The sequence below is a fragment of the Burkholderia sp. Bp8986 genome, from assembly GCF_003854225.1.
GTDB lineage: Bacteria > Pseudomonadota > Gammaproteobacteria > Burkholderiales > Burkholderiaceae > Burkholderia.
Map to the genome: position 1 here is coordinate 1 of NZ_QTQM01000005.1, position 56,994 is coordinate 56,994.

Genomic DNA, 56,994 nt, shown 5'->3' on the forward strand with positions numbered 1-56,994 from the left:
GTCCCCTTCGTCTAGAGGCCTAGGACATCACCCTTTCACGGTGAGTACAGGGGTTCGAATCCCCTAGGGGACGCCAGATTCAGCGGCGTTTCGTAGAAGTGTCGCGAGGCTTGCAGGAACGTAACCGACGTCCTGCAGGTAACGGTGCAGAAAGTTGGAGCGGTAGTTCAGTCGGTTAGAATACCGGCCTGTCACGCCGGGGGTCGCGGGTTCGAGTCCCGTCCGCTCCGCCAGAAAATGAAAAAGCCCGCCTCGTGCGGGCTTTTTCATTTGCACCGTTGATCGTGCCCGCGTGCGGGCGCGTGACTGCGGAGTGGAGGAAGCCGCCTGCGCGGCTTCCGGCGGGACGCGAAGGGCTGCGCGTGCACGCGCAGCCGCGGCCTGCAGGATGTAGGCGAGTCCCGTCCGCTCCGCCAGAAAATGAAAAAGCCCGCCTCGTGCGGGCTTTTTCATTTGCATCGCCGATCCGGCGCCACTACGAGAAATTCGCGATTGCATCCGCCCGCGACTGCGCTATCGTGGCGGAATGCGTTTTTGACCCCTGCGCGATGCTCGATCCGACCGACCTGCGATTGCTGTATCAGCTCCGGCCCGCGGAGCCTGGCGATTTTCCGTTTGCCGAGGCGCTGACGCACGGCAACATGGGCGGCTATTACAAGCGCCATGGGCTCGTCTGGCGCAGCGACCTGTTCTATGCGAGCTGGCGCGAATCCGAAAACTTCATCCTGGAAGCCGACGGCGAACGTATCGGCGTGCTGCGCGTGACCGAGGAGGGCGATTCGCTGCACATCCGCGACGTGCAGATCGCGGCCGGCCATCGCGGACAGGGCGCCGGCACCTACATGCTCGACATGTCGCATCGCTGGGCGCGCGCCCGCGGGCTGCACGAACTGCAGTTGCGTGTGTTCGTCGACAATCCGGCCGCGCGCCTCTACCTGCGTATGGGCTACCGCGTCACCGGGCCGAGGCTGGCCCAGCTCGGCTCGATTCGCCACATGGTGCGTCCGGTTTGAGCGCGTAACGGTTACCCACGCGGGGGGCCACGCGGCGACGGTCAGCGGGCGGCGTCGATCGCGTCGTCGTCGGGGGCGTCGTCGATTGCGATGCCGTCTTCCGCGCCGCGATGCTCGTAGCCGCGCAGCATGAACGCGCGCGGGCTTTCGCCGAACGCGCGCCGGAACATCGCCGAAAACGCGCTCTGGCTCTGGTAGCCGAGTTCGCGGGCGATATGCGACAGCGGGCGCCCCTGGTTCAACAGCGGAATCGCGCGCGCGAGCAGCGCCTGCTGCCGCCACTGCGAAAAACTCACGCCCAGTTCCTGCCTGAACAGCCGCGAGATCGTGCGCGTGCTCGCACCCACCTCGCTCGCCCAGTGTTCGAGCGATTCCGCATGCGCCGGTTGCGCGAGCACCGCCTCGCACAGCATGCGCAGCCGCTTCTCGTCGGGCATCGGCACCGCGAGCGGCAGCGGTTCGGCGCGGCTCAGCTCGTCGAGCACGAGCCCGCACAGCAGCCGTTCGCGGGTGCCGCTCAGGTCGCGCGCGTCGAGCGCGACGATCAGTTCGCGCAGCAAGCCCGTCACCTCGACCACCCGGCATGCGTCGAGCCCGTCCGGCACGACCGACTCGTCGATGTACAGCGTGCGCAAGTACGCTTCCTCGACGATCACGACCTCGTGCGTGACGTGCGGCGGCACCCAGATCGCGCGGGAAGGCGGCACCATCCATGTCGTCCCGGTCGTCGCGACGCGCAGCACGCCGCGCGATGCATACGCGAGTTGCGCCCACGCGTGCGTGTGCAGCGGGATCCGGCGTCCGGCGTCGACCTGCCGTGCCCGGACACGCATCGGGTGGACGCGGGTCGGCGCGAACTCGGGCGGGATGTCGATGACGTCGTACGGGTTCGATGCGTCGGCTTGGGCTGGCGGGTTCATGGACGATTCGGTCGGCGCGGCGGCGATGCCGTCATTTTAGAAGGCGCCGCGCAGGCGCATGCGGCGGTTTTTCGGCCGATAATGCACGGTTCAAATGAACTTTGTATGGGGCAGCACGTGTGCCGGCCGGCGCAAGCCCTGGCCAGCGTGATGCGTCGCGCCGAAAAGAACCATCGTGCCGCCGGCGCGGTCTATCGATGCGGGCGCGTTTTCGCACAAGCAGCGCCCCAACGACGCCGGCGCCCGCGGCACGGCCGCGACGGCCCGGCACGGCAACACCTGAATCGAAGAGGAGGACCACGATGCGCCATGTATTCGTCTACGGCACGTTGAGAGCGGGAGAAGCCAACGACATCGGCCAGGCGGCCGCGCGGAACGGGATCGCCGCGCCGACGCTGCTCGGGGCGGCCGCACTGCCGGGCGAACTGTACGATTTCGGCACGTATCCGGGCATGGTGCCCGGGCCGGCCGGCCGGTCGCTCGTGTGGGGCGACGTCTACGAGATCGACGAGCGACTGGTGCCCGTGCTCGACGAGATCGAGCGCGTCTATCCGGGCGTCGACACGCTGTTCCGGCAGGAGCCGGTGACCGTCGAACTCGGCGGTCGTGCCTATGCGTGCGTCTACTATCCGGTCGCCGCGCATGCGGCAGCCGACCGTCCGCGCATCGTGTCGGGCGACTGGGTCCAGCACCGGCGCGAGCGGGAAGCCGCCGCCGCATCCGCATAGAGAACCCGCTGCCCAGCAAAGGAAAAGCGCCCCGCGGGGCGCTTTTTTCATGCCGCCGTGTTGCGCGACCGGCGGCGGGCAGGACCGGGCGACCCGGCCCGCGTCGTCAGATTTCCTCGTACAGCGGCAGCGTCAGGAATTCGGTGAAGCCTTCCGACGTCGACATCTGTTCGAAGATCGCCGCGGCACGCTCGTACGGTTGCGTGTTGCCGCCGACCGACCGCTTCACGTTGTCGAGCTCGGCCTTCGCGAATTCGCGCACGAGCTCGGCGGTGACCTTGCGGCCGTCGTCGAGCACGCCCTTCGGCGAGCGGATCCACTGCCACACCTGCGAGCGGGAGATCTCGGCGGTCGCCGCGTCTTCCATCAGGTTGTGGATCGGCACGCAGCCGTTGCCGTCGAGCCAGGCGCCGAGATAGTGGATGCCGACGTTGATGTTGTTGCGCAGGCCGGCTTCGGTGATCGGCGCTTCAGGCTGGAAGTCGAGCAGGTTCTTGCCTTCGATCTGCACGTCGTCGCGTTGCTTCGCGATCTGGTTCGGCTTGTCGCCGAGCACCTTGACGAATTCCTCCATCGCGATGGGCACGAGGCCCGGGTGCGCGACCCAGCCGCCGTCGTAGCCGTCGGTCGCGTCGCGCTGCTTGTCCGAGCGCACGCCGCCCATCGCCTTGTCGTTCGCTTCCGGATCGTTCTTGATCGGGATCAGCGCGCTCATTCCGCCGATCGCCGGCGCATTGCGCTTGTGACAGGTCTTCAGCAGCAGCAGCGCGTACGCGCGCATGAACGGCACCGTCATCGTGATCTTCGAGCGATCGGCCAGGCAGAAGTCGCGGTCGTTCTTGAACTTCTTGATCGCCGAGAAGATGTAGTCCCAGCGGCCGGCGTTCAGGCCCGAGCTGTGTTCGCGCAGTTCGTACAGGATCTCGTCCATCTCGAACGCGGCGAGGATCGTCTCGATCAGCACCGTCGCGCGGATCGTGCCGCGCGGCACGCCGACTGCCTCCTGTGCCGCGACGAAGATGTCGTTCCACAGGCGCGCTTCGAGATGGCTTTCCATCTTCGGGAGGTAGAAGTACGGGCCCGAGCCGCGCGCGATCAGTTCCTTCGCGTTGTGGAACAGGAACAGCGCGAAATCGAAGATGCCGCCGGACACGCGCTGGCCGTCGACCGTCACGTGCTTCTCGTCGAGATGCCAGCCGCGCGGACGCACGATCAGCGTCGCGACCTTGTCGTTCAGCCGGTACGACTTGCCGTTCTGCTCGAGCGAGATCGTGCGGCGCACCGCGTCCTTCAGGTTGATCTGGCCGTCGATCTGGTTCGTCCAGCTCGGCGCGTTCGAATCCTCGAAGTCCGTCATGTACGAATCGGCGCCCGAGTTCAGCGCGTTGATGATCATCTTGCGCTCGACGGGGCCGGTGATCTCGACGCGGCGGCATTGCAGGTCGGCCGGCAGCGGCGCGACCTTCCAGTCGCCCTCGCGGATTGCCTTCGTGTCGGCCAGGAAATCGGGGCGCTCGCCGGCGTCGAGGCGCTTGGTGCGTTCAACGCGGGCCTGCAGCAGCGCCTGGCGGCGCGGCTCGAACGCGCGGTGCAGCGCCGCGACGAGCGCGAGTGCTTCAGGCGTCAGGATCGCTTCGTAACCCGGCTTGATTTCGCCGGTGATCGCCATGCCTTGCGGCAGCGTGATCGGGGTGCTCATGAGTCTCATCTCCTTGGTCGGTCAGTTGCGGTTTCGGTGAAGGGGGAAGGCGGCAGCGCAGCGAACGTCATGCGCCCGGGCCGGGGCGCGCGCGGTTCGCGGGTCTGCCGGACGGGGCCGGGGTGGCGAGGAATGCGAGCAGGTCGGCCATGCCGCTGCCGGTGGCGTCGGGCGGCGCGCCGAGTTCCTCGGCGGGCGCACCCGTGCGGTTGAGCCAGAACGTCGTGTAGCCGAACCAGGCGGCCCCCGCGACGTCCCAGGCGTTCGACGACACGAACACGATGTCGCGCGGGTTCGCGCCGAACGCGGCGGTGCCGAGCGCGTACGCGGCCGGGCTCGGCTTGTACGCGCGTACCGCGTCGGCCGACAGCACGCGATCGAACAGGCCGGTCATGCCGGCGCTCTTGATCGCGATGTCGAGCATCTCCGGGTTGCCGTTCGACAGGATCGCGAGCGGCGGGCGCGGGTCGAGCGCGCGCAGCTTGCGCAGCGCGGGCACCGTGTCGGGATAGGTGGACAGGCACGCGTATTCGTCCATCAGCCGCTTCTCGGCCGCGCTGTTCAGCGCGAGCCCGAGCCTGCGCGCGGAGAACCGCAACGCGTCGAGCGTGATGTCGCGGAACGGGCGATAGCGGGCGCCGGACGGATCGGCGAGCGTGCGCAACTGCGAGTATTCGATTTGCTTGCGTCGCCACAGCCGCGACAACCGGTCCCCGTGACCGGGATACATCTGCTCTGCCGCGGCCACGACCGCATGCACGTCGAACAACGTGCCGAATGCATCGAAGAGGATTGCGTCGGGAGAGGAGAGTGTCGTTGTGGCCGACATAGCCTTGCGCTCCAGTTTCAGAGGTCGGAAACGATTTTATTCGTGCTCGTCAGTGCTAAAAAAGACGCTAAACATCACTTGATCTTTTACTTTCATATACCTAATCTTGACGGCTCAAGCTATTTGAAGGGCGGGAGCGCCGCCCTGCGAGTCATGGACCGGTTCAAACAGATCGAAACGTTCGCCGCGGTCGCGGCGAAGGGCAGCCTGTCGGCGGCCGCGCATGCGGAAGGCGTCGCGCCGGCGATCATCGGCCGCCGCCTCGACGCGCTCGAGGAGCGGCTCGGCGTGAAGCTGCTGGTGCGGACTACGCGCAAGCTCACGCTGACCTTCGAGGGGTCGGCCTTCCTCGAGGATTGCCAGCGGATCATCAACGACATGCAGAACGCGGAGGCGAGCGTGTCCGCCGGCGGCGTGAAGGCGAGCGGCCACCTGCGCATTTCCGCGCCGGCCGGCTTCGGGCGGCGCCACGTCGCGCCGCTCGTGCCCGAATTCAGCGGCGCGCATCCGGACGTGTCGGTCACGCTCGACCTGTCCGACCGGATGGTCGACCTCGTCAACGAAGGGTTCGATTGCGCGGTGCGGCTCGGCGAGCTGCCCGATTCGTCGCTGGTGTCGCTGAAGCTCGGCGAGAACCGGCGGGTGTGCGTCGCGTCCCCCGCGTATCTCGCGCGGCGCGGCACGCCGGCCACGCTTGCGGAACTCGCGCGCCACAACTGCCTCGCGCTTGCCGCGAATGCGAACCAGCAGCGCGGCTGGGCGTTCCAGGAGGGCGACAAGGTGGTGTCGATCCGCGTGAACGGCACGATGGAATGCTCGGACGGCGCGGTGCTGCACGAATGGTGCCTCGCCGGCTACGGCCTGGCATGGCGATCGTGGTGGGAGGTCGGCGACGACATCGCGGCCGGCCGCCTCGTCACCGTGCTCGACGCGTTCGCGGCACCACCGATCGGCATCCACGCGGTGTTTCCGCAGCGCCGTCACCTGCCGCTGCGCGTGCGGCTGTTTCTCGATTACCTGAAACATACGTACGAACGGCCGGGGTATTGGGGCGAGTAGGGCGGGGCGAGCAGGGCGCACCGGCCCGCGCGTTTCCGATATGAGGGCGAACCCGCTGCCGGCGCCGGTCGCCCGGTTTCGCGCACTACAATCGAAACTGGCATGCGCGACGCGCCGGAGCCGGCCCGCATGGGTTCGCGGTGCGCGCGGTGCGTCTGACGCAGGAGGGCGCGATGTTCCGGCACATCCTCGTTCCAACCGACGGTTCCGAACTGTCGCAGAAGGCGATCGACGGCGCGATCGACCTGGCGCGCGCGGTCGGCGCGCGGGTCACGGCCTATGCGTGCCTGCCGCAGTATCCGTACTCGCCGTTTTCCGAAGTGATCATCGAGCCGCCCGCCGATTTCCGGGCGCGCAGCGAGCGCGAGGCGCGCGCGCACCTGGACGACGTGCAGGCAGCCGCGAAGGCGGCCGGCGTCGATTGCGACAGCTGGACGAGCGTGCATCCGTCGCCGTACCTCGGCATCATCGAGGCGGCCGAACGTGGCGGCTGCGACGTGATCTTCATGGCGTCCCACGGACGCCGCGGGCTCGGCAGCCTGCTGATCGGCAGCGAAACGCAGCGCGTGCTGACCCATACGAAAATTCCGGTGATCGTCTATCGGTAGACGCGGCGCCCGTCGTTCGTAGCCGCCCGGGCGACAGCACGGCGGCGCCGCTGAAAAAAGGGCGCGCCGGACGAAGCCGGCGCGCGTCGTTGCTGGCGGCCACTGGCCGCGCGCGACCGGTCGCGCGACGTCGATCGCGCGCCAGCCGTCTCCTCCCTGATTGTTGTCCGGTGCCGCCGATGCCGCGCCGTCGCGTGACGGGCCGGCATCGGCGTGACGCTTGCGCGCGTTACGCGACCTTCTTGCCGTCGAAGAACTGTTCGTCTTCGGTCGAGCCGTGCAGCGCGGTCGTCGAGGCTTCCCGCTCGACCGTCTGCGTGACCGCGTCGAAGTAGCCGGTGCCGACTTCGCGCTGGTGCTTGACGGCCGTGAAGCCCTTGTCGGCCGCCGCGAACTCGGCCTGCTGCAGTTCGACGAACGCGCTCATCTGCGTGCGGGCATAGCCGTGCGCGAGGTTGAACATCGAGTAGTTCAGCGCATGGAAGCCGGCCAGCGTGATGAACTGGAACTTGTAGCCCATCGCGCCGAGTTCCTTCTGGAACTTCGCGATCGTCGCGTCGTCGAGGTTCTTCTTCCAGTTGAACGACGGCGAGCAGTTGTACGACAGCATCTTGCCGGGGAACTGCTTTTGGATCGCTTCCGCGAATTTCTTCGCGTACTCGAGATCCGGCTTGCCCGTCTCGCACCAGACGAGGTCGGCGTACGGCGCATACGCGAGGCCGCGCGAGATCGCCTGCCCGATGCCCGGCTTCGTGCGGAAGAAGCCTTCGACCGTGCGCTCGCCCGTCAGGAACGGCTTGTCGTTGTCGTCGATGTCGGACGTGATCAGGTCCGCCGCTTCCGCGTCGGTCCGCGCGACCAACACGGTCGGCGTGCCCATTACGTCGGCCGCGAGACGCGCCGCCGACAGCTTCGCGACCGCTTCGCGGGTCGGCACCAGCACCTTGCCGCCCATGTGGCCGCACTTCTTCACCGACGCGAGCTGATCCTCGAAGTGCACGCCCGAGGCGCCGGCCTCGATCATCGCTTTCATCAGTTCGAACGCGTTCAGCACGCCGCCGAAGCCGGCTTCCGCGTCCGCGACGATCGGCGCGAAGAAATCGACGTAGCCTTCGTCGCCCGGATTCTTGCCTTCCGACCACTGGATCTGGTCGGCGCGCGTCAGCGTGTTGTTGATGCGCTTGACGACGAGCGGCACCGAGTTCGCCGGGTACAGCGACTGGTCCGGGTACATTTCGCCCGCGACGTTCGCGTCGCCGGCCACTTGCCAGCCCGACAGGTAGATCGCCTTCAGGCCGGCCTTCACCTGCTGCATCGCCTGGTTGCCGGTCAGCGCACCGAGTGCGTTGACGAACGGCTCTTCGTTGATGAGGTGCCACAGCTTTTCCGCGCCGCGCTTGGCCAGCGTGTGCTCGACGGCGATCGAGCCGCGCAGGCGCACCACGTCCTCAGCCGTGTAGCTGCGCTTGATGCCCTTCCAGCGCGGATCGGTTTCCCATTGCTTTTGCAGTTCCTGTGCCTGTTGCTGTCGCGACATGATGAGCTCCTTGATGCGGTGTGTTGCCAGATCGGTCGAATCGGACGGTGCTGACGCTGTTCTCGAAGCGGGGCGCGGTGCGTGCCGCTTTGAGAAGTCTTGTATAAGAGTCTAGGCAAACCGATCCGAGTGAAACAGGGGCTATACCAGGAAGTTTGAAACTTTTTAATCGTTTTTAATCAACAACTTGTGTTTTGTGTTTCGCAATGAGAAACGATTTTTCCCATCTCGCAATTGTAAGGTTGTGCCGCGCAGCATGATTTTTTACGACGCAAAAAAATTTTCCGCATCGTGAAATTTGGCGCGGGACGAAAAAAAACCGGCGCGGGTGCGCCGGTTTGCCGGATGGGCGGGCGGCCACGGGGGCCGCCGGGGCGTGCTTACGACGCCGAATTGCTGCGACGCGGGCCGCCGCTGCGCTGGCCGTCGCGACGCGGGCCGCCGTCACGGCTGCCGCCCGGCTTGCCGCTCCAGCCGCCGCCATTGCCGCCGCCGTAGCTGCGGCCGTTGCCGCCATGACCGCCGCCCGGCTTGCCGCCGAAACGACGACCGCCGTTACCGCCGCCCGGACGGCCGCGGCCGCCGGTGCCGCGATCGTTGCGCGGGGGTGCCTTGCGGGGCTCGAAGCCTTCGATCACGTTGACCGGCAGCGGCGAGCGCACGAAGCGCTCGATGCGCTTGAGCGCGCCTTGCTCGGCGTGGTGCACGAGGCTCACCGCGGTGCCCGAACGGCCGGCACGGCCCGTACGGCCGATACGGTGCACGTAGTCTTCCGCGAACTTCGGCAGGTCGTAGTTGAACACGTGCGTGATGCCCGGGATGTCGATGCCGCGGGCTGCGACGTCGGTCGCGACCAGCACGCGCACGCGGCGCTCGCGCAGCGCACGGATCGTGCGGTTGCGCGCGCCCTGCGGCAGGTCACCGTGCAGCGCGGCCGATTCGAAGCCGGCGTCGGCGAGACGGCCGGCGAGCTGGTCGGCATCGATCTTGGTCGCCGTGAAGATGATCGCCTGGTCGAGCGCGTCGTCGCGCAGCAGGTGATCGAGCAGGCGGTCCTTGTGGTCGCGATCGTCGACGTAATGGACGGTCTGTGCGATGTTCGCGCGCGATTCGAGGCGCTGCTGGATCTCGATGCGTTCCGGATCCTTCAGCAGGCGGCTCGTCAGCGAACCGATCTTGCCGTCGAGCGTGGCCGAGAACAGCATCGTCTGGCGCGACTCGGGCGTCGCGGCGACGATCGTCTCGATGTCTTCGATGAAGCCCATGTCGAGCATGCGGTCGGCTTCGTCGAGCACGAGCATCTTCAGTTCGGACAGGTCGATGCGGCCGCGCTCGAGGTGATCGAGCAGACGGCCCGGCGTGGCGACCAGGATCTCGGGGTTCTTCGCGAGCAGCATCAGCTGCTGGCCGTAGGCGACGCCGCCGAGGATGCTGACCGTGCGCAGGCGCTTCAGGTGCTTGCCGTAGGTCGACGCGGCCGTGGTGACCTGCATCGCGAGCTCACGGGTCGGCGTCAGCACGAGCAGGCCCGGGCGGGCGACGGGCTGCGGGCGGCGCGCACGGCGGTCGCCCTGATTCGGTTCGCGCGGCGCACGCGGTTGCTGCGCCTGCGCCTTCTGGAGCTGCGCGAAACGTTCGATCGCGGGCAGCATGAATGCGGCCGTCTTGCCCGAACCGGTCGGGCTCGACACCAGCAGGTCCCGACCGGCGATGCCGGCCGGAATCGCGCGCTGCTGGACCGGCGTCGGCTTGGCGTAGCCGGCGGCCTGCAGCGCGGAGACGATCTCCGGCGACAACCCGAGCGACGCGAAAGTCGGCTCGTCCGACGCCGGTTCGACCGCGGCCGGTGCGGCGGCGTTCTCGAGACCGAGCGCCTGGTCGGCGATCGCGTTGAGCGGGCTGGAGTTGATGCTCGAAGTCATAACAATCCTTGAAACACAGTGGGTGAAACGTCGGCGCCAATCGCGCATACCCAAGTCGTCGGATTCAGCGAGCAAATCGGGAAACGGGTGCAATCCGCCGAACCGTCGGCGGATGAGGCATTAGAAGCTGTTTTGGGTGCGGCGCGCTTCTGGAGCGGGGGCCGCCAGCCTAGTTGACGACCGCGAGGGTCGAAGCAGGAGGGGACAGGTTCTAAACCGGATTGGAGCTTAACGCTACGAGGCGTCGGGCCGGAACGGCTTGCGAGCCGAGCGCGGGAGGTGACGCAGCCAGCATTATAGAGATATTTGCTGCGCTGCGCCACTGATTTGATTGCCTATTGATTGACTGTCGCGGCAGGCGGGACAGATCAGGACGCCGTGCCGTTCTTCAGCGATTCGACGAGTTCGATGTATTGCTGCTTCGCCGCATCCTGGGTCGTGCCTTTCAGCGCTTCCCACGCGTCGTACTTGTACTTGCCGACGATGTCGGTGAAGCCCGGCTTGTCGCCGTGCGCGTCGCCGTCGGTCGCCTGCTTGAAGAGCGCATACAGGCGCAGCAGCGTCAGGTTGCCCGGTCGCTCTGTCAGTTGCTTGACGTCGACCTGGGCCTGGTCGAATTGGGCGGTGAGTTCGCTCATCGTGTGTCTCCGTAAGGGTTTCAGGTCGGGCGATCTTAACAAGCGCCGCGCCGCGCGGGGTCGAGCGATCCTTCCAAACCGCCAGCCGCGCGGCGCGCGCATCGCGATCGGGTCCGACCGCCCGTGGGAGCGGGGCGCCGCATTACAATGTCGGCCATGACGCAAACAGTGCTCCTCGCCATCGATACGTCGACCGAATACTGCTCGGTCGCGCTGCTGCGCTCGGCTTTCGCCGATGACGCCGTTTCCACCCCGCAAACCTGGGTCCGCCACGAGCTGACGGGCGCCGTGTCGAGCACGCGCGTGCTGCCGGCCATCCAGGAACTCTTCGCCGAATCGGGCCTCACGTTCGCCGATTGCGACGCGATCGCGTTCGGCGCGGGCCCCGGCTCGTTCACCGGGCTGCGCACCGCGACCGGCATTACGCAGGGGCTCGCGTTCGGGCGCGGGCTGCCGGTCGTGCCGGTCAGCACGCTGCTCGCGTGCGCCGAACACGCGCGGCTGCGCGCACCCGGCACGATGCGCGTGCTGGCCGCGCTCGACGCGCGGATGGACGAAGCGTACTGGGCCGACTTCGCATGGGACGAGCAGGCGGGCGACTGGCGCACGCTACATCCGGCGTCGCTCGATGCACCGGGCGCCGTCGGCGTGCCCGACGCGCCGTTCACGCTCGCGGGCAACGCGGCCGCCGCGTTCGGCGCGCAACTGCCGGCCGCGGCGGCCGCGGCCGTGATCGACGGCGATGCGCTGCCGCATGCGCTGGCGGTCGCGCATGCCGCGCTGCGGGCATTCCGCGCCGGCCGGACGGTACCGGCCGACCAGGCCGCACCCGAATACGTGCGCGACAAGGTCGCGCAGACCACCGCCGAGCGCATGGCCGCACGTGCCGCGCAGACGGACGGAGCAAAAGGATGACGGGCGTCCTGTTGAGCGACCGCTATTTGTCGCCGATGACCGACACCGATCTCGACGAGGTCGTCGCGATCGAGCAGGTCGCGTACGAATTCCCGTGGAGCCGCGGCAATTTCCAGGATTCGTTGCGCAACGGCTATTTCGGCGTGTGCCTGCGGCACGTGACGGGCGCGCTCGTCGGCTATTGCGTGCTGATGCCGGTGATCGACGAAATGCACCTGCTGAACCTGTGCGTCGCGCCGGCCGCCCAGCAGTCGGGCGCGGGCCTCGCGCTGCTGCGCGAAGCCGTGCGCATCTCGCGCGCGGAGGGGCTCGACGGCGTGCTGCTCGAGGTGCGGCCGTCCAATCCGCGGGCGATCCATCTGTACGAGCGCTTCGGCTTCGTGACGATCGGCCGGCGCAAGAACTACTATCCGGCGCGGCATCGCAGCCGGGAGGACGCAATCGTGATGCGTCTGACGCTGAACAAGGACGAAGGGGACGCGCATGGCGTGGGCTGAAGCAGCGCTCGAGGAAATGGGGCTCGCGCAGATCTGGGTGCGGCGCGGGTCGCGCGCGGAAGGCGCCGAAGCGGGTGGCGCGGGGGCCGGGCCGGTTGACGTGCCGGGCGCGGCGGACGATGCGTCCGCCGATGCGTCCGCCGTTGCGGCCGCAACCGTCCCGCCCGCGTCGCGGCCGACGTCGGAGCAGCCGCGTGACACGCAGGCGGCTGCACGCGTGTTCCCGCGCGGCGATATGCCGCTGGCGGATACGCCGCCCGCTGGGGGCGCCGCGCGCTCCGCGGCACCGGCTGCGGAAACGGGCAGCGGCGCGCGTGCCGCGATCGACGAAGAGCGCGCATCCGCCGGGCCGGCATCGTCCCCGGCCGCCGCCGCCGCGGACGACCTGCCGCCGCTCACCGAAGACGATTTCGCGTGGTTCGACGCGCCGCCGCCTGGCGATCCGCTGCCGCCGGCCGAAGCGCGTCCTGCTGCAACGCCGGTCGCGATGCTCGACTGGGATGCGCTCGCCGCACGCGTCGCCGGCTGCACGAGCTGCCGCCTGTGCGAGAAGCGCACCAATACCGTGTTCGGTGTCGGCGATCGGGAAGCGGACTGGATGCTGATCGGCGAAGCGCCGGGCGAGAACGAGGACAGGCAGGGCGAGCCGTTCGTCGGCCAGGCCGGCAAGCTGCTCGACAACATGCTGCAGTCGCTCGCGCTCAAGCGCGGCGACAACGTCTACATCGCCAACGTGATCAAGTGCCGCCCGCCCGGCAACCGCAATCCGGAACCGGACGAGGTCGCGCGCTGCGAGCCGTACCTGCAGCGCCAGGTCGCGCTCGTGAAGCCGAAGCTGATCGTCGCACTCGGCCGCTTCGCCGCGCAGACGCTGCTGAAGACGGACGCGAGCATCGCATCGCTGCGCGGCCGCGTGCACACGTACGAAGGCGTGCCGGTGATCGTCACCTACCACCCGGCGTACCTGCTGCGCAGCCTGCAGGACAAGTCGAAGGCGTGGGCCGACCTGTGCCTGGCGCGCGATACGTTCCAGCGGGCGGAGGGCGCCGCCGCGCACGGGCCGGCCGGACAATGACGCGCGGCGCGGCGGTCGCGTTCGTCGATACGCTGCACGATGCCGCGGTCCGCGATCTGGGCTGGCTCCTCGCGAGCCCGAGCCTGCTCACTGCCGCGCCCGGCGCGCCGCTCGCGCATCCGTGGGCGGATGCGGTCGAGCGGGTGGCCGTCGAAGCGTGGCTCGTCGCGCTCGATGCCGCGCCCGAGCCGCTGCACCGCGCGCTCGACGGGCTGCGGCCCGTGCGACTCGGCCGTTATGCCGAATGCCTGCTCGAGTATTTCCTCACGCACGGGCCGTCGCTGCGGCTCGTCGCCGCCAACCTGCCGCTGCGCAGCAACGGCAAGACGCTCGGCGAGGTCGATTTCCTCGTCGATGCGCCGGGCGGGCTGCGCCTGCACTGGGAACTCGCGGTCAAGTGCTATCTATGCGCGCCGGTGGACGGCGACGCATCGCTCGCGGATTTCGTCGGGCCGAATCTCGTCGACCGCCTCGACCGCAAGCGCAGCCGGCTGCTCGAGCATCAGCTGCGGCTGAGCGATCGCCACGGGTTCGCGCTGCTGGGCTACGGCGCGCCGTCCGATGCGCAGATGTTCATCAAGGGCTGGCTGTTCTATCCGCACGGCGTGCCGCTGCCGCCGGTGGCCGCGGAAATCGCGGCCGATCATCCGCGCGGGTTCTGGCTCACGCACGCGCAGTGGCCGGCGTGGGCATCCGCGCAGCCCGACGGTGCGGCATGGAACGTGCTGCCGCGGCTCGCATGGCTCGCGCCGCGGCGGGTGGCGGCCGACGCCGCGCCCGAACCGCTGGCGCATTCGCTCGAATTGCCGTCCGCCTTGACGGCGCGCCAGGCGCCCGCGCTGATCGGCGTCCATCGACTGGACGGCAACGGCGTATGGCGGGAGACGGCGCGCGGTTTCATCGTGCCGGACGACTGGCCCGCGCGTGCGCAGGCGTTCGCTGCCCAGGACCACTGACGCCGCATCAGCCGGCGCTTACCACCAGCGATGGAAGTGATGGACGGGGCCGACGCCGTGGCCGACGTCGAGCTGGCCGCTCGCGGCGATCGCGCCGGTCAGGTAGGCCTTCGCTTCGCGCACCGCGCTGTCGAGATCGGGCCGCTGCGGCAGCAGCGCGGCGATCGCCGACGACAGCGTGCAGCCCGTGCCGTGCGTGTTGCTGACCGGTACGCGCGTGCCGTCGAACCGCACCGCATGCGCCGCATCGACGAGCCAGTCGGGGCTCGCGGCCGCGTCGGGCAGGTGGCCGCCCTTCATCAGCACGGCGCGCGCGCCGGTCTTCAGCAGCGCCTGGCCTTGCCGGACCATGTCGTCTTCGGTCATCGCGGGCGTGTCGCCGAGCAGGGCGGCCGCTTCGGGCAGGTTCGGCGTGACGACGGTCGCGAGCGGCAGCAGCGCGTCGCGCAATGCGTCGACCGCATCGGGCGCGAGCAGCGCGTGCGAACTCTTCGAAATCATCACCGTATCGAGCACGACGAAACGCGGCGCATGGCGCCGCAGCGCGTCGGCGACCGCGTGCACGATCGCCGTGTTCGCGAGCATGCCGATCTTGACCGCGTCGATTCGGATGTCGTCGAACACCGCGTCGAGCTGCGCGGTCACGAACGCGGCGTCCGGCGCGTGCACGCCGGTCACGCCGCGCGTGTTCTGCGCGGTCAGCGCGGTGATCACGCTCGCGCCGTACGCGCCGAGCGCGGAGAAGGTCTTGAGGTCGGCCTGGATGCCCGCGCCGCCGCCCGAGTCGGAGCCGGCGATCGTCAGGACGTTGGGTATCGGGTGCGTCATGATGGCAAGGCGCCGGTTCGAAGACCGGCGCCGACGGACGGAAACAGGAAGTGTAGCGTCAGTGCCGCGATTCGCCGATCAGCGCGACCGAGTCGAACTGACGCTGGTTCGCCTGGTGGCGGCGCATCACGAGCCACATCGTCAGGCACACGAACGTGCCGAACAGCACGATCACGACGCCGACCGGCACGTCGAGCCAGACCAGCACCGCATACAGGCACAGCATCACGAGCACCGACAGGTTCTCGTTGAAGTTCTGCACCGCGATCGAATGGCCGGCCGACAGCAGCACGTGGCCGCGATGCTGCAGCAGCGCGTTCATCGGAACCACGAAGTAGCCGGACAGCGCGCCGACGCAGATCAGGAAGATGTACGCGACGATCAGGTACACGGGCAGGCGCAGGTGGCCGAAATGCACGGCCCAGTGCGCCGGGAACAGGTCGCGCGTGTAGAACGCCATCAGCATGACCGCGATGCCCATGATGATGCCGACCGGCAGCACGCTGAGCGACTTCTTCAGCGGGATCCGCGCGGCGGCGGCGATCGCACCGCCCGCGACGCCGACCGCGACCACCGCCTGCAGGATCGCGCCTTCGGACAGCGACATGTTGAGCGACACTTCGGCCCACTTCAGCACGATGAACTGCAGCGTCGCGCCCGCGCCCCAGAACAGCGTCGTGACCGCGAGCGAGATCTGGCCGAGCTTGTCGCGCCAGAGCACCATGAAACAGTCGGCGAAGTCGGTGAGGAGCTTGACCGGGCCGCGCTCCTGCTTCGGGTAGCGCGCGCCGGTATCGGGGATCCGCAGATTGAAGATGGCGGCGATCACGTAGATCGCCATGATGATCACCATCGCCGCTTCGGCGGGCGTGGCGATCCAGGCTGGCGTGTGCGCGATCACGTGCGACGCGATGTGCGGGCTGATCAGCGCGCCGCCGAGCACGGTGCCGAGGATGATCGAGCTGACGGTCGTGCCTTCGATCCAGCCGTTCGCGGCGACGAGCCGGTCGGCCGGCAGCAGCTCGGTCAGAATGCCGTACTTCGCGGGCGAGTAGGCCGCGGCGCCGAACCCGACGATGCCGTATGCGATCAGCGGATGGGCGCCGAGCAGCATGATCAGGCAGCCGACCACCTTGATCGAATTGGTGATGAACATCACGCGCCCCTTCGGACGCGAATCGGCGAACGCACCGACATAGGCCGCCAGCACCACATACGACAACACGAAGAACAGCTTGAGCAGCGGTGTCATCCAGTTGGGGGCGTGGAGGTCTTTCAGCAGGGCGATGGCGGCGATGAGAAGCGCATTGTCGGCCAGCGACGAGAAAAACTGCGCGGCCATGATGGTGTAAAAACCTTTTTTCATCTGATGCGATGCTTTCGTCGCTGCGGCAGGGCCGCGTAGGCCGCCTGGTATGCGATCGGCTTATTCCGTTCGAAATGGGTTGTGCGCACGGCTTTATAACACGAAAATACGGCAATTCGGACTAGCAAGATTCCCCGATCGTTCCGCAAATTGTCGGCTTCGGTGCTCAAAAGGCGCGGTAAGCTGATGATTCGCAAGCGTCTTTACGTAAATTTCCCATGCCGCGCCCGATCTCCGCCACCATCCACACCGCCGCCCTCGCGAACAATCTCTCCGTCGTCCGCCGCTTTGCCGGCCCGTCCAAGGTCTGGGCGGTCGTCAAGGCCAACGCGTACGGCCACGGTCTCGCGCGCGTGTTTCCCGGCCTGCGCGGCACCGACGGCTTCGGCCTGCTCGACCTCGACGAGGCCGTGAAGCTGCGCGAGCTCGGCTGGGCCGGCCCCATCCTGCTGCTCGAAGGGTTCTTCCGGTCGACCGACATCGACGTGATCGACCGCTACAGCCTCACGACCACCGTCCACAACGACGAGCAGATGCGGATGCTGGAGACGGCGCGGCTGTCGAAGCCCGTCAACGTGCAGCTCAAGATGAACAGCGGGATGAACCGGCTCGGCTACGTGCCGGAGAAGTACCGCGCTGCGTGGGAGCGCGCCCGTGCGTGCCCCGGCATCGGCCAGATCACGTTGATGACCCATTTTTCGGACGCCGACAACGAGCGCGGCGTCGCCGAGCAGCTCGCGACGTTCGAGCGCGGCGCGGCAAGCATCGCGGGCGCGCGCAGCCTCGCGAATTCGGCGGCCGTGCTGTGGCATCCGGATACGCACTTCGACTGGGTGCGGCCGGGGATCGTGCTGTACGGCGCATCGCCGTCGGGGCTGTCGTCCGACATCGCCGATACAGGCCTGAAGCCTGCGATGACGCTCGCCTCCGAGCTGATCGCCGTGCAGACGATCGCGAAGGGGCAGGCGATCGGCTATGGCTCGACGTTCTCCGCGCAAGCGCAGATGCGCATCGGCGTCGTCGCGTGCGGCTATGCGGACGGCTATCCGCGCGTCGCACCCGAAGGCACGCCCGTGATCGTCGACGGCATCCGCACGCGGATCGTCGGCCGCGTGTCGATGGACATGATTACCGTCGACCTGACGCCGTGCCCGCAGGCCGGCGTCGGCGCGCGGGTCGAGCTGTGGGGCAACGCACTGCCGATCGACGACGTCGCGCGCCATTGCGGGACCATCGGCTATGAACTGATGTGCGCGGTCGCCGCCCGCGTACCGGTGCGCGCGGAATAAGGGCAGCACGCGTGGCCAAACAGAAAACCGTCTACGTCTGCAGCGAGTGCGGCGGACAAACCCCGAAGTGGCAGGGGCAATGCCCGTCGTGCCAGGCCTGGAACACGCTCGTCGAATCGGTCGCCGAGTCGCCGGCCGCCCATCGCTTCCAGTCGCTCGCGAAACGCGCGCCCGTGCAGCGCCTCGTCGACATCGAGGCGGCCGACGTGCCGCGCTTCTCCACCGGCATCGGCGAATTCGATCGCGTGCTGGGCGGCGGGCTGGTCCCTGGCGGCGTCGTGCTGATCGGCGGCGATCCCGGCATCGGCAAGTCGACGCTGTTGCTGCAGTCGCTCGCGGACATCGCGAGCGAGCGGCGCGCACTCTATATCAGCGGCGAGGAATCGGCCGCGCAGATCGCGTTGCGCGCGCAACGGCTCGCACTGCTCGACGGCGGCGCGCCGGCGGCCGAGCTGAAGCTGCTCGCCGAGATCCAGCTCGAGAAGATCCAGGCCGCGATCGACGCGGAACGGCCGGACGTCGCCGTCATCGACTCGATCCAGACCGTCTATTCCGAAGCGCTGACATCGGCGCCCGGCTCGGTCGCGCAGGTGCGCGAGTGCGCGGCGCAGCTCACGCGCATCGCGAAGCAGTCCGGCACCGCGATCATCATGGTCGGGCACGTGACGAAGGAGGGCAACCTCGCGGGCCCGCGCGTGCTCGAGCATATCGTCGACACGGTGCTGTACTTCGAGGGCGACACCCATTCGTCGTTCCGGCTCGTGCGCGCGTTCAAGAACCGCTTCGGCGCGGTCAACGAGCTCGGCGTGTTCGCGATGACCGAGCGCGGGCTGCGTGGCGTCGCGAACCCGTCCGCGCTGTTCCTGTCGCAGCACGAGCAGGTCGTGCCGGGTTCCTGCGTGCTCGTCACGCAGGAGGGAACGCGCCCGCTGCTCGTCGAGATCCAGGCGCTCGTCGATACGGCCCACGTGCCGAACCCGCGCCGGCTCGCGGTCGGCCTCGAGCAGAACCGGCTCGCGATGCTGCTCGCGGTGCTGCACCGGCACGCGGGCATCGCGTGTTTCGACCAGGACGTGTTCCTGAACGCGGTGGGTGGCGTGAAGATCACCGAGCCGGCCGCCGACCTCGCGGTGCTGCTCGCGATCCATTCGTCGATGCGCAACAAGGCGCTGCCGAAGGGCCTGATCGTGTTCGGCGAAGTGGGGCTGGCGGGCGAGATCCGGCCATCCCCACGCGGCCAGGAACGCCTGCGCGAGGCGGCGAAGCTCGGTTTCACCGCCGCGCTGATCCCGAAGGCGAATGCACCGAAACAGCCGATCGAAGGACTGAACGTGATGGCTGTCGAGCGGATCGAGCAGGCGATCGACCGTGTGCGCGATCTCGAATAGCCGTGGCTGGCCAGCGCCGCCGTGCGTTGGCCACGGTGATCTGTCGCGTAATTGAATGTAATGAATATGTAGGCTGATGTAACCCGCCGGACATCGCTTTTCCCTATCCTTTGCCGGATTGTCGAACCGCGCAATGCGAAGGGAACCTATGTTTAAACAGTATGGGGAAGCGCCGAGCGGACGCAGTTACAACCTGCGCGGCTGCCGTGTGTCGGAGCCGATCGTTCAGCCGTGGGGCGGCGGATGCCGGATCGTCGAATGGATCGACGACGAAGGGCGCCTGGCGCGCCGGGTCGTGTCCGAGGACGTGACGGAAGCGGAGGTCGCCGCGGCGATCCGCCGGCCGACCGAAGGGCGGCGTCACCTGATGGGCGATGACGAGCAGATGCCGCGCGATACGTTGCCGCGGCGTTGAGCGGATGGCGCGGCCGGCGGCCGGCGGACGGCCGACGCGATCACGTCGAACGCAACAATGACAAAGAGGCCGGGCCCGGGCGCCCGGCCTTGTCGTTTCCGCGCCCGGTGCGGCCGGGCGGGTTCGCCGGTCGTGGATCGTGCCTAGGCGTGCGGCCGCCGCTGAAACGACCGGCTGACGGCGCGCCGGGCGCGTTCAGCCGATCTGCTCGAGTTCTTCCTGCACGGCGAGCCAGTCCGCCTCGACCGTTTCGAGCCGGGCATTGACCTCGCCCAGCTTGCGGATCGCTTCGGTCAGTTCCGTCTTGCGCGCGGCTTCGTAGCTCGCCGGATCGGCGACGAACGCGTCGAGGCGCGCCTTCTCCGCGTGCAGCGTTTCCATTTCCCTTTCGAGCTTCGTGATGCGGTTCTGCAGCGGTTTCTTCAGCTGCGACAGCCGCTGGCGCTCCTCGGCCGCCTGACGCTTCTGATCCTTGCGGTTGATGCCCGGATCCGTGCCCGCTGCCGCCGCGCTGTCGGCCTTCGCGGCCGCGCGTTGCTCGGCCGCATGCTGCAGCAGCCAGTCGCGGTAATCGTCGAGGTCGCCGTCGAACGGCTGCAGCCGGTGCTTCGCGACGAGCATGAACTGGTCGGTGGTCGCGCGCAGCAGGTGGCGGTCGTGCGAGACGAGGATCAGCGTGCCTTCGAACTGCGCGAGCGCCATCGTCAGCGCGTGACGCGTCTCGAGGTCGAGGTGGTTGGTCGGCTCGTCGAGCAGCAGCAGGTTCGGTTTCTGCCAGATGATCAGCGCAAGCGCGAGCCGCGCCTTCTCGCCGCCCGAGAACGGGCCGACCGGGCTCGTCGCCATGTCGCCGGAGAAATTGAAGCCGCCGAGGAAGTCGCGCAGTTCCTGCTCGCGCGTATCGGGGGCGAGCCGTGCGAGATGCGCGAGCGGCGAGTCGTCCTCGCGCAGGGTTTCGAGCTGGTGCTGCGCGAAATAGCCGATCGTCAGCCCCTTGCCGTCGCGCACGTGGCCCGACAGCGGCGCGAGCGTGCCGGCCAGCGTCTTGATCAGCGTCGACTTGCCCTGGCCGTTCGCGCCGAGCAGGCCGATGCGCTGGCCGTTCTGGATCGACAGCGCCACGCGTTCGACGATCGGGATGTCCGTGCCGTCCTCGGCGTGGTAGCCGCAGCGGACGTCTTCCATCACCATCATCGGGTTCGGCGCGGCGTCGGGCGTGCGGAATTCGAACGTGAACGGCGACGCGATGTGCGCGGGCGCGATCAGCTCCATCTTCTCGAGCGCCTTCATCCGGCTTTGCGCCTGCTTGGCCTTGGTCGCCTTGGCCTTGAAGCGGTCGACGAAGCTCTGCAGGTGCTCGATCGTCTTCTGCTGCTTTTCGTACGCGCTTTGCTGCAGCGCCAGCTGCTGCGCACGCAGCACTTCGAACTGCGAGTAATTGCCGCCGTAGCGCTTCACCTGGCGATTTTCCAGATGCAGCGTGACGTTGCAGATCGAGTCGAGGAATTCGCGGTCGTGCGAGATCACGACGAGCGTGCCGGCGTAGCGGTGCAGCCAGTCTTCGAGCCAGACGATCGCGTCGAGGTCGAGGTGGTTGGTCGGTTCGTCGAGCAGCAGCAGGTCGGAGCGACACATCAGCGCCTGCGCGAGGTTCAGCCGCATGCGCCAGCCGCCGGAGAAGCTGGCGACCGATTCGCGCGTCTGCGCGAGCGTGAAGCCGAGGCCGAGCAGCAGCGCTTCGGCGCGCGCGGGGGCCGTATAGCCGTCGGCGTCGGCGAACGCCGCGTGCGCGTCGGCTTCGGCCGCGCCGTCGTGCGCGGCCGAGGCGGCGGCGATACGCGCCTCGATCTCGCGCAGCGCGGTGTCGCCGTCGAGCGTGTAGTCGAGCGCGGAGCGGTCGACGGCGGGCGTTTCCTGCGACACGTGGGCGATCCGCCACGACGGCGGCATCGCGAAATCGCCGCCGTCGGAATGCAGCTCGCCGCGCAGGACCGAGAAGAGCGTCGATTTGCCGGCGCCGTTCGCGCCGATCAGGCCGGCTTTCTCGCCGGGATTGAGCACGAACGAGGCCGACTCGAACAGCGGCTTGGTGCCGCGCGCAAGGCTGAACTGATTGAAACGGATCACGGCGGGAATGACTGACCAAAACCGCTATTCTAGACTGCGCGCGCGTCGCCCCGGATATCGGCCGTTCGGCAGGTGCCGCAACGGCGCGATTTCGCCTAGACTCCACGTCGATACGGTTTCGTAAAAGGAGTGCCCGATGTCCACCCTGTATTCGTTCAGCGCAGAGACGCTCGCCGGTGCGCCGGCGTCGCTCGACGCGTATCGCGGCAAGGTGCTGCTGATCGTCAATACCGCGAGCGAGTGCGGTTTCACGCCGCAGTATGCGGGCCTGCAGAAGCTGTATGACCAGTACGCGGCCCGCGGTTTCTTCGTGCTCGGCTTCCCGTGCAACCAGTTCGGCAAGCAGGAGCCGGGCGACGCCACGCAGATCGGCGCGTTCTGCGAGCGCAACTACGGCGTCACGTTCCCGATGTTCGCGAAGATCGACGTGAAGGGCGACCACGCGCATCCGCTGTACCGCTACCTGACCGACGAGGCGCCCGGCATCCTCGGCCTCAAGGCGATCAAGTGGAATTTCACGAAATTCCTGATCGACCGCGACGGGCGGATCGTCAAGCGCTACGCGCCGTCGACGAAGCCCGAGGAAATCGCCGCGGATATCGACAAGCTGCTTTGACGGTTCGATGCGGCGAGCGGGCGGTTCGGATCGAGCCTGCCTGGGTCGCGGCGCCGGGGCATGCCGTGCGAAAGCATGCGCCGCCGGGCGGCGGCGCGGGGCCTGCGCTCGCGCAACCGCTACAGGATCGGCGCGAACAGGCGCGCGACGTGCATTGCGATACGCCGCCACGCGGGCGAGTGCCGATACTCGTTCGCATCGACTTCGTAGGCCAGCGCGAAATCGGCGTCGAGCATCGCTTCGACTTCGGCGGCGAACGCGCGGTCGACGGTCAGCACCATGATTTCGAAGTTCAGCCGGAACGAGCGGTTGTCGAGATTCGCGCTGCCGATGGCGGCCGCGACGCGGTCGATCAGCAGCACTTTCTGATGCAGGAAGCCGGGCCGGTAGCGAAACACCTTGACGCCAGCGTCGACGAGATCGCGCGCATAGAGCTTCGACGCTTCGAACACCACGTAGTGATCGCGCCGGCTCGGAATCAGGATGCGCACGTCGACGCCGCGCATCACCGCGAGCTTCAGCGCGGCGATCACCGCTTCGTCGGGCACGAGATACGGCGTCGTGATCCAGACCCGTTCGCGCGCGGCGTTGATCGCCTCGACGAAGAATAGCGAGCCGGTTTCCTGCTTGTCGGCCGGCCCCATCGGCACGGCGAGGCAATGCATCGCGTCGTCGGGCAGCGCCTCCGGCGGCGCGGCGAGCGGCGGCAGCGTCTGCGTGGCCCAGTGCCAGTCTTCGGCGAACACGTACTGGATGCTGGCCACCACCGGGCCGCGAATCTCGATATGGGTGTCGCGCCACGGCGACAGGCGCCGGTTCGCACCGAGATATTCGACGCCGACGTTGAGGCCGCCGACGAACGCGCGATTGCCGTCGACGACGACGATCTTGCGATGGTTGCGGAAGTTGAGCTGGAAGCGGTTGACGAACTTGCGGTGGGTCGCGAACGGATGGACCTCGACGCCGCCGCGGCGCAGCGTGTCGACGTAGCCGCGCGGCAGGTCGAAGCTGCCGATGCTGTCGTACAGCAGGTAGCAGCGCACGCCGGCCGCCGTGCGGGCGAGCAGCGCGTCGCGCAGCATCTGGCCGAGCGCGTCGTCGCGCACGATGAAGAACTGGACGATCACGTAGTCGCGCGCGGCGTCGATCGCCGACAGGATCGCCGAGAAGGTTGTGTCGCCGTTCACGAGCGTGCGCACCGCATTGCCGCCGACGAACGGCATTCCACCCAGCCGCGTGAGCGCGAGCACGGCGGCCCGGCCGATCGCGTCGGCGGCCTGCCCGTCGGTTGCGTCCGCAGCGAGCCATGGCGCGCGCGGTGCGTGCGTGCGCAGCGCTTCCATCTCGTGGCGTCGTGCATCGACGTAGCCGGAGAACTTGCTGCGGCCGAGGAACAGGTACGGGATGAGTGTCAGGTACGGCATCGCGGCGAGCGACACGGCCCATGCGATCGCGCCTTGCGACGTGCGGGTATTCATGAGCGCATGACACGCCGCGATGATCCCGAGCACATGGATGGCCAGGACCAGGGTGCCGAGATGTAGCCAGTCGAGGGTCATGGGCGCGTGACGGACTCCTGAAGTCGTGCGGCGCGACGGCCGCGTACGCGCATCTTACCCAACCGTGCGGGACAGCGGTGTGCCGTACCGCACGGTTCGGTCGCGGCGCGCCGTCAGGCCTTGCGCGGCAGGTCCGACGCCTGGATCAGGAACACGGCGTCGTCGCCCGCGCTGGTGGGCAGCCACGTGAGCTCGAGGCCGCCGAACGCGGCTTCGACGTGCTCGCGCTCGTTGCCGATCTCGACGACGAGCACGCCGTCGTCGTGCAGCCAGTTGTGCGCTTGCCCGATGATGCGCCGCACGATGTCCATCCCGTCGTCGCCGCCCGCGAGCGCCATTTCCGGCTCGTGCCGGTACTCGGGCGGGAGGGCCGCCATCGACGTCGCGTTCACGTACGGCGGGTTCGTCAGGATCACGTCGTAGCGCGTGTCGGGTTCGGCGCGGAACGCGGGCAGCGGCGTGTAGAGGTCGCCGCGATGCAGGGTGATGCGATCGTCGAGGCCGTAGTCGCGCACGTTGATCTCGGCGACTTCGAGTGCCTTCTCGGACAGGTCGACCGCGTCGATCTCGGCATTCGGGAACGCGCTGGCCGCGAGGATCGCGAGGCAGCCGGAGCCGGTGCACAGCTCGAGCACCGCGCCGACCTGCTCGGGATCGGCGACATACGGCTGCAGCCCGTCGTCGAGCAGTTCGCCGATGAACGAGCGCGGCACGATCACGCGCTCGTCGACGTAGAAGCGGTGGCCATGCATCCACGCTTCATGCGTGAGATACGCGGCCGGCACGCGGTCGGTCGCGCGCCGTTCGATCACCGCGAGCACGGCCGAGATTTCGTCGGGCAGCAGGCGGGCATCGAGGAACGGCTCGAGCGTGTCGAGCGGCAGGTCGAGCGTGTGGAGTACGAGGTAGGCGGCTTCGTCGTATGCGTTGTCCGAGCCGTGGCCGAACGCGAGCTTCGCCTTCGAGAAGCGCGTGACCGCATAGCGCAGCAGGTCGCGAACAGTTGCAAAAGGTGTCGTCATGCGAGGCTCCGTCAGGCGATCAGTTGTTCGAGCACGCGGCGGTACACGTTCTTCAGCGGGTCGACGAAGCGCACGTCGATGTGCTCGTCGATCTTGTGGATGCTGCCGTTCGGCGGACCGAACTCGATCACCTGCGGGCAGATGCGCGCGATGAAGCGCCCGTCGGACGTGCCGCCCGTCGTCGACAGCTCGGTCGTGAGGCCGGTCTCGGCGCGGATCGCGTTCTCCAGCGCGTTCGACAGGTCGCCGCGCGGCGTGAGGAACGGCAGGCCGCTCACCGACCACTTCAGCGAATATTCGAGGCCGTGCTTGTCGAGGATCGCATGCACGCGCGCCTGCAGGCCCTCGACGGTGCTCGCCGTCGAAAAGCGGAAATTGAACATCAGGTCCGCGTGGCCGGGGATCACGTTGGTCGCACCGGTGCCGGCGTGCAGGTTCGACACCTGCCAGGTGGTCGGCGGGAAGTATTCGTTGCCTTCGTCCCACTGTTCGGCGGCGAGCTCGGCGAGCGCCGGCGCGAGCAGGTGGATCGGGTTCTTCGCGAGGTGAGGGTAGGCGATGTGGCCCTGCACGCCCTTGACGATCAGTTCGCCCGACATCGAGCCGCGGCGGCCGTTCTTCACGACGTCGCCGAGTTCAGCGGTCGACGTCGGCTCGCCGACGATGCAGTAGTCGAGACGTTCGCCGCGCGCTTCGAGCAGCTCGACGACTTTCACGGTGCCGTCGGTGGCCGGGCCTTCCTCGTCGCTCGTGATCAGGAACGCGATCGCGCCGCGGTGGCCGGGGTGGGCCGCGACGAATTCCTCGGACGCGACGACGAACGCCGCGAGCGACGTCTTCATGTCGGCCGCGCCGCGGCCGTACAGCTTGCCGTCACGATGCGCGGGAATGAACGGCGGCGAGGTCCACTGCTCGAGCGGGCCGGTCGGCACGACGTCGGTGTGGCCCGCGAACGCGAGCAGCTTGCCGTCGCGGCCGTCGGCGCCGCGCTTGACGGCCCACAGGTTGGTCACGCCGTGCGACGCGATGGTTTCGCATTCGAAGCCGAGCGCGGCGAGGCGCTCGGTCATGATCTGCTGGCAATGCTGGTCGTCGGGCGTGACGGACGCGCGGGCGATCAGCTGTTCGGTAAGGGCTAGGGTGGCGGACATGGTTCGGACCACTTTCGATAAAAAATGCCGGCGCGGTGGCCGGCAGCGATGAGGCGTCGTGTGCAGCGCGGGCGCCGCGCGGGCCGCCCTAGGCGGCAAACAGCGCCGCGTACTGATCGGCCACGAAGCCGAGCGATTTCACGCGGCCGTTGACGACGAGCACGGGGCGCTTGATGACCGACGGCTTGTGGATCATCAGCGCAACCGCGCCGGACTTCGTTTCCGCAGCCGCCTTCATGGCGTCGTCCAGGCCGCGCCACGTCGTGCCGCGCTTGTTCACGAGCGCGTCGAGCGATACGTCCTTCAGCCAGTCTTCGACCAGCGGTGCGCTGACGCCGAGCTTCTTGAAGTCGTGGAACTCGAACTCGACGCCGTGATCGTCGAGCCACACGCGGGCCTTCTTCACGGTGTCGCAGTTCGGAATGCCGTAGACGACCACGGTGCGCGGCTTCGCCATCAGTCGCCTCGCAGCAGCTCGTTCAGACCGACCTTCGCGCGGGTCTTCGCGTCGACCTTCTTCACGATCACCGCGCAGTACAGGCTGTGCGAGCCGTCCTTCGACGGCAGGTTGCCGGCGACGACGACCGAGCCGGCCGGGATGCGGCCGTAGCTGACTTCGCCCGTTTCGCGATCGTAGATCTTGGTGCTCTGGCCGAGGTACACGCCCATCGAGATCACCGAGTTCTCCTCGACGATCACGCCTTCGACGACTTCCGAGCGCGCGCCGATGAAGCAGTTGTCTTCGATGATGACCGGGTTGGCCTGCAGCGGCTCGAGCACGCCGCCGATGCCGACGCCGCCCGACAGGTGCACGTTCTTGCCGATCTGCGCGCACGAGCCGACCGTCGCCCACGTGTCGACCATCGTGCCTTCGTCGACGTACGCGCCGATGTTGGTGTACGACGGCATCAGCACGACGTTCTTCGCGATGAACGAGCCGCGGCGCGCGATGGCCGGCGGCACGACGCGGAAGCCGCCCGCGGCGAAGTCTTCGGCCGTGTAGTTCGCGAACTTCGACGGCACCTTGTCGTAGAACTGCGAGTAGCCGCCCGCCGGCATCGGTGCGTTGTCCTCCAGGCGGAACGACAGCAGCACGGCCTTCTTCAGCCACTGATGGACGGTCCAGTTGCCGTCGATCTTCTCGGCGACGCGCAGTGCACCCTTGTCGAGCTGCTCGATCGCGTGCGCGACGGCTTCGCGGACGTCGGCGGGCGCGGCCTTCGGCGACAGCTCGGCGCGGTTTTCCCAGGCGGTATCGATGATTTGCTGAAGTTGTTGCGACATGTTCGTTTTCGCAGGAGATGAATGGAATTGATCGGGATGGACGTCTTACCGCGCGAGAGCCCGGCAGAAATCGACGATGCGTTGCGCGCCCTCGACGCATTCGGGGGTGCCCGCGACGAGCGCGATCCGGATGAAATCGCGGCCCGGATTCGTGCCGTGCGCATCGCGCGCGAGGTACGAGCCGGGCAGAACCGTCACATTATAGTCGGCGTACAGGCGGCGGGCGAACTCGGTGTCCGACAGGCCGGTGCGCGCGACGTTGGCCCACAGGTAGAACGCGGCGTCGGGCAGCTTCACGTCGATCACGTCGGCCAGCATCGGCGTGACCGTGCTGAACTTCTGCAGGTACAGCGCGCGGTTCTCGCGCACGTGCGCTTCGTCGTTCCACGCGGCGATGCTCGCATGCTGCCAGACCGGCGACAGCGCGGCGCCGTGGTACGTGCGGTACAGCAGGAATTTTTTCAGCAGCGCGGCGTCGCCGGCGACGAAGCCCGAGCGCATGCCCGGCACGTTCGAGCGCTTCGACAGGCTCGACAGCATCACGAGCCGCTCGAAGCCGCGGCCGAGGCGGTGCGCGGCCTCGAGGCCGCCGAGCGGCGGCGCCGCTTCGTCGAAATAGATCTCCGAATAGCACTCGTCGGACGCGATCACGAAACCGTGGCGGTCGGACAGCGCGAACAGCTCGCGCCAGTCGTCGAGCGTCAGCACGGCGCCCGTCGGGTTGCCCGGCGAGCACACGTACAGCAGCTGGGTGCGCGCCCACACTTCATCGGGCACGGCCGCGTAGTCGCACGCGAAGTTGCGCGTCGGGTCGCTGTTCGCGAAATAGGGTTCGGCACCGGCCAGCAGCGCCGCGCCTTCGTAAATTTGATAGAACGGATTCGGACAGAGTACGATCGCCTTCTTGCCATCCGCGCGCGGGCGCGCGTCGATCACCGTCTGCGCGAGCGAGAACAGCGCCTCGCGCGACCCCGACACCGGCAGCACCTGCGTGGCCGGGTCGATTGCCGGCAGCCCGTAGCGGCGTTCGAGCCAGTGTACGATCGACGTGCGCAGCGCGTCCGAGCCGGCCGTGGCCGGGTACGACGCGAGACCGTCGAGCGCGGCCACCGCGGCGTCGCGGATCAGCGCCGGCGTCGGGTGCTTGGGCTCGCCGATGCCGAAGCTGATCGGTTTCAGGTCGCCGGAAGGCGTCACGTCCTTGAACAGGGCGCGCAGCTTTTCGAAGGGATAGGGCTGGAGCGAGTCGAGTCGAGGGTTCACGGGCGAAGCGGCCATCGCGGCCGGTTGGAGCGAAAGGGCGAAAGGGGCGGCGCGGGTGCCGCACGGCTGCGAGCGGGCGCCGACGGCGCGCGGCTCGCAGCGGACGATTATAACGTGACGCAATGCGGTCGCGGCCCGCCGGAACGGCGGCCGGGCCGCTCGAATAAAGGGTAGCGAATCAAATGAATAACGCGGTACGCGGCAGCCTGCCGACGCTGGCCATCCTGATCGGCGCGTCGGTATGGGGCCTGATCTGGTATCCGCTGCGGATTCTCGCGTCGCTCGGGCTCACCGGCACGCTGGCGAGCGCGCTGACGAGCGTGGTCGCGTTCCTGTTCGTGGTCGTCGTGCGGCACCGCACGATCGCCACGCTGCGCTGGCACTGGGTGCTGCCGGGCATCGCGATCACGGCGGGCGTGACCAACCTCGGTTTCGTGTGGGGCACGATCCACGGCGAAGTGCTGCGCGTGATGCTGCTGTTCTACCTGACCCCGGCATGGACCGCGATCTACGCGCATTTCCTGCTGCGCGAGCGGCTGACCTGGGCCGGCGCGGCGCTTGCGGCGCTGTCGATCGGCGGCGCGATGCTGATGCTGTGGTCGCCGCAGCTCGGCGTGCCGCTGCCGGCCAACCCGGCCGAATGGGCGGGGCTCGCGGCCGGCCTGAGTTTCGCGATGAGCAACGTGCTCGTGATCAAGGCGAGCCGCGAGCTGCCGGAGATGCGCGCCGAGATGCGCACGGCGACGCTGTTCGGCGGCGCGGCGGTGTTCGGCGCGGTCGCGTCGCTGTTCGAGGGGCTGCCGGCCGCGCCTGCGGGAAGCCAGCTCGGCGTCGCGGCAGCGATCATCGCCGCGATCGGCGTGACGATGGCCGCCAACAACCTGCTCGTGCAATACGGGCTCGCGCGCGTGCCGGCGAACCGCGCGTCGATCATCATGCTGTTCGAGATCGTGATCACCGCGCTGTCGGCGTGGGTGTTCGCGAGCGAACTGCCGAGCGCGCGCGAGTGGGCGGGCGGCGCGTGCATCGTGCTGGCGACGCTGCTGTCGAGCCGGGTCCATCGTGCCGCGCCGGCATCGGGCAAACCCGGCGACGGGCGGGACGGCGCACGCGCGATGGTATGATGGAAGCCGTTTGCGGGGCCCAACGCTTGAGATGCGCGCGGCCCCGCTTTTGAATTCCGGGGCGCATCGCGCGCACGGGCCGTCCGGCCCCGCGCGTCGCGGCCCCGTCCGTTTCACCTCTTCTTCACATCCGATACCGCCGTGCGTCTGAGCTCGATCAAACTCGCTGGCTTCAAATCCTTTGTCGATCCCACGCATTTCCAGGTTCCGGGCCAGCTTGTCGGCGTGGTGGGCCCGAACGGGTGCGGCAAGTCCAACATCATCGATGCCGTGCGCTGGGTGCTCGGCGAGTCGCGCGCGTCCGAGCTGCGCGGCGAGTCGATGCAGGACGTGATCTTCAACGGCTCGACCGCCCGCAAGCCCGGCAGCCGGGCCAGCGTCGAACTGATCTTCGACAACTCCGACGGCCGCGCGGCCGGGCAGTGGGGCCAGTACGGCGAGATTGCCGTGAAGCGCGTGCTGACGCGCGACGGCACGTCGAGCTACTACATCAACAACCTGCCGGCGCGCCGCCGCGACATCCAGGACATCTTCCTCGGCACGGGCCTCGGGCCCCGCGCGTACGCGATCATCGGGCAGGGCATGATCGCGCGGATCATCGAGGCGAAGCCGGAAGAGCTGCGCGTGTTCCTCGAGGAAGCCGCGGGCGTGTCGAAGTACAAGGAGCGCCGCCGCGAGACCGAGAACCGCCTGCACGACACGCGCGAGAACCTGACGCGCGTCGAGGACATCGTCCGCGAGCTCGGCGCGAACCTCGAGAAGCTCGAGGCGCAGGCCGTCGTCGCGACCAAGTACAAGGAACTCGTCGCCGACGGCGAGGAGAAGCAGCGCCTGTTGTGGCTGCTGCGCAAGAACGAGGCCGCCGGCGAGCAGCAGAAGCAGCAGCGCGCGATCGAACAGGCGCAGATCGACCTCGAGGCGCAGACGGCGAAACTGCGCGAGGTCGAATCGCAGCTCGAGACGCTGCGGGTCGCGCATTACTCGGCGAGCGACGCGATGCAGGGCGCGCAGGGCGCGCTCTACGAGGCCAACGCCGAAGTGAGCCGCCTCGAGGCCGAGATCAAGTTCATCGTCGAATCGCGCAACCGCGTGCAGGCGCAGATCGCCGCGCTGAACGCGCAGCGCGAGCAATGGCGCGCGCAGGCCGAGAAGGCGCAGGACGAGCTCGAGGAAGCCGAAGAGGCGCGCGCGATGGCCGACGAAAAGGCCGCGCTCGCCGAAGACAACGCGGCCGCGAAACACGACGCGCTGCCGGCGCTCGAGGCGAAATGGCGCGATGCGCAGGCGCAGCTCAACGACGAGCGCGCGCGGATCGCCCAGACCGAACAGTCGCTGAAGCTCGAGGCCGCACACCAGCGCAATGCCGACCAGCAGCTCCAGCAGCTTCAGCAGCGCCACGAGCGCCTGAAGTCCGAGGCGGGCGGGCTCGACGCGCCCGACGAAGCGCAGCTCGAGGAACTGCGCATGCAGCTCGCCGAGCAGGAAGAAATCCTCGCCGAAGCCCAGGCGCGCCTCGCCGATGCGCAGGAAACGGTACCGCGTCTCGACGGCGAGCGCCGCGCGGCCCAGGAGCGCGTGCAGGCCGAAAGCGCGCAGATCCACCAGCTCGAGGCGCGGCTCGCCGCGCTCAAGCAGCTGCAGGAGAACGTGCAGACCGAAGGCAAGATCCAGCCGTGGCTCGACAAGCACGAGCTCGGCGCGCTGCCGCGTCTCTGGAAGAAGCTGCACGTCGAGGCCGGCTGGGAAGCGGCGCTCGAGGCCGTGCTGCGCGAGCGGCTGGCCGCGCTCGAAGTGTCGAATCTCGACTGGGTGAAGGCGTTCGCGACCGATGCGCCGCCCGCGAAGCTCGCGTTCTACGCGCCGCCCGTGGCCGGCGAGCCGCCGGCCGCCGCGGCCGGGCTGCGCCCGGTGCTGTCGCTCGTGCGCATCGACGATGCAGGCATCCGCGCGGTGCTGAACGACTGGCTCGGCAACGTGTACGTCGCCGACGACGTCGCGCAGGCACTCGCGACGCGCGCGCAACTGCCGGCCGGCGGCGCGTTCGTCGTGAAGGCCGGCCACATCGTCACGCGTGTCGGCGTGCAGCTGTACGCGGCCGATTCGGAGCAGGCCGGGATGCTGGCCCGCCAGCAGGAGATCGAAAACCTGACGCGCCAGGTGCGCGCGCAGGCGCTGCTGGCCGACGAGGCCCGCACGGCGGCGGTGCGCGCGGAAGCCGCACACACGCAGGCCACGCAGGCGCTCGGCGACGTGCGCGCGCAGGCCGAACGCGCGACCCAGCGCGTGCATGCATTGCAGATGGACGTGCTGAAGCTCGCCCAGGCGCATGAACGCTACACGCAGCGCAGCACGCAGATCCGCGAGGAACTCGAGGAGATCGGCGCGCAGATCGACGAGCAGCGCGCACTGCGCGCGGAATCGGAAGCGAACTTCGAACGCTTCGACGGCGAACTCGCGGAACTGCAGGCGCGCTTCGAGGACAACCAGCTCGCGTTCGAGGCGCTCGACGAATCGCTGACGCAGGCGCGCCAGGAAGCGCGCGACCTCGAGCGCGGCGCGAACGACGCGCGCTTCGCCGCGCGCAACGCGGTCACGCGCATCGACGAACTGAAGCGCAGCATCCAGGTCGCGCACGAGCAGAGCGAGCGCGTCGCCGCGTCGCTGGAAGACGCGCGCGCCGAACTCGAAACGATCAACGAGCAGACCGCGCACACGGGCCTGCAGGACGCGCTCGAAATTCGCGCGGTGAAGGAAGAGGCGCTGCAGGCCGCGCGGATCGAACTCGACGACCTGACCGCGAAGCTGCGCGCGTCGGACGAGCAGCGTCTCGTCGCCGAGCGTTCGCTGCAGCCGCTGCGCGACCGTATCACCGAGCTGCAGCTGAAGGAGCAGGCCGCGCGCCTGTCCGTCGAGCAGTTTGCCGAGCAGCTCGCGGCGGCCGAGGTCGACGAGGAAGCGCTGCGCGAGAAGCTGACGCCGGACCTGAAACCGTCGTACCTGCAGGGCGAGGTCACGCGCCTGAACAACGCGATCAACGCGCTGGGTCCGGTCAACATGGCCGCGCTCGACGAGCTGAAGGCCGCGAGCGAGCGCAAGGTGTTCCTCGATGCGCAGTCGGCCGACCTGACCGACGCGATCACGACGCTCGAGGATGCGATCCACAAGATCGACCAGGAAACCCGCACGCTGCTGCAGGGTACCTTCGACGAGGTCAACCGTCACTTCAGCGACCTGTTCCCGCGCCTGTTCGGCGGCGGCCAGGCGAAGCTGATCATGACGGGCGACGAAATCCTCGATGCGGGCGTGCAGGTGATGGCGCAGCCGCCGGGCAAGAAGAACGCGACCATTCACCTGCTGTCGGGCGGCGAAAAGGCGCTGACCGCCACCGCACTGGTGTTCGCGATGTTCCAGTTGAACCCGGCGCCGTTCTGTCTGCTCGACGAGGTCGACGCGCCGCTCGACGACGCGAACACCGAGCGTTTCGCGAATCTCGTGCGCGCGATGTCCGACAAGACGCAGTTCCTATTCATCTCGCACAACAAGATCGCGATGGAGATGGCGCAGCAACTGATCGGCGTGACGATGCAGGAGCAGGGCGTGTCGCGGATCGTCGCGGTGGACATGGAAACCGCCGCGGGTTTTGCCCAGAATTGACGTTTGAAGAAACCGGACCGCGTTCGCGCGGCGCATGGGCGCCCGTTCGCGGTTCCGACGAACAAGAATTGCTGATGGAGCGTGCATGGACGAGTTGACACTCGGTTTGATCGGCGCGGGCGCCGTCGTGGTGGGCGGCGTCGTGGTCTACAACGCGTGGCAGGGCGCGAAGGTGCGGCGCAGGATGCCGCGCCCGATGCCGGAAGAGGCGGTCGAGGCGATGAATCGCCCCGAGCGCGACGAAGAGCTGCCGTTCATCGAGCCGGTGCGCCAGCCCGCACGCCGCGAGCCCGCGGCGCCGGCACCGGCCGCCGCCGCCGCGAGCGCGCCGGTCGAAGCCGCGCGCGTCGAGCCGACCTTCGGCGGCGTGGCGCCTGCCGACACGCCGGCCGACCTGCAGGCCGAAGCTACCGGAGGCGACGCGCCGTCGGGGTCGACCGAGTCGGCCGAGCAGGCCGTCGACGATGCAGCCGCCGCCGCGCAGGAAGCGCCGGCCGCCGCCGCATCGCACGAACCGGCCGAACCCGTGCTGCCGGCCGCCACGACGATTTCGTCGGCGCCGCCCGCGATCGTCGACCGCCGGATCGACTGCATCGTGCCGATTCGCCTCGGCGCGCCGCTGCCGGGCGACAAGATCCTGCCGGCCGCGCAGCGGCTGCGCCGCGCGGGCAGCAAGCCCGTGCATATCGAAGGCAAGCCGGAAGGCGGCCAATGGGAGCTGCTGCAGAACGGCGTGCGCTATGAAGAGCTGCGCGCGGCCGCGCAGCTCGCGAACCGCAGCGGCGCGCTGAACGAGCTCGAATTCTCCGAGTTCGTGACGGGCGTCCAGCAGTTCGCCGACACGATCGACGGCGCACCGGAATTCCCCGACATGATGGAGACGGTCGCGATGGCACGCGAGCTCGACGGCTTTGCCGCGCAGTGCGACGCACAGTTGTCGATCAACGTGATGTCGGACGGCGCGCCGTGGTCGGCGAACTACGTGCAGGCCGTCGCGTCCCAGGACGGGTTGCTGCTGTCGCGCGACGGCACGCGGTTCGTGAAGCTCGACGCGAAGCAGAACCCCGTGTTCATGCTGCAGTTCGGCGACACGAACTTCCTGCGCGACGACCTGACCTACAAGGGCGGCAACATGATCACGCTGGTGCTCGACGTGCCGGTCGCCGAAGAGGATATCCTGCCGTTCCGGCTGATGTGCGATTACGCGAAGTCGCTGTCCGAGCGGATCGGCGCGCGGGTCGTCGACGATTCGCGCCGGCCGCTGCCGGAATCGACGCTCGTCGCGATCGACCAGCAACTGATGAAGCTGTACGCGAAGCTCGAGGAAGCGGGCATCCCGGCCGGTTCGCCGGTCACGCGCCGTCTCTTCAGCCAGTAACGCGTTGCACGGGTGGCGGCCTGACGTGCCGTCGCCCGTCGGTCGCTGCTGCTGCAGTGCACACACCCCGCCTGGGTGTGCTGCAGTGGGCCTGCGCGGCACGCATCGCGCGCCCCCGTCGCGGCGTCAAACTGAGATAATCGGACATCCGATTTTTCAGAACGAATCTGCCGCCAGCATGGCCCGAACCCAAGCCGAACCGCCAGCCAGCCAGCCCGACGCGCGTGCCGCGTGGCTGCGCGACCAACTCGAGCGGGCGAATTACGCCTATTACGTGCTCGACCAGCCGGACCTGCCCGACGCCGAATACGATCGGCTGTTCGGCGAGCTGCAGCAACTCGAAACCGATCATCCCGAACTCGTGACGCCCGATTCGCCGACGCAGCGCGTCGGCGGCGAAGTGGCGGGCGGTTTCACGCCGGTCGTCCACGACGCGCCGATGCTGTCGCTGAACAACGGTTTCGCCGACGAGGACATCGTCGCATTCGACAAGCGCGTCGCCGATGCGCTCGACAAGACGACCGATCTCGCCGGCTCGGTGACGGACCCGGTCGAATACGCGTGCGAGCTGAAGTTCGACGGGCTCGCGATCTCGCTGCGCTACGAGCAGGGCGTGTTCGTGCAGGCGTCGACGCGCGGCGACGGCACGACCGGCGAGGACGTGACCGAGAACGTCCGCACGATCCGCTCGATCCCGCTGAAGCTGAAGGGCAAGCACGTGCCGGCCGTGCTCGACGTGCGCGGCGAGGTGCTGATGTTCAAGCGTGATTTCGCACGCCTGAACGAACGCCAGCGCGCGGCCGAGCAGCGCGAATTCGCGAACCCGCGCAATGCGGCGGCCGGCAGCCTGCGCCAGCTCGACCCAAAGATCACCGCGCAGCGTCCGCTGTCGTTCTTCGCGTACGGGGTCGGCAGGCTCGACGGGATGCCGATGCCGGACACGCACAGCGCGCTGCTCGACTGGTACGAAACGCTCGGCCTGCCGGTGAACCGCGAACGCGCGGTCGTGCAGGGCGCCGATGGCCTGCTCGGCTTCTTCCGCAAGGTCGGCGAGAAGCGCGAGTCGCTGCCGTACGACATCGACGGCGTCGTCTACAAGGTGAACCGGCGCGACGAGCAGGACCGCCTCGGCTTCGTGTCGCGCGCGCCGCGCTTCGCGCTCGCGCACAAGTTCCCGGCGCAGGAAGCGCTGACGAAGCTCGTCGCGATCGACGTGCAGGTCGGCCGCACGGGCGCGATCACGCCGGTCGCGCGGCTCGAGCCCGTGTTCGTCGGCGGCGCGACGGTGACCAACGCGACGCTGCACAACGAGGACGAAGTGCGCCGCAAGGACATCCGGATCGGCGATACCGTGATCGTGCGGCGTGCGGGCGACGTGATCCCCGAGGTCGTCGGTGCGTTGCTCGAGCGCCGGCCGGATGACGCGGCCGAGTTCGTGATGCCGACCGAGTGCCCGGTGTGCGGCTCGAAGATCGAGCGCCTGCCGGACGAGGCGATCGCGCGCTGCACGGGCGGGCTGTTCTGCCCGGCGCAGCGCAAGCAGGCGCTGTGGCACTTCGCGCAGCGCCGCGCGCTCGACATCGACGGGCTCGGCGAGAAGATCATCGATCAGCTCGTCGAACTGAATCTCGTGCGCACGCCGGCCGACCTGTTCAATCTCGGTTTCGCGACGCTTGCGGAACTCGACCGGTTCGCCGAGAAGTCCGCGCAGAATCTGCTCGACTCGCTCGAGAAGGCGAAGCACACGACGCTCGCGCGCTTCATCTACGGGCTCGGGATCCGCCATGTCGGCGAATCGACCGCGAAGGATCTCGCGAAGCATTTCGGGTCGCTGACCCCGATCATGGACGCGTCGATCGAGGAACTGCTCGAAGTGAACGACGTCGGGCCGATCGTGGCCGAGTCGATTCACCAGTTCTTCGCGGAAGAGCACAACCGCACGGTGATCGAGCAATTGCGCGCGCCCGGCAAGGTCACGTGGCCCGAAGGCCCGCCCGCGCCGAAGGCGCCGCAGGGCGTGCTGGCCGGCAAGACGGTCGTGCTCACGGGCACGCTGCCGAACCTCACGCGCGACGCGGCGAAGGAGATGCTCGAAGCGGCCGGCGCGAAAGTCGCTGGCTCGGTATCGAAGAAGACGGATTATGTGGTCGCGGGCGCCGACGCCGGCAGCAAGCTCGCGAAGGCCGAGGAACTCGGCATCCCCGTGCTGGACGAAGACGGACTGCACCAACTCCTGGAGGGCAACACGCCATGATTCGCGAGATCCTGAAGATGGGCGATCCGCGCCTGCTCGAAGTCGCCAAACCGGTCGAGCGGTTCGACACCCCCGAGCTGCACGAGATCGTCGCGGACATGTTCGAGACGATGCATCACGCGAACGGCGCGGGGCTTGCCGCGCCGCAGATCGGCGTCGGGCTGCAGATCATCATCTTCGGCTTCGGCAGCAACAACCGTTATCCGGACGCACCGCCGGTGCCCGAGACCGTGCTGATCAACCCGAAGCTCGAGTACATGCCGCCGGACATGGAAGAGGGCTGGGAAGGCTGCCTGTCGGTGCCGGGCATGCGCGGCGTCGTCAGCCGCTACGCGAAGGTGCGTTACAGCGGCTTCGACCAGTTCGGCGCGAAGCTCGACCGTGTCGCGGAAGGCTTCCATGCGCGGGTCGTCCAGCACGAATACGATCACCTGATCGGCAAGCTGTATCCGATGCGGATCACCGACTTCACGCGCTTCGGCTTCACCGAGGTGCTGTTCCCGGGGCTCGATCCGGCAGCCGACGACTGACCTTGATGCGGCTGCGCGCGCCGTGTTGCGCGTGGTTTCGTACCGGACACGAAAAAGCCCGCTTGCGCGGGCTTGTTTTATGGTGCGGCACGCAGCGCGTGCCCGCTGTCAGAACGACTCGTCGGCCGACAGGTAGCGCCATTGCCCCTGCGGCAGCGCGCCGAGCATCACGCGGCCCATCCGCACGCGCTTCAGGCCGATCACTTCGAGACCGACCAGTTCGCACATGCGGCGGATCTGGCGCTTCTTGCCTTCACGCAGCACGAAACGCAGCTGTTCGCCGTTCTGCCAGCTCACCATCGCGGGCTTCAGCGGGACGCCGTCGAGTTCGAGACCGTGGCGCAGCTTCGCGAGCGATTCCGCGGGGAAGTGCTGGTCGATGTCGATCAGCCGTTCGCCGAAGCGCACGCGCACCAGGTACTCCTTGTCGATGTCCGACTGCTCGCCGATCAGCTGCTTCGCGATCACGCCATTCTGCGTCAGTACGAGCAGGCCGGTGGAGTCGATGTCGAGCCGACCGGCTGGCGCGAGCGCGTGCAGGTGCTGCGGCGAGAAGCGCAGCGGCGAGCGGTCGCCGCTCCACTGGTTGGCGCGCGTGATCAGCACCGATGCCGGCTCATAGCCGTCTTCCGCCTGACCCGACACGTAGCCGACCGGCTTGTGCAGCAGGATCGTCACCTGCGCGGCCTGCGCGGCGCTCGCGCGCTCGTCGATCTCGATCTTCTGGTCCGGGCGGACCTTGGTGCCGAGCGTGTCGATGCGTTCGCCGTCGACGAGCACCCAGCCCTTTTCGATCCATTCGTCGGCTTCGCGGCGCGAGCACAGGCCGAGTTCGGACATGCGCTTCGACAGGCGCATCAGGCCGGTTTCGTCGCCGTGGTCGACGTCGGCCGCCGCGCGCTTGACCGGTTGCGCGGTCTTGACCGCACCGAACGAGCGGCGTTCGCCGTCGCGTGCGGGGCGCGTCGGGCGTTCGCCGAAGCTGCGCTTCGCGCCTTCGCCGGATGCGTTGTCGCGATAGGACGGGCGTTTGCCTTCATCGGCGCCTGCGCGGCGCGGGCGGGCGTCGTCATCACGACGCGGCGGGCGATCGGACGACGTGCGACGGTCGCCGAAGCTGCGTTTTGCGCCTTCGCTGGATGCGTTGTCGCGATAGGGCGCACGTGCGCCGCCTTCGCCACCCGCGCGACGCGGACGTGCATCGTCGTCGCGACGCGGCGGGCGATCCGACGACGTGCGACGGTCGCCGAAACTGCGTTTTGCGCCTTCGCCGGATGCGTTGTCGCGATACGGCGCACGTGCGCCGCCTTCGCCACCCGCGCGACGCGGACGTGCATCGTCGTCACGACGGGGCGGGCGATCCGACGACGTGCGACGGTCGCCGAAACTGCGCTTCGCCCCTTCGCCGGATGCGTTGTCGCGATACGGCGCACGCGGGCCACCTTCGCCACCCGCGCGACGCGGACGTGCATCGTCATCACGGCGCGGCGGACGATCCGACGACGTGCGACGGTCGCCGAAACTGCGCTTTGCGCCTTCGCCGGATGCGTTGTCGCGATAGGGCGCACGCGGGCCGCCTTCGCCACCCGCGCGACGCGGACGTGCATCGTCGTCACGACGGGGCGGACGATCGGACGACGTGCGACGGTCGCCGAAACTGCGCTTTGCGCCTTCGCCGGATGCGTTGTCGCGATACGGCGCGCGCGTGCCGCGTTCGGCACCGCCCTCACGCGGCGCACGCTTGGCCGGTGCGCGATCCGCGCCCGGGCGCTCGGCGCCTGCCGCGCCGCGCGGCTTGAACGAGCGTTCGCCGGCGGCGGCCGGCGCGGCCTTCTTCGGGCGCGCCGGCTTGTCGCCTGCGGGTAGCGCGGCTGGGCGCACCGCCTTGCGGGCGACGAGGCTGCCGGAGCGGACAGGGGCGCGGGTCGGCGACGCCGGCTTCGGATTCTTGACGGTTAATTTGGTGCGCATAAACGCTGGGATTCATTCAGACTGCGATCGCGCGCAGCAATTCGGTTTCGAGCTGGATCTGCAGGCGGTTGTCGGACAGGCCGGCACCGTCGAGCAGGAAGATGTCCTCGACGCGTTCGCCGAGCGTATTGATCCGCGCCGCGTGGACGCCGACCTGATGCTCGGCCAGGACGCGCGCGATCGAATAGAGAAGGCCCGGCCGGTCGTTGGCGGACACGGACAGGATGTAGTACTGGCCGCGCTCGTCGGCCCGGAGGTCGACGCGCGGCGTGATCGGAAACGTCCGCGACAACCGCGACAGGCGGCCCTTGGACGGCTCCGGCAGCGACGCGGTTTCGGCCAGGCGCGCTGCGAGTTGCTGTTCGACGAGATTCGCGATGTCGCGGTAGCGCACGTCGCGTTCGGTCTGCGTGACGATGAAGTTGTCGAGCGCATAGCCGTGCCGCGTCGTGCTGACACGTGCATCGAGCACCGACAGCCCGTTGCGGTCGAAGTACGCGCAGATGCCCGCGAACAGGTCGGGGCGATCCTTCACGTACACGAGCACCTGCAGCGCGTCGCCGATCGGCGACGGCCGCGCGCGCACGATCGCGGTTTCGGCGTTCACGTGCCGGTACAGCACGCGCGTCTGCCATGCGATGTCGGCCGCGTCGTGACGCAGGAAGAAGCCGACGTCGAGCTGGTCCCACAGCGCGCGGTGCGCGTCGTCGGGCACGGTCTCTAGGCGCAGCAGCGCGAGCGCCTGCTCCTGCCGCGACTTCAGTTCCGAATGCGCGTCGGGGTTCGCTCCGCCGAGCACAGCGAGCGTGATGCGGTACAGGTCCTCGAGCAGCTTGCCCTTCCAAGTGTTCCACACCTTCGGGCTCGTGCCGCGGATATCGGCGACGGTCAGCAGGTAGAGTGCGGTGAGGTAGCGCTCGTTGCCGACGACTTCGGCGAAGCGCTTGATGACTTCCGGGTCGCTCGTGTCCTGCTTCTGCGCGACCTGGCTCATCGTCAGGTGATGCTGGACGAGCCACACGATCAGCGACGCGTCGTCGCCGGTGATCCCGTGCTCGCGGCAGAAGCGCCGCGCGTCGGCCATCCCGAGCGTCGAGTGGTCGCCGCCGCGGCCTTTCGCGATGTCGTGGAACAGCGCCGCGACGTACAGCACCCACGGGCGCTCGAAGTTGCCGATCAGCTGGCTGCAGAACGGGTACTCGTGCGCATGCTCGGCCACCGCGAAGCGGCGGATGTTGCGCAACACCATCAGGATGTGCTGGTCGACCGTGTACACGTGGTACAGGTCGTGCTGCATCTGGCCGACGATGCGGCGGAAATTCAGCAGGTAGCGGCCGAGCACGCTCGTCTGGTTCATCAGCCGGAACGCATGCGTGATGCCTTCGGGCTGCTGCAGGATCTGCATGAACGTGCGGCGGTTCTGCGGATCGCGCCGCCACGTGTGGTTCATGATCTCGCGCGAGTTGTAGAGCGCGCGCAGCGTGCGGGCGGACAGGCCCTTCACGCCGCGGGTCGCCTCGTACAGCAGGAACGCCTCGAGGATCGCGTCGGGATGGCGTTCGAACACGCCGTCGTCGACGATCTCGAGCATGCCCTGCTTCTCGACGAAGCGATCGGGCGACAGCACGCGCGTGATGCCGCTCGTCGCGGGGAACAGCTGCGCCTCGATGTTCTGGATCAGGATCGTCGCCAGCTGCGTGACTGCTTTCGCGGCCCAGTAGTAGCGGCGCATCAGCTGCTCGCTCGCGCGTTTGGCCTGCGTCGGCCGGTAGCCGAAGCTCTCGGCGGCCTGCGTCTGCAGGTCGAACACGAGCATGTCCTGGCGGCGTCCGGCGATCACGTGCAGCCGCGCGCGCAGCGTCTTCAGGAATCCTTCGTTACGGCGCAGCTCGCGCGCTTCGCGATCGGTGATGAGGCCGCGCGTGTCGAGCTCGCGCCAGCTGCTGCCGAAGCCGGCCGCGCGCGCGATCCAGAGGATCGTCTGCAGGTCGCGCAGCCCGCCGGGGCTCTCCTTCACGTTCGGCTCGAGGCTGTACGGCGTGTCCTGGAACTTCGCGTGGCGCTGACGCATCTCGAGCACCTTCGCGGTGAAGAAGGCGCGCGCGTCGAGCGCCTCGTGATACCGCACGGTGAAGCGCTCGAACAGCGCGGTGCTGCCGACGATGCGGCGCGCCTCGAGCAGCGAGGTCTGCACGGTGACGTCCTGCGACGCCTCCTCGATGCATTGCTCGACCGTGCGCACGCTGCTGCCGATCTCGAGGCCGAGATCCCACGCCATCCCGATGAAGCGCTCGATCCGCGCGTCGAGCGCCGGGTCGTGCGCATCGGGCAGCAGCACCAGGATGTCGACGTCGGAGTGGGGCGCGAGCTCGCCGCGCCCGTAGCCGCCGACGGCGACGAGCGCGAGCGTCGCGGGCAGCCCGCAGTCGTCCCACACGCGCTTGAGCGCATCGTCGGTGAGTCTCGACAGCGCGTGCATCAGCGACGTGACGTTCGTCGCGCTGCGAAAGCGCTCGAGCAGGTCGGCCTTGGCGGCCTTGAATTCGGCGCGCCGCGACAGCGCTGCGGGCGAGGGGGCGGCGTGAGCGCTCATGGGCGGCCGTTCAGGTCAGCAGGTGAGGGGTGGGCGGGGCGGGCGCGACGGCGCTCAGACCGCGGCGGCCGGTTGCGCGAACACCGGGCGTGCCGGCGTGCCGGCGGACACGGTCAGCACCTCGTAGCCGGTTTCGGTGACGAGCACCGTGTGCTCCCATTGCGCGGACAGGCTGCGATCGCGCGTCTTGACCGTCCACTGGTCGGGCATCGTGCGGATGTCGCGCTTGCCGGCGTTGATCATCGGCTCGATCGTGAAGATCATCCCGGCCTTCAGCTCGATGCCGGTGCCCGGGCGCCCGTAGTGGACGACCTGCGGATCCTCGTGGAACACCGTGCCGATGCCGTGGCCGCAGTATTCGCGCACGACGCTGTAGCCCTGCGCTTCGGCGTGCTTCTGGATCGCGTAGCCGATGTCGCCAAGGTGCGCGCCGGGCTTGACCTGGTCGATGCCGAGCCACATGCACTCGTAGGTGGTCTGCACGAGGCGCTTCGCGAGGATCGAGCCTTCGCCGACGATGAACATCCGGCTGGTGTCGCCGAAGTAGCCGTTCTTGATCACGGTGATGTCGATGTTCAGCGCGTCGCCGTTCTTGATCACCTTCTCGCCGGGAATGCCGTGGCAGATCACGTCGTTGACCGAGATGCAGGTGGCCTTCGGGTACGGCGGATAGCCGGGCGGCTGGTAGTTCAGCGGCGCGGGGATCGTGCCCTGCTCGTTGAGCATGAATTCGTGACAGAGCCGGTCGAGTTCGGCGGTCGTGATGCCCGCGACGACGTGCGGCGTGATGAAGTCGAGCACTTCGCTCGCGAGACGGCAGGCGACGCGCATCTCGGCGATGTCGTGTTCGTTTTTGAGCGTAATAGCCATCGAGGTATGCCTGGAATGCGGTGAATTGACGGATTATCGCACCTTATGGCGGGCCTCGCAGCCCCTGCCGGCGGTGCCGGTGCGGGTTTTCGCGGATTGTCCGGCCGGCTGCCCCGCGGCAGGCGAAAGCGGCGGGCGACTTGAGAGCCGACAAATCGGCGTGCTATACTCTTTGGCTAAGTCGACATCCAAATGCCGAACATGCCCCGATGTGGGGTGGTATCGCGACGGCATCAGGATGAAAGGCTTGCGGCACGGGCAGTTTCGCACGTGCCGAATCGCAAGCCGGCGCAACCAGGGTGCCGGCCGCGCGGAACGCGCGGCGGTACGGCAGCCGGCTTAAGACCCAACCCTCGTGGAGAATTTACATGGCAGTCACGATGCGCCAAATGCTGGAAGCGGGTGTCCACTTCGGTCACCAGACGCGCTTCTGGAACCCGAAGATGGCTCCGTTCATTTTCGGTCACCGCAACAAGATTCACATCATCAACCTCGAAAAGACGCTGCCGATGTTCACGGACGCACAGAAGTACGTGCGCCAGCTGGCAGCGAACCGCGGCACGATCCTGTTCGTCGGCACGAAGCGCCAGTCGCGTGACACGATCGCCCAGGAAGCGCAACGTGCGGGCATGCCGTACGTCAACGCACGCTGGCTCGGCGGCATGATGACCAACTTCAAGACGCTGAAGGTATCGATCAAGCGCCTGAAGGACATGGAAGCGGCAGTCGAGGCAGGCGAGCTCGAGAAGATGAGCAAGAAGGAAGCGCTGCTGTTCGAACGCGAAATCGCCAAGCTGCAGAAGTCGATCGGCGGCGTGAAGGACATGGGCGGCATTCCGGACGCAATCTTCGTCGTCGACGTCGGCTACCACAAGATCGCCGTCACGGAAGCGAACAAGCTGGGCGTGCCGGTCATCGCCGTGGTCGACACGAACCACTCGCCGGAAGGTGTGGACTACGTGATCCCGGGCAACGACGACTCGAGCAAGGCAGTCGCGCTGTACGCTGAAGGCGTGGCCGACGCGATCCTGGAAGGCCGTGCGAACGCGGTCAACGAAGTGGTCCAGGCAGCGCGTGGCGACGACGAGTACGTCGAGGAAAACGCGTAACTGGCCCCGAGCCGGCGCAAAAAGGGGGCTCTCAACAGGCCCCCTTTTTTTAAGCTTGTGCGCCGGACCTGATCGCGCCGAATCGGCGCGGGTCCGGAAACGATTTTCGGCCGTTCGCGTCCAAGCGGGCGGCGTTGTGAATACAGACTCAAGGAGCGAATGATGGCGGCAATTACCGCAAGCATGGTGGCAGAACTGCGCGCAAAGACCGACGCACCGATGATGGAGTGCAAGAAGGCGCTGACGGAAGCCGACGGCGACCTGGCCAAGGCTGAAGAGCTGCTGCGCGTCAAGCTCGGCAACAAGGCGAGCAAGGCGGCATCGCGCGTGACGGCAGAAGGCGTCGTCGCATCGTTCGTCGGCGGCAACGCAGGCGCGCTGGTCGAGCTGAACTGCGAAACCGACTTCGTCGCGAAGAACGACGACTTCCTCGCATTCTCGAAGACGGTTGCAGAACTCGTCGCGACGCAAAACCCGGCCGACGTGGCAGCGCTGTCGGCACTGCCGCTCGACGGTTCGACGGTCGACGCAGTCCGCCTGGCCCTGATCGGCAAGATCGGCGAGAACGTCTCGATCCGCCGTTTCGTCCGTTTCGAAACCGCGAACAAGATCGCAACGTACCTGCACGGCGCGCGTATCGGCGTGATCGTCGAGTACACGGGTGCGGAAGAGCAGGTCGGCAAGGACGTCGCGATGCACATCGCCGCGATGAAGCCGGTCGCCCTGTCGTCGGCCGACGTGCCGGCGGAACTGATCGAGACGGAACGCCGCGTCGCCGAGCAGAAGGCTGCCGAATCGGGCAAGCCGGCTGAAATCGTCGCGAAGATGGTCGACGGCAGCGTCCAGAAGTACCTGAAGGAAGTGTCGCTGCTGAACCAGACGTTCGTGAAGAACGACAAGCAGACGATCGAGCAGATGCTGAAGGCAGCGAATGCGGCCGTGCAGAAGTTCGCGCTGTTCGTCGTCGGCGAAGGCATCGAGAAGCGCCAGGACGACTTCGCCGCCGAAGTGGCCGCGCAAGTCGCAGCAGCAAAGCAGCAGTAAGCAGTCAGGCAGTATCCGCGGCGGGCGTCCGCTCCGCCGCGGCCGGCGGCGCCGCCGGCCGGCCGGGAAACCCGGTCCGGTCGCCGGCGCTTGCCCGAATCAGTATTTCGCCCCTACAGTTCGTGGTTGTCATCCTCTCGTCGCTCGGAAGCCCCTATGTCCAATGCCTATAAACGCGTCCTCCTCAAACTCTCCGGCGAAGCGCTGATGGGCGACGATGCCTTCGGCATCAATCGCGCGACGATCGAACGGATGGTGGCGGATATCGCCGAAGTCGTGGGTCTCGGTACGCAACTCGCGGTCGTGATCGGCGGCGGTAACATTTTCCGCGGTGTCGCGGGCGGTGCGGCCGGCATGGACCGCGCGACGGCCGACTACATGGGGATGTTGGCGACGATGATGAACGCGCTGGCGCTGCAGGACGCGATGCGCCACGCCGGCATCGTCGCGCGCGTGCAGTCCGCGCTGCGCATGGATCAGGTGGTCGAGCCGTACATCCGGCCGCGCGCGATCCGCCAGCTCGAGGAAGGCAAGGTCGTGATCTTCGCGGCTGGCACGGGCAACCCGTTCTTCACGACGGACACGGCCGCTGCGCTGCGCGGTTCGGAAGTGGGCGCCGAGGTCGTTTTGAAGGCGACCAAGGTCGATGGCGTATATTCTGCCGATCCGAAGAAGGATCCGTCGGCCACGCGCTACACGACGATCAGCTTCGACGAGGCGATCAGCCGCAATCTGCAGGTGATGGACGCGACGGCCTTCGCGCTGTGCCGCGACCAGAAGCTGCCGATCCGCGTGTTTTCGATCAACAAGCCGGGCGCGCTCAAGCGCATCGTGCTGGGCGAGGACGAAGGTACGCTCGTCCACGTGTAAACTCCCGCGGATGCGGGCAAGCGGCGCGGGTCGCCGGCCGTGGTGCGTGGCGCACCGGGCGCGGCCCGCGTTCATTGAAGGTTGGAAGGTTCGGAGGTTGAAATGAGTGTCGCTGATGTCAAGAAGGGCGTAGAGCAGAAGATGCAGCGCTCGATCGAAGCGTTCAAGAACGATCTGGCGAAGATCCGTACGGGCCGTGCGCATACCGGTCTGCTCGATCACGTGCAGGTCGACTACTACGGTTCGATGGTGCCGATCTCGCAGGTTGCGAACCTGACGCTCGTCGACGCACGCACGATCGGCGTGCAGCCGTGGGAAAAGAACATGGTCGCGAAGGTCGAGAAGGCCATCCGCGAAGCCGATCTGGGCCTGAACCCGGCCACGGCCGGCGACCTGATCCGCGTGCCGATGCCCGCGCTGACGGAAGAGCGCCGCCGCGAGCTGACCAAGGTGGTCAAGAGCGAAGGCGAAACGGCCAAGGTCGCGATCCGCAACCTGCGCCGCGACGCGAACGAAGCGCTCAAGAAGCTCGTGAAGGACAAGGAAATCTCGGAAGACGACGAGCGCCGTGCGAGCGACGACGTGCAGAAGCTGACCGACAAGCACGTCGCCGAAGTCGACAAGCTCGTGCAGAGCAAGGAAGCCGAGATCATGACGGTCTGACGACCGTCCTCGCGCGCCGCCTTCTTCCCGCAACTGTCTCAACGGCCATGACCTATACCAGCTCTACCGTTCGCGTGCCTGACGTCGGCGCCGTGCCGCGTCATATCGCGATCATCATGGACGGCAACGGCCGTTGGGCGACCGAACGCCGCTTGCCGCGCGTCGCGGGGCACACCCGCGGCGTCGACGCCGTGCGGTCGGTGGTCGAAGGCTGCGCGCGCGCCGGCGTCGAATACCTGACGCTGTTCGCGTTCAGTTCGGAGAACTGGCGCCGGCCGAACGACGAAGTGTCGTTCCTGATGCGGCTGTTCATCACCGCGCTCGAGCGCGAGATCGGCAAGCTGCATGCGAACGGGATCCGCCTGCGCGTCGTGGGCGATCTCGAGCGTTTCGAGCCGCGCATCCGCGAACTGATCCGCCGCGCCGAAACCAAGACGGCGCGCAACACCCGCCTGACCCTGACGATCGCCGCGAACTACGGCGGCCGCTGGGACATCCTGCAGGCGACGAAGAAACTCGTCGAGCAGGCCGTGCGCGAGGGCCGCGAGGTCGAGGTGACCGAAGACGCGTTCGCGCCGCACCTGGCGATGGCCTATGCGCCGGAGCCCGATCTCTTCATCCGCACCGGCGGCGAGCAGCGCGTCAGCAATTTCCTGCTGTGGCAGCTCGCGTACGCCGAATTCTATTTCACCGACAAATACTGGCCGGATTTCGACGGCGCGGCGCTGGCCGACGCGATCGCGTCGTATACCGAGCGCGAGCGCCGTTTCGGGCGCACCAGCGCGCAGCTCGAACCGCAATCGCAGAACGCCGATTCCCTTTCATGCTGAAGACCCGTGTGATCACGGCGGTCGTGATGCTGGCCGTGTTGCTGCCGGTGACGCTGTTCGCGCCGCTCGCGGCCTTCGGCGCGCTGATCGGCGTCGTGCTCGTGTTCGCCGCGTGGGAATGGGCGCGCCTGCTGAAGCTCGGCGCGGTCGGTTCGGTCGTTTATGCGATCGTCGCCGCGCTGGCGCTCGCGGCGACCGCGCCGCTCGGCGTCGAGGCCGCTTCGTCCCGTCCCCTTTTCATGGCGGCCGGCGTGTTCTGGCTGCTGGTCGGCCCGTTCTCGCTGCGGCGCAAGCCGGAACTCGCGGGCGGCGTGTGGCGGCCGTTCCTGCTCGCGGCCGGGCTCGTGGTGTTCGCGGCCTGCTGGCACGCGGTCGTCGCGGCGCGTGCGCAGGGCGTTCCGTTCGTGCTCTCGCTGCTGCTGGTCGTGTGGCTGGCCGATATTGGTGCATATTTCGCGGGCAAGGCCTTCGGAAAGCGTAAACTGGCCGTTACGATCAGTCCCGGGAAGAGCTGGGAAGGCGCGATCGGCGGCTGGCTCGCCGTGATGGTCGTCGCGGGAGCCGCGATGGCCGCGCACTGGTTCGAGCCGACCCTGTTTTCCGCATTCGCGACGCGCTACGGGATGCCCGGCGCGTGGGCCGCGCTGACGCTGCTGGTTGCGTACAGCGTGATCGGCGACCTGTTCGAGTCGCTGCTCAAGCGTCAGGCGGGCGTGAAGGATTCGAGCGGTCTGCTGCCCGGTCACGGCGGCGTGCTCGACCGCGTCGACGCGCTGCTGCCGGTGCTGCCGCTCGCAATGCTGCTGCTTGGTTAAACCACTATTTCTGTTATGCAAAAACGTCTGACACTGCTCGGTTCCACGGGCTCGATCGGAGACAGCACGCTCGACGTGGTCGCCCGCCATCCCGAGCGTTTCTCGGTCTATGCGTTGACCGCGCACCGCAATGGCGACAAGCTCGTCGAGCAGTGCCTGCGCTTCGCACCCGAAGTCGCGGTGGTCGGCGATGCGAACACGGCAGCGCACGTCGAGACGAAGCTGCGCGCGGCGGGCAACAAGACCACGGTGCTGTACGGGCCGCAGGCGCTCGTCGACGTGTCGAACAGCGACGGCTGCGACACGGTCGTCGCGGCGATCGTCGGCGCGGCCGGCCTCGCGCCGAGCCTGGCGGCCGCGCGCGCCGGCAAGCGCATCCTGCTCGCGAACAAGGAATCGCTCGTGATGTCGGGCGCGATCTTCATGGACGCCGTGCGCGACCATGGCGCGATCCTGCTGCCGGTCGACAGCGAACACAACGCGATCTTCCAGTGCATGCCGCGCGACGCGAACGAGCACGGCGGGATCTCGAAGATCATCCTGACCGCGTCGGGCGGCCCGTTCCGCACGCGCGAGCCGGCCACGCTCGTCGACGTGACGCCGGACGAGGCCTGCAAGCATCCGAACTGGGTGATGGGCCGCAAGATTTCCGTCGATTCCGCGACGATGATGAACAAGGGCCTCGAAGTGATCGAGGCGCACTGGATCTTCGGCCTGCCGGGCGACCGGATCGACGTGCTGATCCACCCGCAGAGCGTGATCCATTCGCTCGTGTCGTACCGCGACGGCTCGGTGCTCGCGCAGCTCGGCAACCCCGACATGCGTACGCCGATCGCGCACGCGCTGGCGTTCCCGGAGCGCGTCGACGCCGGTGTCGAGCAGCTCGACCTCGCGCAGATCGCCCAGCTGTCGTTCGAGAAGCCCGACTACACGCGCTTCCCGTGCCTCGCGCTCGCGCTGAAGGCGCTCGAGGAGGGCGGCATCGCGAGCGCCGCGTTGAACGCGGCGAACGAAATCGCGGTCGAAGCGTTTCTCGAGCGCCGGATCGGCTTCATGGCGATCGCGGCGACGGTCGACGCGGTGCTCAACGCACTGCCCAACCGCAACCCGAACGGGCTCGACGACGTCCTTGCGGCAGATGCCGAGGCACGCCGCCTCGCTGCCGAGATCATTGCGAAAGCGCCTGCGCCACGCGTGGAGCGCACTGTCTGAATGAGGTGCTCATGAACGTGCTGGTCGAACTGATCGCGTTTGCGGTGGCGATCGGGGTGCTGGTCGTCGTGCATGAGTACGGACATTATCGCGTCGCGCGCTGGTGCGGCGTGAAGGTGCTGCGTTTCTCGATCGGCTTCGGCCAGCCCGTCGCGCGCTGGGTCAGCCGCAAGACGGGCACCGAATGGACGCTCTCCGCGCTGCCGCTCGGCGGCTACGTGAAGATGCTCGACGAGCGCGAGCCGGGGGCGGGCGTCAAACCCGAGGAGCTCGGCCAGGCGTTCAACCGGCAATCGGTGTTCAAGCGCATCGCGATCGTCGCCGCCGGCCCGATCGCGAACTTCCTGTTGGCAATCGTCCTGTTTTCCGCTGTATTCGCAACCGGCGTGACCGAGCCGGCCGCGGTGCTCGCGCCGCCGGCCGCCGGCACGGCGGCCGCCCGCGCGGGCTTCGACGGCAGCGAGACGATCGTATCGATCCGCGACGTGCGCGTAGGCGACGCGCAGAGCGGCGACGCCGTGCCGGTGCGCTCGTGGTCGGACCTGCGCTGGAAGCTGCTGGCGGCCGCGTTCGATCATCGCGAGGTCGTGCTCGGCGCGCGCGACGGCGGCGCGGCGACGTTCGACTTCCGCGTCGACCTGCGCAATGTTCCCGAAAGCGCGCTCGACGACGATTTCATGCTGCACCTGGGCTTCGAGACCGGCGGCGGCGCGCTGTCGGTGGCGTCGGTGCAGCCCGGCAGCGCGGCCGAGCAGGCGGGCCTGAAGGCCGGCGACAAGCTGCTCGCGCTCGACGGCAAGCCCATCGGCGGCGCCACGCGCTTCATCGACGCGGTGAAGCACCATGCGGGCCAGGCGGTCGAACTGCAGATCGAGCGCGGCGGTGCCTCCCGGACGGTGTCGATCGTGCCGCAGGCGCAGCGCGACGACGAAACGGGGCAGCAGGTCGGCCGCATCGGCGCGGCGCTGTCGATGCACACGCCGTCGGTCGACGTCCGCTACGGGCCGATCGAGAGTCTGCGCCTCGGCGCGCACCGCACGTGGGACATCGCCGTTTACTCGCTGAGGATGTTCGGGCGGATGATCACGGGCGATGCTTCGCTGAAGAACCTGTCCGGCCCGGTGACGATTGCGGACTACGCGGGCAAGAGCGCGCGGCTCGGTCCGTCGGCCTTCCTGTCGTTCCTCGCCCTTGTCAGCATTAGCCTCGGGGTGCTGAACTTGCTGCCGATTCCCGTTTTGGACGGGGGGCATCTGTTATATTATCTGGTTGAAGCCGCGACCGGGAAAGCCGTATCGGAGCGCTGGCAGCTGATTCTGCAAAGAGCCGGGTTGATCTGCATCGTCGCGTTGTCGGCGATCGCGCTGTTCAACGACCTGGCTCGGTTAATCCATTTCTGAAGCGTCAGGCGGCGGCCAGTCGGCCGCCGCCTGATTTGATGCAGCTAAATATTGGGGATGCACGTTGTTCAAACCTCATCGCTTTGTACCTAAGACAGTTGCAGCGGCCGCGCTCGCCGCGCACGGCCTCGCGGCGCATGCAGCGGCACCGTTCGTGGTGCAAGACATCAAGATCGAGGGGTTGCAGCGCGTCGAAGCCGGTTCGGTGTTCGCCTACCTGCCGATCAAGCAGGGCGATACCTTCACCGACGACAAGGCATCCGAAGCAATCCGCGCGCTGTACGCGACGGGCTTCTTCAACGACGTGCGCATCGCCACCCAGGGCAACGTCGTGATCGTGCAGGTGCAGGAGCGTCCGGCCATCGCGTCGATCGACTTCACCGGCACGAAGGAATTCGACAAGGACAACCTGACGAAGGCGCTGCGCGCGGTGGGTCTGGCCGATGGCCGCTACTACGACAAGGCGCTGGTCGACAAGGCGGAGCAGGAGCTCAAGCGTCAGTACCTGACGCGCGGCTTCTATGCGGCCGAGGTCAAGACGACGATCACGCCGGTCGACGCGAACCGCGTGTCGATCCTGTTCGCGGTCGCCGAAGGCCCGAGCGCGAAGATCCGCCAGATCAACTTCATCGGCAACAAGGCGTTCAGCACCAGCACGCTGCGCGACGAAATGCAGCTGTCGACGCCGAACTGGTTCTCCTGGTACACGAAGAACGACCTGTACTCGAAGGAAAAGCTCACGGGCGACCTCGAGGCCGTGCGCTCGTACTACCTGAACCGCGGCTACCTCGAGTTCAACATCGAATCGACCCAGGTGTCGATCTCGCCCGACAAGAAGGACATGTACCTGACGGTCACGCTGCACGAAGGCGAGCCGTATACGGTGTCGGGCATCAAGCTGTCGGGCAACCTGCTCGATCGCGAAGCCGAACTGAACAAGCTGATCAAGATCAAGCCGGGCGATCGCTTCTCGGCCGAAAAGCTGCAGCAAACGACGAAGTCGATCGTCGACAAGCTCGGTGAATACGGCTACGCATTCGCGACCGTCAACGCGCAGCCGGACATCGACCAGGCGAACCACAAGGTGAACCTGAACCTCGTCGTCGATCCGAGCCGCCGCGTGTACGTGCGCCGCATCAACGTGGTCGGCAACACGCGCACGCGCGACGAAGTCGTGCGCCGCGAAATGCGCCAGCTCGAAAGCTCGTGGTTCGATTCGAACCGCCTCGCGCTGTCGAAGGACCGCGTGAACCGTCTCGGCTATTTCACCAACGTCGACGTGACGACGGTGCCGGTCGAAGGCACGAACGACCAGGTCGACGTGAACGTGAAGGTCGACGAAAAGCCGACCGGCGCGATCACGCTGGGCGCGGGCTTCTCGTCGACGGACAAGGTGGTGCTGTCGGCCGGCGTGTCGCAGGACAACGTGTTCGGCTCGGGCACGAGCCTGTCGGTGAACGTCAACACCGCGAAGAGCTACCGCACGCTGACCGTCACGCAGGTCGACCCGTACTTCACGGTCGACGGCATCAAGCGGATCACCGACGTCTACTACCGCACGTACCAGCCGCTTTACTACTCGACGAGCTCGAGCTTCCGGATCATCAGCGCGGGCGGCAACCTGAAGTTCGGCATTCCGTTCTCGGAAGTCGACACCGTCTACTTCGGCGCGGGCTTCGAGCAGAACCGTCTCGACGTCGACTCGAACACGCCGCAGAGCTACCAGGATTACGTGAACGAGTTCGGCCGCGTGTCGAACACGGTGCCGCTGACGGTGGCATGGTCGCGCGACGCGCGTGACAGCGCGCTGATCCCGAGCCGCGGCTACTTCACGCAGGCGAACGTCGAATACGGCGTGCCGGTCGGCAAGATCCAGTACTACAAGGCCGACCTGCAGGCGCAGTACTACTATTCGTTCTCGCGCGGCTTCATCCTGGGCCTGAACCTGCAAGGCGGCTACGGTAACGGCATCGGCAACCCGTACCCGATCTTCAAGAACTACTACGCGGGCGGTATCGGCTCCGTGCGTGGCTACGAGCCGAGCTCGCTGGGCCCGCGCGACACGAAGACGAACGACCCGATCGGCGGTTCGAAGATGGTGGTCGGCAACATCGAGCTGACGTTCCCGCTGCCGGGCACCGGCTACGACCGCACGCTGCGCGTGTTCACGTTCCTCGACGGCGGTAACGTGTGGGGCAACGCGCCGGGCGGCACGAGTACCGGCGCGAACGGCCTGCGTTACGGCTACGGTGTGGGTCTCGCGTGGATCTCGCCGATCGGCCCGCTGAAGCTGAGCCTCGGCTTCCCGCTGCAGAAGCACGAAGGCGACCAGTACCAGAAATTCCAGTTCCAGATCGGGACGGCGTTCTGATCGAACGCATGACAACAGTAACGAGAGGGTAATTTTGCTAACCGGTAAGTTTTCGAAACGAGTGATGTGTGCGCTGACCGTTGCGCTGGCCTTGGGCGCGGCGACGGCGCATGCTCAGGACGTCGCCCGCATCGCGGCGGTCAATTCGGATCGGATCCTGCGCGAGTCGGCGCCCGCCAAGGCGGCGCAGACGAAGCTCGAAGCCGAGTTCGCGAAGCGCGACAAGGATCTGCAGGACCTCGCGGCGCGCCTGAAGTCGATGTCCGATTCGCTGGACAAGAACGGTGCGTCGCTGTCGGCGGCCGATCGCGCGCAGAAGCAGCGCGATCTCGCGCAGCTCGACACCGACTTCCAGCGCAAGCAGCGCGAGTTTCGCGAAGACCTGAACCAGCGCCGCAACGAGGAGCTCGCGGCCGTGCTGGAGCGTGCGAACAAGGTCATCAAGCAGATCGCCGAGCAGCAGAATTACGACCTGATCGTGCAGGAAGCCGTGTACGTCAGCCCGCGCATCGACATCACCGACAAGGTGCTCAAGGCGCTCGCGTCCGGCTCGACGAACTGAACGGAGCAGACGACGAATGGCATTGACGCTTGAGGCACTCGTAACGCGGTTCGGCGGCGAGATCGCCGGCGACGCCCGGTGCAAGGTGGGCGGCCTCGCGCCGCTCGACCAGGCAGGCCCTCAGCAACTCGCGTTTCTCGCGAACCCGAAGTACCTGTCGCAGGTCGAGACGACCCGCGCCGGCGCGGTGCTGATCGCGCCGAAGGATCTCGAAAAGCTGGGCGCGGCCGCGAGCGGCCGCAACTTCATCGTGACGCCGAATCCGTACGCGTACTTCGCGCGCGTCGCGCAGATGTTCATCGATCTCGCCACGCCGCCGCGCGCGGCCGGCGTGCATCCGAGCGCGACGATCGATCCGGCCGCGCAGGTCGCCGCGACCGCGGTGATCGGCCCGCACGTGACGGTCGAGGCCGGCGCGGTGATCGAAGACGACGTGCAACTCGACGCGAACGTGTTCGTCGGCCGCGGCACGACGATCGGCGCCGGCTCGCACCTGTATCCGAACGCGTCGGTGTACCACGGCTGCAAGATCGGCCCGCGCGCGATCATCCACGCGGGTGCCGTGATCGGTTCCGACGGCTTCGGTTTCGCGCCGGATTTCGTCGGCGACGGCGACGCGCGCACCGGCAGCTGGGTCAAGATCCCGCAGGTCGGCGGCGTGTCGATCGGCCCGGACGTCGAGATCGGCGCGAACACGACGATCGACCGCGGCGCGATGGCGGACACCGTCATCGAAGAATGCGTGAAGATCGACAACCAGGTGCAGATCGCCCACAACTGCCGGATCGGCGCCTACACGGTGATCGCCGGCAAGGCGGGCATCGCGGGCAGCACGACGATCGGCCGCCACTGCATGATCGGCGGCGCGGCGGGGATCGCCGGCCACGTGACGCTCGGCGACTATGTCATCATCACGGCGAATTCGGGCGTGTCGAAGTCGCTGCCGAAGGCCGGCATCTACACGAGCGCGTTCCCGGCCGTCGACCACGGCGAATGGAACCGGAGCGCCGCGCTCGTGCGCAACCTCGACAAGCTGCGCGACCGCATCAAGGCGCTCGAAACCGCGCTGGCCGCCCAGGGCGGCACGCACGCCTGACCGACACCATGCGAGACCACGAACCGGGCACGGCCAGCGCATCCGGCCCGGTTTGCCAGACTGGGCCGCACGGCGGCCCGCTTCAGCCTTTGCATCACCACCGCGCAGCCTCTGCGTGAGACGAACCATCATGAGCACTGAAAAAATCAATCTCGACATCCACAAGATCCTCACGCTGCTGCCGCATCGCTATCCGATTCTGCTCGTCGATCGCGTGCTCGAACTCGAGCCGCACAAGGGGATCAAAGCGCTGAAGAACGTGTCGATCAACGAGCCGTTCTTCCAGGGGCACTTCCCGAAGCGGCCGGTGATGCCGGGAGTGCTGATCCTCGAGGCGCTCGCTCAGGCGGCCGCGCTGCTGACGTTCTCGGAAGAGCAGCCGAAGGATCCGGAAAACACGCTGTACTACTTCGTCGGGATCGACGGCGCGCGCTTCAAGCGCGTGGTCGAACCGGGCGACCAGCTGATTCTGAACGTGACGTTCGAACGTTACATCCGCGGCATCTGGAAGTTCAAGGCAGTGGCGGAAGTGGACGGCAAGGTGGCGGCGGAAGCCGAACTGATGTGCACGGTCAAGACGGCCGACGCGGCGCCCTGAGCGACGCGGCACGCATGGGTAACGTAACGCGGGCAACGCGACACATCACATCGAGAGGCAACGGCGCATGACCAGGATTCATCCTACCGCGATCGTCGAACCGGGCGCACAGATCGACGAGTCCGTCGAGATCGGGCCGTACGCGATCGTCGGGCCGCACGTCACGATCGGCGCGCGCACGACGATCGGCTCGCACAGCGTGATCGAAGGTCACACGACGCTCGGCGAGGACAACCGCATCGGCCATTACGCGTCGGTGGGCGGCCGTCCGCAGGACATGAAGTACAAGGACGAGCCGACGAAGCTCGTGATCGGCAACCGCAACACGATCCGCGAATTCACGACGATCCACACCGGCACCGTGCAGGACGTCGGCGTGACGACGCTCGGCGACGACAACTGGATCATGGCCTATGTGCACATCGGCCATGACTGCCGCGTCGGCAACAACGTGATCCTGTCGAGCAACGCGCAGATGGCCGGTCACGTCGAGATCGGCGACTTTGCGATCGTCGGCGGGATGTCCGGTGTGCACCAGTTCGTGCGCATCGGCGCGCACTCGATGCTGGGCGGCGCCTCGGCGCTCGTGCAGGACGTGCCGCCGTTCGTGATCGCGGCCGGCAACAAGGCCGAGCCGCACGGCATCAACGTCGAAGGCCTGCGCCGGCGCGGTTTCTCGCCCGACGCGATCTCGGCGCTGCGCAGCGCGTACCGCCTGCTGTACAAGAACGGCCTGTCGCTCGAGGAAGCGAAGGTGCAGTTGCGCGAGCTGGCGGCCGCGGGCGGCGAAGGCGACGCAGCGGTCACCGCGCTCGTCGAGTTCATCGACGCGTCCCAACGCGGCATCATCCGCTAAGCGATGTCGCTCCCGACCAATCAGCTCCGGCTCGCGATGGTGGCCGGCGAGCCGTCGGGCGACCTGCTCGCGGCGTCGCTGCTCGGCGGGCTTCAGGCGCGGCTGCCCGCATCGACCCGCTACTACGGGATCGGCGGGCAGCGGATGCTCGCGCACGGCTTCGACTCGCACTGGCAGATGGACAAGCTGACGGTGCGCGGCTACGTCGAGGCGCTGGGCCAGATTCCCGAGATCCTGCGGATTCGCGGCGAGCTGAAGCGCCAGCTGCTCGCGGAGCGGCCCGACGCCTTCATCGGCGTCGACGCGCCCGATTTCAACTTCAGCGTGGAGCAGGCCGCGCGCGACGCGGGCATCCCGTCGATCCACTTCGTGTGCCCGTCGATCTGGGCGTGGCGCGGCGGCCGGATCAAGAAGATCGCGAAGTCCGTCGACCACATGCTGTGCCTGTTCCCGTTCGAACCGGCGATCCTCGACAAGGCAGGCGTCGCGT

At 67.7% G+C, this 56,994-nt stretch carries 49 protein-coding genes and 2 tRNA genes (1 of these 51 only partly in view); 33 read left to right on the plus strand and 18 right to left on the minus strand.

Going from position 1 to position 56,994, the window contains the following annotated elements; genetic code table 11:
- The 3 genes from DID99_RS06850 to DID99_RS06860 all read left to right on the plus strand — a co-directional run bounded on the left by DID99_RS06850 (position 1) and on the right by DID99_RS06860 (position 1,013).
- Positions 1–76: transfer RNA gene (locus tag DID99_RS06850), tRNA-Glu, on the plus strand.
- Between the two features lie 80 nt (positions 77–156).
- Positions 157–233 (plus strand) — tRNA-Asp (locus DID99_RS06855).
- A 315-nt stretch (positions 234–548) separates the two neighbouring features.
- The gene (locus DID99_RS06860) at positions 549–1,013 is read left to right on the plus strand and encodes a GNAT family N-acetyltransferase (RefSeq protein WP_014896698.1); all 465 of its coding nucleotides are present in this window, start codon (positions 549–551) and stop codon (positions 1,011–1,013) included.
- Positions 1,014–1,054: 41 nt separating this feature from the next.
- On the opposite strand, the gene DID99_RS06865 is transcribed toward DID99_RS06860, so the two are convergent.
- Entirely contained in the window at positions 1,055–1,933 is an 879-nt protein-coding gene (locus tag DID99_RS06865; protein ID WP_044847960.1) for a helix-turn-helix domain-containing protein, read from the minus strand.
- Positions 1,934–2,235: 302 nt separating this feature from the next.
- Here DID99_RS06865 and DID99_RS06870 point away from each other — a divergent pair, with 302 nt between their 5' ends.
- Entirely contained in the window at positions 2,236–2,661 is a 426-nt protein-coding gene (locus DID99_RS06870) for a gamma-glutamylcyclotransferase (protein WP_124486168.1), read from the plus strand.
- 106 nt (positions 2,662–2,767) lie between these two features.
- Here the strand turns inward: DID99_RS06870 and aceB are convergent, their stop codons facing one another.
- A complete protein-coding gene (aceB, locus tag DID99_RS06875; protein WP_124666400.1) occupies positions 2,768–4,360 on the minus strand; it encodes a malate synthase A in 1,593 nt (530 codons plus the stop codon).
- A 67-nt stretch (positions 4,361–4,427) separates the two neighbouring features.
- Positions 4,428–5,189 (minus strand): haloacid dehalogenase type II, encoded by a 762-nt coding sequence (locus DID99_RS06880; protein ID WP_124666401.1) that lies wholly within the window; start codon positions 5,187–5,189, stop codon positions 4,428–4,430.
- Between the two features lie 153 nt (positions 5,190–5,342).
- Between DID99_RS06880 and DID99_RS06885 the strand changes: the two genes are divergently transcribed.
- A complete protein-coding gene (locus DID99_RS06885) occupies positions 5,343–6,248 on the plus strand; it encodes a LysR family transcriptional regulator (RefSeq protein WP_044847957.1) in 906 nt (301 codons plus the stop codon).
- Between the two features lie 173 nt (positions 6,249–6,421).
- Positions 6,422–6,856, plus strand: a complete 435-nt coding sequence (locus DID99_RS06890; protein ID WP_044848000.1) for a universal stress protein — start codon at positions 6,422–6,424, stop codon at positions 6,854–6,856.
- Between the two features lie 229 nt (positions 6,857–7,085).
- Here the strand turns inward: DID99_RS06890 and aceA are convergent, their stop codons facing one another.
- The 3 genes from aceA to DID99_RS06905 all read right to left on the minus strand — a co-directional run bounded on the left by aceA (position 7,086) and on the right by DID99_RS06905 (position 10,953).
- On the minus strand, positions 7,086–8,393 hold the full coding sequence (gene aceA / locus DID99_RS06895; protein ID WP_124486171.1) for an isocitrate lyase: 1,308 nt from the start codon (positions 8,391–8,393) through the stop codon (positions 7,086–7,088).
- Between the two features lie 380 nt (positions 8,394–8,773).
- Positions 8,774–10,315, minus strand: a complete 1,542-nt coding sequence (locus DID99_RS06900; RefSeq protein WP_044847955.1) for a DEAD/DEAH box helicase — start codon at positions 10,313–10,315, stop codon at positions 8,774–8,776.
- Between the two features lie 368 nt (positions 10,316–10,683).
- Complete coding sequence (locus tag DID99_RS06905) at positions 10,684–10,953, minus strand: acyl-CoA-binding protein (RefSeq protein ID WP_044847954.1); 270 nt, start codon at positions 10,951–10,953, stop codon at positions 10,684–10,686.
- Positions 10,954–11,100: 147 nt separating this feature from the next.
- Here DID99_RS06905 and tsaB point away from each other — a divergent pair, with 147 nt between their 5' ends.
- From tsaB to DID99_RS06925, 4 genes are read left to right on the plus strand one after another with little or no spacing between them, the layout of a single operon-like run.
- Entirely contained in the window at positions 11,101–11,868 is a 768-nt protein-coding gene (gene tsaB, locus DID99_RS06910) for a tRNA (adenosine(37)-N6)-threonylcarbamoyltransferase complex dimerization subunit type 1 TsaB (protein ID WP_124666402.1), read from the plus strand.
- A complete protein-coding gene (rimI, locus tag DID99_RS06915; RefSeq protein WP_044847952.1) occupies positions 11,865–12,365 on the plus strand; it encodes a ribosomal protein S18-alanine N-acetyltransferase in 501 nt (166 codons plus the stop codon). Before tsaB ends, rimI begins: the two co-directional genes overlap by 4 nt.
- Positions 12,352–13,440, plus strand: coding sequence for a uracil-DNA glycosylase family protein (locus DID99_RS06920; protein ID WP_124666403.1), 1,089 nt, complete (start codon positions 12,352–12,354; stop codon positions 13,438–13,440). The genes rimI and DID99_RS06920 overlap by 14 nt, the downstream gene beginning before the upstream one ends.
- Entirely contained in the window at positions 13,437–14,396 is a 960-nt protein-coding gene (locus DID99_RS06925) for a DUF1853 family protein (protein WP_124486175.1), read from the plus strand. The genes DID99_RS06920 and DID99_RS06925 overlap by 4 nt, the downstream gene beginning before the upstream one ends.
- An 18-nt stretch (positions 14,397–14,414) precedes the next feature.
- Here the strand turns inward: DID99_RS06925 and thiD are convergent, their stop codons facing one another.
- Positions 14,415–15,224, minus strand: coding sequence for a bifunctional hydroxymethylpyrimidine kinase/phosphomethylpyrimidine kinase (gene thiD, locus DID99_RS06930; protein ID WP_124666404.1), 810 nt, complete (start codon positions 15,222–15,224; stop codon positions 14,415–14,417).
- A 58-nt stretch (positions 15,225–15,282) separates the two neighbouring features.
- Complete coding sequence (gene lplT, locus DID99_RS06935; protein ID WP_044847948.1) at positions 15,283–16,590, minus strand: lysophospholipid transporter LplT; 1,308 nt, start codon at positions 16,588–16,590, stop codon at positions 15,283–15,285.
- 218 nt (positions 16,591–16,808) lie between these two features.
- On the opposite strand from lplT, the gene alr reads away from it, so the two are divergent.
- The 3 genes from alr (at position 16,809) to DID99_RS06950 (ending at position 19,682) form a co-directional block, all read left to right on the plus strand.
- Positions 16,809–17,879 (plus strand): alanine racemase, encoded by a 1,071-nt coding sequence (alr, locus tag DID99_RS06940; protein WP_044847947.1) that lies wholly within the window; start codon positions 16,809–16,811, stop codon positions 17,877–17,879.
- Between the two features lie 11 nt (positions 17,880–17,890).
- Positions 17,891–19,267 carry a DNA repair protein RadA gene (radA, locus tag DID99_RS06945; protein ID WP_044847946.1) on the plus strand — a complete coding sequence of 459 codons (1,377 nt, stop codon included), beginning with the start codon at positions 17,891–17,893 and terminating at the stop codon, positions 19,265–19,267.
- Positions 19,268–19,415: 148 nt separating this feature from the next.
- On the plus strand, positions 19,416–19,682 hold the full coding sequence (locus DID99_RS06950) for a DUF2866 domain-containing protein (protein WP_044847945.1): 267 nt from the start codon (positions 19,416–19,418) through the stop codon (positions 19,680–19,682).
- A 195-nt stretch (positions 19,683–19,877) separates the two neighbouring features.
- Here the strand turns inward: DID99_RS06950 and DID99_RS06955 are convergent, their stop codons facing one another.
- Entirely contained in the window at positions 19,878–21,809 is a 1,932-nt protein-coding gene (locus DID99_RS06955; RefSeq protein ID WP_124486177.1) for an ATP-binding cassette domain-containing protein, read from the minus strand.
- Between the two features lie 136 nt (positions 21,810–21,945).
- On the opposite strand from DID99_RS06955, the gene DID99_RS06960 reads away from it, so the two are divergent.
- A complete protein-coding gene (locus tag DID99_RS06960; RefSeq protein WP_069745053.1) occupies positions 21,946–22,425 on the plus strand; it encodes a glutathione peroxidase in 480 nt (159 codons plus the stop codon).
- Between the two features lie 119 nt (positions 22,426–22,544).
- Here the strand turns inward: DID99_RS06960 and cls are convergent, their stop codons facing one another.
- The 6 genes from cls to dapC all read right to left on the minus strand — a co-directional run bounded on the left by cls (position 22,545) and on the right by dapC (position 28,719).
- Positions 22,545–23,984, minus strand: a complete 1,440-nt coding sequence (gene cls / locus DID99_RS06965; RefSeq protein ID WP_124666405.1) for a cardiolipin synthase — start codon at positions 23,982–23,984, stop codon at positions 22,545–22,547.
- Between the two features lie 113 nt (positions 23,985–24,097).
- Positions 24,098–25,006, minus strand: a complete 909-nt coding sequence (prmB, locus tag DID99_RS06970) for a 50S ribosomal protein L3 N(5)-glutamine methyltransferase (RefSeq protein WP_124486179.1) — start codon at positions 25,004–25,006, stop codon at positions 24,098–24,100.
- 11 nt (positions 25,007–25,017) lie between these two features.
- Positions 25,018–26,157 (minus strand): succinyl-diaminopimelate desuccinylase, encoded by a 1,140-nt coding sequence (gene dapE, locus DID99_RS06975; protein WP_124570241.1) that lies wholly within the window; start codon positions 26,155–26,157, stop codon positions 25,018–25,020.
- 88 nt (positions 26,158–26,245) lie between these two features.
- Positions 26,246–26,614: an ArsC family reductase gene (locus DID99_RS06980; RefSeq protein WP_044847939.1), complete on the minus strand. Its 369-nt coding sequence runs from the start codon at positions 26,612–26,614 to the stop codon at positions 26,246–26,248.
- Positions 26,614–27,441 (minus strand): 2,3,4,5-tetrahydropyridine-2,6-dicarboxylate N-succinyltransferase, encoded by an 828-nt coding sequence (gene dapD / locus DID99_RS06985; RefSeq protein ID WP_006478479.1) that lies wholly within the window; start codon positions 27,439–27,441, stop codon positions 26,614–26,616. Before dapD ends, DID99_RS06980 begins: the two co-directional genes overlap by 1 nt.
- Positions 27,442–27,486: 45 nt before the next feature.
- Complete coding sequence (gene dapC, locus DID99_RS06990) at positions 27,487–28,719, minus strand: succinyldiaminopimelate transaminase (RefSeq protein ID WP_124666406.1); 1,233 nt, start codon at positions 28,717–28,719, stop codon at positions 27,487–27,489.
- Positions 28,720–28,886: 167 nt separating this feature from the next.
- Between dapC and DID99_RS06995 the strand changes: the two genes are divergently transcribed.
- From DID99_RS06995 to def, 5 genes are all read left to right on the plus strand, one after another.
- Positions 28,887–29,828, plus strand: coding sequence for a DMT family transporter (locus DID99_RS06995; protein ID WP_044847937.1), 942 nt, complete (start codon positions 28,887–28,889; stop codon positions 29,826–29,828).
- A 141-nt stretch (positions 29,829–29,969) separates the two neighbouring features.
- Positions 29,970–33,482, plus strand: a complete 3,513-nt coding sequence (gene smc, locus DID99_RS07000) for a chromosome segregation protein SMC (RefSeq protein WP_044847936.1) — start codon at positions 29,970–29,972, stop codon at positions 33,480–33,482.
- 85 nt (positions 33,483–33,567) lie between these two features.
- A complete protein-coding gene (locus DID99_RS07005; RefSeq protein ID WP_124486184.1) occupies positions 33,568–34,860 on the plus strand; it encodes a cell division protein ZipA C-terminal FtsZ-binding domain-containing protein in 1,293 nt (430 codons plus the stop codon).
- A 178-nt stretch (positions 34,861–35,038) separates the two neighbouring features.
- Positions 35,039–37,114, plus strand: a complete 2,076-nt coding sequence (gene ligA, locus DID99_RS07010) for an NAD-dependent DNA ligase LigA (RefSeq protein WP_124570237.1) — start codon at positions 35,039–35,041, stop codon at positions 37,112–37,114.
- Entirely contained in the window at positions 37,111–37,644 is a 534-nt protein-coding gene (gene def, locus DID99_RS07015) for a peptide deformylase (RefSeq protein ID WP_044847933.1), read from the plus strand. Before ligA ends, def begins: the two co-directional genes overlap by 4 nt.
- A gap of 108 nt (positions 37,645–37,752) precedes the next feature.
- Here def and DID99_RS07020 read toward each other — a convergent pair whose 3' ends face one another.
- From DID99_RS07020 to map, 3 genes are read right to left on the minus strand one after another with little or no spacing between them, the layout of a single operon-like run.
- On the minus strand, positions 37,753–39,615 hold the full coding sequence (locus DID99_RS07020) for a pseudouridine synthase (RefSeq protein ID WP_124666407.1): 1,863 nt from the start codon (positions 39,613–39,615) through the stop codon (positions 37,753–37,755).
- A gap of 16 nt (positions 39,616–39,631) precedes the next feature.
- On the minus strand, positions 39,632–42,208 hold the full coding sequence (locus tag DID99_RS07025; protein WP_044843776.1) for a [protein-PII] uridylyltransferase: 2,577 nt from the start codon (positions 42,206–42,208) through the stop codon (positions 39,632–39,634).
- 54 nt (positions 42,209–42,262) lie between these two features.
- Complete coding sequence (gene map / locus DID99_RS07030; RefSeq protein ID WP_021159103.1) at positions 42,263–43,078, minus strand: type I methionyl aminopeptidase; 816 nt, start codon at positions 43,076–43,078, stop codon at positions 42,263–42,265.
- 368 nt (positions 43,079–43,446) lie between these two features.
- Between map and rpsB the strand changes: the two genes are divergently transcribed.
- The 14 genes from rpsB to lpxB all read left to right on the plus strand — a co-directional run.
- Positions 43,447–44,187 (plus strand): 30S ribosomal protein S2, encoded by a 741-nt coding sequence (gene rpsB, locus DID99_RS07040; protein WP_006483818.1) that lies wholly within the window; start codon positions 43,447–43,449, stop codon positions 44,185–44,187.
- Between the two features lie 162 nt (positions 44,188–44,349).
- The gene (gene tsf, locus DID99_RS07045; protein ID WP_034188848.1) at positions 44,350–45,231 is read left to right on the plus strand and encodes a translation elongation factor Ts; all 882 of its coding nucleotides are present in this window, start codon (positions 44,350–44,352) and stop codon (positions 45,229–45,231) included.
- Between the two features lie 156 nt (positions 45,232–45,387).
- Complete coding sequence (gene pyrH / locus DID99_RS07050; RefSeq protein WP_011885142.1) at positions 45,388–46,101, plus strand: UMP kinase; 714 nt, start codon at positions 45,388–45,390, stop codon at positions 46,099–46,101.
- A gap of 102 nt (positions 46,102–46,203) precedes the next feature.
- Complete coding sequence (gene frr / locus DID99_RS07055) at positions 46,204–46,764, plus strand: ribosome recycling factor (protein WP_006752152.1); 561 nt, start codon at positions 46,204–46,206, stop codon at positions 46,762–46,764.
- A 47-nt stretch (positions 46,765–46,811) separates the two neighbouring features.
- Positions 46,812–47,594 (plus strand): polyprenyl diphosphate synthase, encoded by a 783-nt coding sequence (uppS, locus tag DID99_RS07060; RefSeq protein WP_044843774.1) that lies wholly within the window; start codon positions 46,812–46,814, stop codon positions 47,592–47,594.
- Positions 47,588–48,409, plus strand: a complete 822-nt coding sequence (locus tag DID99_RS07065; RefSeq protein ID WP_124666408.1) for a phosphatidate cytidylyltransferase — start codon at positions 47,588–47,590, stop codon at positions 48,407–48,409. Before uppS ends, DID99_RS07065 begins: the two co-directional genes overlap by 7 nt.
- 15 nt (positions 48,410–48,424) lie before the next feature.
- A complete protein-coding gene (locus DID99_RS07070; protein ID WP_124666409.1) occupies positions 48,425–49,621 on the plus strand; it encodes a 1-deoxy-D-xylulose-5-phosphate reductoisomerase in 1,197 nt (398 codons plus the stop codon).
- An 11-nt stretch (positions 49,622–49,632) separates the two neighbouring features.
- Positions 49,633–51,021 (plus strand): RIP metalloprotease RseP, encoded by a 1,389-nt coding sequence (gene rseP, locus DID99_RS07075; RefSeq protein ID WP_124666410.1) that lies wholly within the window; start codon positions 49,633–49,635, stop codon positions 51,019–51,021.
- 64 nt (positions 51,022–51,085) lie between these two features.
- The gene (gene bamA, locus DID99_RS07080) at positions 51,086–53,392 is read left to right on the plus strand and encodes an outer membrane protein assembly factor BamA (protein WP_044843770.1); all 2,307 of its coding nucleotides are present in this window, start codon (positions 51,086–51,088) and stop codon (positions 53,390–53,392) included.
- A gap of 64 nt (positions 53,393–53,456) precedes the next feature.
- Entirely contained in the window at positions 53,457–53,954 is a 498-nt protein-coding gene (locus DID99_RS07085; RefSeq protein ID WP_040144479.1) for an OmpH family outer membrane protein, read from the plus strand.
- Positions 53,955–53,970: 16 nt separating this feature from the next.
- Positions 53,971–55,050: a UDP-3-O-(3-hydroxymyristoyl)glucosamine N-acyltransferase gene (gene lpxD / locus DID99_RS07090; protein ID WP_124570233.1), complete on the plus strand. Its 1,080-nt coding sequence runs from the start codon at positions 53,971–53,973 to the stop codon at positions 55,048–55,050.
- Between the two features lie 130 nt (positions 55,051–55,180).
- Complete coding sequence (fabZ, locus tag DID99_RS07095; protein ID WP_006402657.1) at positions 55,181–55,648, plus strand: 3-hydroxyacyl-ACP dehydratase FabZ; 468 nt, start codon at positions 55,181–55,183, stop codon at positions 55,646–55,648.
- 67 nt (positions 55,649–55,715) lie between these two features.
- Positions 55,716–56,504 carry an acyl-ACP--UDP-N-acetylglucosamine O-acyltransferase gene (gene lpxA, locus DID99_RS07100; RefSeq protein WP_044843768.1) on the plus strand — a complete coding sequence of 263 codons (789 nt, stop codon included), beginning with the start codon at positions 55,716–55,718 and terminating at the stop codon, positions 56,502–56,504.
- Between the two features lie 3 nt (positions 56,505–56,507).
- On the plus strand, positions 56,508–56,994 hold the start of the coding sequence (gene lpxB, locus DID99_RS07105; RefSeq protein ID WP_124486191.1) for a lipid-A-disaccharide synthase. It continues 683 nt past the right edge of the window; only the first 487 of its 1,170 coding nucleotides appear in the window; the start codon lies at positions 56,508–56,510; the stop codon falls past the right edge of the window.

What these genes read in the sequence shown, in the direction of transcription:
- DID99_RS06860 (WP_014896698.1), top strand. Translation starts at nt 549, where the DNA reads ATGCTCGATCCGACCGACCTGCGATTGCTGTATCAGCTCCGGCCCGCG.
- DID99_RS06865 (WP_044847960.1), bottom strand. Translation starts at nt 1,933, where the DNA reads ATGAACCCGCCAGCCCAAGCCGACGCATCGAACCCGTACGACGTCATC.
- DID99_RS06870 (WP_124486168.1), top strand. Translation starts at nt 2,236, where the DNA reads ATGCGCCATGTATTCGTCTACGGCACGTTGAGAGCGGGAGAAGCCAAC.
- aceB (WP_124666400.1), bottom strand. Translation starts at nt 4,360, where the DNA reads ATGAGCACCCCGATCACGCTGCCGCAAGGCATGGCGATCACCGGCGAA.
- DID99_RS06880 (WP_124666401.1), bottom strand. Translation starts at nt 5,189, where the DNA reads ATGTCGGCCACAACGACACTCTCCTCTCCCGACGCAATCCTCTTCGAT.
- DID99_RS06885 (WP_044847957.1), top strand. Translation starts at nt 5,343, where the DNA reads ATGGACCGGTTCAAACAGATCGAAACGTTCGCCGCGGTCGCGGCGAAG.
- DID99_RS06890 (WP_044848000.1), top strand. Translation starts at nt 6,422, where the DNA reads ATGTTCCGGCACATCCTCGTTCCAACCGACGGTTCCGAACTGTCGCAG.
- aceA (WP_124486171.1), bottom strand. Translation starts at nt 8,393, where the DNA reads ATGTCGCGACAGCAACAGGCACAGGAACTGCAAAAGCAATGGGAAACC.
- DID99_RS06900 (WP_044847955.1), bottom strand. Translation starts at nt 10,315, where the DNA reads ATGACTTCGAGCATCAACTCCAGCCCGCTCAACGCGATCGCCGACCAG.
- DID99_RS06905 (WP_044847954.1), bottom strand. Translation starts at nt 10,953, where the DNA reads ATGAGCGAACTCACCGCCCAATTCGACCAGGCCCAGGTCGACGTCAAG.
- tsaB (WP_124666402.1), top strand. Translation starts at nt 11,101, where the DNA reads ATGTCGGCCATGACGCAAACAGTGCTCCTCGCCATCGATACGTCGACC.
- rimI (WP_044847952.1), top strand. Translation starts at nt 11,865, where the DNA reads ATGACGGGCGTCCTGTTGAGCGACCGCTATTTGTCGCCGATGACCGAC.
- DID99_RS06920 (WP_124666403.1), top strand. Translation starts at nt 12,352, where the DNA reads ATGGCGTGGGCTGAAGCAGCGCTCGAGGAAATGGGGCTCGCGCAGATC.
- DID99_RS06925 (WP_124486175.1), top strand. Translation starts at nt 13,437, where the DNA reads ATGACGCGCGGCGCGGCGGTCGCGTTCGTCGATACGCTGCACGATGCC.
- thiD (WP_124666404.1), bottom strand. Translation starts at nt 15,224, where the DNA reads ATGACGCACCCGATACCCAACGTCCTGACGATCGCCGGCTCCGACTCG.
- lplT (WP_044847948.1), bottom strand. Translation starts at nt 16,590, where the DNA reads ATGAAAAAAGGTTTTTACACCATCATGGCCGCGCAGTTTTTCTCGTCG.
- alr (WP_044847947.1), top strand. Translation starts at nt 16,809, where the DNA reads ATGCCGCGCCCGATCTCCGCCACCATCCACACCGCCGCCCTCGCGAAC.
- DID99_RS06950 (WP_044847945.1), top strand. Translation starts at nt 19,416, where the DNA reads ATGTTTAAACAGTATGGGGAAGCGCCGAGCGGACGCAGTTACAACCTG.
- DID99_RS06960 (WP_069745053.1), top strand. Translation starts at nt 21,946, where the DNA reads ATGTCCACCCTGTATTCGTTCAGCGCAGAGACGCTCGCCGGTGCGCCG.
- cls (WP_124666405.1), bottom strand. Translation starts at nt 23,984, where the DNA reads ATGACCCTCGACTGGCTACATCTCGGCACCCTGGTCCTGGCCATCCAT.
- prmB (WP_124486179.1), bottom strand. Translation starts at nt 25,006, where the DNA reads ATGACGACACCTTTTGCAACTGTTCGCGACCTGCTGCGCTATGCGGTC.
- dapE (WP_124570241.1), bottom strand. Translation starts at nt 26,157, where the DNA reads ATGTCCGCCACCCTAGCCCTTACCGAACAGCTGATCGCCCGCGCGTCC.
- DID99_RS06980 (WP_044847939.1), bottom strand. Translation starts at nt 26,614, where the DNA reads ATGGCGAAGCCGCGCACCGTGGTCGTCTACGGCATTCCGAACTGCGAC.
- dapD (WP_006478479.1), bottom strand. Translation starts at nt 27,441, where the DNA reads ATGTCGCAACAACTTCAGCAAATCATCGATACCGCCTGGGAAAACCGC.
- dapC (WP_124666406.1), bottom strand. Translation starts at nt 28,719, where the DNA reads ATGGCCGCTTCGCCCGTGAACCCTCGACTCGACTCGCTCCAGCCCTAT.
- DID99_RS06995 (WP_044847937.1), top strand. Translation starts at nt 28,887, where the DNA reads ATGAATAACGCGGTACGCGGCAGCCTGCCGACGCTGGCCATCCTGATC.
- DID99_RS07005 (WP_124486184.1), top strand. Translation starts at nt 33,568, where the DNA reads ATGGACGAGTTGACACTCGGTTTGATCGGCGCGGGCGCCGTCGTGGTG.
- ligA (WP_124570237.1), top strand. Translation starts at nt 35,039, where the DNA reads ATGGCCCGAACCCAAGCCGAACCGCCAGCCAGCCAGCCCGACGCGCGT.
- def (WP_044847933.1), top strand. Translation starts at nt 37,111, where the DNA reads ATGATTCGCGAGATCCTGAAGATGGGCGATCCGCGCCTGCTCGAAGTC.
- DID99_RS07020 (WP_124666407.1), bottom strand. Translation starts at nt 39,615, where the DNA reads ATGCGCACCAAATTAACCGTCAAGAATCCGAAGCCGGCGTCGCCGACC.
- DID99_RS07025 (WP_044843776.1), bottom strand. Translation starts at nt 42,208, where the DNA reads ATGAGCGCTCACGCCGCCCCCTCGCCCGCAGCGCTGTCGCGGCGCGCC.
- map (WP_021159103.1), bottom strand. Translation starts at nt 43,078, where the DNA reads ATGGCTATTACGCTCAAAAACGAACACGACATCGCCGAGATGCGCGTC.
- rpsB (WP_006483818.1), top strand. Translation starts at nt 43,447, where the DNA reads ATGGCAGTCACGATGCGCCAAATGCTGGAAGCGGGTGTCCACTTCGGT.
- tsf (WP_034188848.1), top strand. Translation starts at nt 44,350, where the DNA reads ATGGCGGCAATTACCGCAAGCATGGTGGCAGAACTGCGCGCAAAGACC.
- pyrH (WP_011885142.1), top strand. Translation starts at nt 45,388, where the DNA reads ATGTCCAATGCCTATAAACGCGTCCTCCTCAAACTCTCCGGCGAAGCG.
- frr (WP_006752152.1), top strand. Translation starts at nt 46,204, where the DNA reads ATGAGTGTCGCTGATGTCAAGAAGGGCGTAGAGCAGAAGATGCAGCGC.
- uppS (WP_044843774.1), top strand. Translation starts at nt 46,812, where the DNA reads ATGACCTATACCAGCTCTACCGTTCGCGTGCCTGACGTCGGCGCCGTG.
- DID99_RS07065 (WP_124666408.1), top strand. Translation starts at nt 47,588, where the DNA reads ATGCTGAAGACCCGTGTGATCACGGCGGTCGTGATGCTGGCCGTGTTG.
- DID99_RS07070 (WP_124666409.1), top strand. Translation starts at nt 48,425, where the DNA reads ATGCAAAAACGTCTGACACTGCTCGGTTCCACGGGCTCGATCGGAGAC.
- rseP (WP_124666410.1), top strand. Translation starts at nt 49,633, where the DNA reads ATGAACGTGCTGGTCGAACTGATCGCGTTTGCGGTGGCGATCGGGGTG.
- DID99_RS07085 (WP_040144479.1), top strand. Translation starts at nt 53,457, where the DNA reads ATGTGTGCGCTGACCGTTGCGCTGGCCTTGGGCGCGGCGACGGCGCAT.
- lpxD (WP_124570233.1), top strand. Translation starts at nt 53,971, where the DNA reads ATGGCATTGACGCTTGAGGCACTCGTAACGCGGTTCGGCGGCGAGATC.
- fabZ (WP_006402657.1), top strand. Translation starts at nt 55,181, where the DNA reads ATGAGCACTGAAAAAATCAATCTCGACATCCACAAGATCCTCACGCTG.
- lpxA (WP_044843768.1), top strand. Translation starts at nt 55,716, where the DNA reads ATGACCAGGATTCATCCTACCGCGATCGTCGAACCGGGCGCACAGATC.